The sequence below is a fragment of the Streptomyces sp. NPDC004134 genome (genome assembly GCF_042874195.1).
GTDB lineage: Bacteria > Actinomycetota > Actinomycetes > Streptomycetales > Streptomycetaceae > Streptomyces.
Window position 1 is genome coordinate 170,147 of the sequence record NZ_JBIAMS010000005.1, and the last position, 57,413, is coordinate 227,559.

The window sequence follows — 57,413 nt, forward strand, 5'->3', positions numbered from 1 at the left end:
GCGGGCGCCGCAGCCCGAGCCTGAGGGGTACGAGGAGCAGGTGCCGCCGGAGCACGCCTACGAGGCGCCGCCGGCCGTCGAGGGTGCCGCGGACAGCGGCGAAGTGGCCGGTGCGCACTTCGCCGAGGTTCCGCTGGACGCCATCACGCCGAACCCGCGGCAGCCCCGTGAGGTATTCGACGAGGACTCCCTCGCCGAACTGGTCACCTCCATCCAGGAGGTCGGGCTCCTCCAGCCGGTCGTCGTCCGCCGGCTGGGCTCGGACCGCTATGAGCTGGTCATGGGTGAGCGCCGCTGGCGTGCCTGCCGCGAGGCGGGCATGGAGCGGATTCCCGCGATCGTCCGCGCCACGGACGACGAGAAGCTCCTCCTGGACGCGCTGCTCGAGAACCTGCATCGAGCACAGCTCAACCCGCTGGAAGAGGCCGCCGCCTACGACCAGTTGCTGCGGGACTTCGAGTGCACGCACGACCAGCTCGCCGACCGGATCGGCCGCTCCCGTCCCCAGGTCTCCAACACGCTGCGGCTGCTGCGGCTCTCGCCGCCCGTCCAGCGGCGGGTGGCGGCCGGGGTGATCTCGGCGGGCCATGCGCGGGCGCTGCTGTCCGTGGAGGACGCCAGCGAGCAGGATCGGCTGGCGCATCGCATCGTGGCCGAGGGGCTGTCGGTGCGGGCCGTCGAGGAGATCGTGACCCTGATGGCGTCGGAGCCCAAGACCGGGCGCCGGCCGAAGGCGCCACGGGCGGGCAACCGGATGTCTCCGGCGCTGACCGATCTGGCGTCCCGGCTCTCCGACCGCTTCGAGACCCGGGTGAAGGTCGACCTGGGGCAGAAGAAGGGGAAGATCGTCGTCGAGTTCGCCTCGATAGAGGATCTGGAGCGCATCCTCGGGTCGATGGCGCCCGGCGAGGGCAGGGTGCTGGAGAAGAAGCTGAGCGACGAGGACGCCGACGAGGACGAGTGACCCCCTCCCGTCGATCCCCACGAGACAGGCCGCGGATGGAATCCGCGGCCTGTTTTGTCGTCTCCGGATACGATGCATACGGGTATCGAGGGGGATGCCGGTGAAGGAGAGGATCGGGCTGCATGGGGCGAAGGCTCGTACCGCTCACCCTGGACAATCTCCCGGACTTCCCCCGGCGATGCCGCTCGTGTGTCTTCTGGGAGCTGGATCCCGTCAGCGGTGAAGCGGCCGCCAAGTCCGGGCATCCGGAGCGGGAGAAGGAAGCCTGGATCTCCTCCGTTCTGCTGGAGTGGGGTTCCTGCGGCCGGGTCCTCTACGTCGACGATGTGCCGGCCGGGTTCGTGATGTACGCCCCGCCCGCCTACGTGCCCCGCTCCTTGGCCTTCCCGACGAGCCCGGTGTCGGCGGACGCCGTCCAGCTCATGACCGCGTGGCTGAACCCGGGATATCAGGGGCAGGGCCTGGGCCGGACCCTCGTCCAGACCGTCGCGAAGGATCTGCTGCGCCGGGGCGTCAAAGCCGTCGAGGCGTTCGGAGACGCGGCCTGGAAGGAGCCCGCGTGCGTGCTGCCGGCGGACCATCTGGTCGCGGTCGGCTTCAAGACCGTACGGCCCCACTACCGCCATCCCCGGATGCGGCTGGAGCTGCGCTCCGCGATCTCCTGGAAGGAGGACGTGGAGCTGGCGCTCGACAAGCTACTCGGCGGCGCACGCAAGGATCCGGTGCTGCGGCCGCTCTGACCCGCGTCCCGGCACGACGAAGGGCCCGTCCCCACGGGGACGGGCCCTTCGGCTGTCGGCGACTGCGTTTCACGCGGCACGCGCACGTTTCACGTGAAACGAGGACCGCTGCGTCAGCCGATGAACTCGCTGAGGTCGCGCTCCAGGGCGGTCTTCGGCTTGGCGCCGACGATGGTCTTCACGACCTCGCCACCCTGGTAGACGTTCATCGTCGGGATCGACATGATGCCGTATTTCGCGGCCGTCGCCGGGTTCTCGTCGATGTTGAGCTTGACGATGGTGATCTTCTCGGGGTTCTCCGCGGCGATGGCCTCGAGCGACGGAGCGATCTGGCGGCACGGGCCGCACCAGGCAGCCCAGAAGTCCACCAGTACGGGCTTGTCGCTCTTGAGGACCTTCTCCTCGAAGTCCGCATCGGTTGCGGTCACCGTGGCACCGGCCATGGCGTACTCCTTACGTCGTTGTGCGTTGATGGCTGCTCGGTCTCAGACGGCGTCTGCGACCTTCTCCGGCTCCGCCGACTTCTCCTTGTCGGCGATCGCGGCGAGGTAGCGCTCGGCGTCCAGCGCCGAAGAGCAACCCGTCCCGGCGGCGGTGATCGCCTGGCGGTAGGTGTGGTCGACAACGTCGCCCGATGCGAAGACCCCGGCGAGGTTGGTGCGCGTCGAGGGGGCGTCGACCGTGAGGTAGCCCTCCCCGTCCAGCTCCAACTGCCCCTTGAACAGCTCCGTGCGCGGGTCGTGCCCGATGGCGATGAACAGACCCGTGACCGCGATCTCGGACTCCTCGCCGGTCGTGGTGTTCCTGAGGGTCAGACCGGAGAGCTTGTCGCCGCCCTGGATGGCGGAGACCTCGCTGTCCCAGATGAACGAGATCTTCGGGTCCGCGAAGGCCCGCTCCTGCATCGCCTTGCTGGCGCGCAGGCTGTCCCGGCGGTGGACGACGGTGACGCTCTTGGCGAAGCGGGAGAGGAAGGTGGCCTCCTCCATCGCGGTGTCGCCACCGCCGACGACCACGATGTCCTGCTCGCGGAAGAAGAAGCCGTCACAGGTGGCACACCACGAGATGCCCCGGCCGGACAGCTCGTCCTCACGGGGCAGCCCCAGCTTGCGGTGCTGCGACCCGGTGGAGACGATCACGGTCCGCGCACGGTGCACCGTGCCCGCGGTGTCGGTGACGGTCTTGATGTCGCCGGTGAGGTCTACGGACACCACGTCGTCGGGGACGAGCTCGGCGCCGAAGCGCTCCGCCTGTGCCCGCATGTTGTCCATCAGATCCGGACCCATGATCCCGTCGCGGAACCCGGGGAAGTTCTCCACGTCCGTGGTGTTCATGAGCGCGCCACCCGCGGTGACGGCGCCTTCGAAGACCAGCGGCTGCAGCGCGGCGCGGGCGGTGTACAGCGCGGCGGTATAGCCCGCCGGCCCCGAGCCGATGATGATCACGTTGCGAACGTCGCTCACGGACTCTTCCTTGTCTACGACCGGCTGCCTGAAGGGGCGGGGACCGCCTTGCGTCCTGTCCCTCTCACCCACCCAACGGATCCTACGGGCCGGACATTCCCGCGGGCGGGTGGGCGCGGCTCAGGGTCGCCGGAAGGTGTCGCGGTGCAGAATCTCGCCCGACCGGTCCGGGGAGGCTGCGCAGGAAGAATCCACCACGTAGGCGTCCACTCGCTGAGCGTCGCCGGGGTGCGGCAGCACGACGACGTACACGGGCGTTCCCTCGTACGTGTCGGTCTCGGCCGCGAGGGGCGCCTCGGTGCGGTTGACGGCGGCCCGCACGCAGTCGGGCATCTGCGCGGCGTCCCCCTCGGCGACGAACGGGTCGTCGCCGCTTTCGGGCGTGCCCTGGCCGGCACCGCCGCCCTCGCGCCGCTCGGGCTGGAGCATGCCGAGGACCCGGGACTCCAGCGAGTCGGCGCTCAGCGGCCCCTGGCCGGCGTCGCTCGGCGCGACCTTCGGGGCGTTCCCCTGGGACTGCTCTTGGCTGGCCGTCATGTCTGCGGCGCTGTCGTCGCCATCGCCCGTCTCCGGGAGCTGGATGAGGACGACGGTAAGCGCGACGAGCGCGGCCGCCCCGGCGGCGCCGAGGAGGGCGCGCGGCCAGCGCCGCGCGCGTCGGCCGGGGCCGGTGGCGTCCGTGCGGTGGCCGGAGGGCCGGCGGTGCGAGCGGCTGGGTCGTGTTTCACGTGAAACGGCCTCGCGCGGTGCCGGCACCTGGGTCGCCGACGGCGCGGTTTCACGTGAAACATCGACGGCGGACACATCGGCGTCGTAGCGCGCCTCGGCCGCCAGCGCGGCGTCGATTCGCCCCGCGATATCGGCGGGCATCGGGGCAGGCTCCGGGAGGCTGCCGAGAAGGCCGCGGACGCCGTCGAGGGCCTCCTGGATCTCACGGCAGGTGGCGCACTCGTCGAGATGGCGGTGGAGCTGCTGGGTGCGGGCGGGGGAGGCCAGGCCCTCGGCGAGGTCGGCCAGTTCTTCGACCTCCGGGTGCCCGTCGTCGGCGCCGGAGGACTGCGGGGGCTGCGTCATGGCCTCTCACCTCCACCCTTCGCCGCGCGTACGTCGTTCTGCTCTGTCGTCGGTGGGACGGATGTCCCCTGCGCCGGGTTCCGTCCGCCCGTCGCGGAGTCGGCGGCGGACAGCCGCAGATGACGTACGAGAGGAAGGAGACGGGCCCTACCGCGGGCGCAGCGGCTCTTCACGGTACCCGCGGGAACGCCGAGGATGTCGGCGGCCTCCGCGACGGGATAGCCCGCCATGTCGACGAGCACCAGGGCGGCTCGCTGCTCCACGGGCAGGGTCGCCAGCGCCTCGCGTAGCTCCCGGCCGGTGTCCTCCCGCTCCGCGGGCGCCTCAGCGGACTCCTCCGGCTCCAGCAACTGCTCGAAGTGCTCGGTGTCCGCGACCGGTGCCGCGCGGCGGCTGGCTGCCTTGCGGGCCCGGTCCAGGCAGGCGTTCACGGTGATGCGGTGCAGCCAGGTGGTGACGGCGGACTGGCCGCGGAAGGTGTGCGCCGCGCGGAACGCGGAGAGCAGCGCGTCCTGCACCGCGTCCGCGGCCTCTTCGCGGTCGCCGAGGGTGCGCAGCGCCACCGCCCACAGCCGGTCCCGGTGGCGCCGGACGATCTCGGCGAAGGCGTGCGGGTCCTCACCGGAGACATGGCGGGCGAGGAGTGTGCGGTCGTCGACGTCGCCGCCGCTGGCGTTCTCCAACGCCGACCCCTCCCCCCGGTCGAGTGCTGCGCGCTCAGCTCCGAATCTGGATGTCGGAGATCTTGCCACGGAAGTTGCCCTCGTTCGACGGCGGAATCTCCGTGAGCCACAGCAGAACGTACTGGGTGACGACCGGCTTGGTGGGCTTGAGCGTCAGATTGGTGCCGTCCGCCGCGTCGAACTCCTCGAAGCCGGCGAGATCCGTCGGCATCGACGCCGTGTCCTGCGGCGTGGCCATGGCCGTCAGCTTGCTGTCGCCGATGAGGGACACCTTCACGCTGCCGACGCGCTTGGGCTCACCGAGGTCCAGGACCAGCCCGACGCCCTCCTTGAGGTTCCCGAAGACCGCGCTCGTGTACCACTTGGTCTCCCAGTAGCTCGACGGGTCGGAGTCGAAGGCCGCGGGCACGCTGCTCGGGGACTCGCTGCCGGTGCCGTACGGGTCGAAGTCCCGGGCGCTCTCGATCTCCACCGGCTTGCCGCCCTCGCGGCCGCTGCCGGAGCCACCGCCCCCGCCGGGCTGCGCCGCGGAGTTGCCGGTGTCGCCGCTGCTGCCGTCGTGGTTGATGAGGGCGTCGGCGAGCTGCCAACTGCCGAGGGCCAGCGCGACGATCAGCAGCACGGACACGCACCACTTCACGGCCTTCCCGGTCCGCCCCGGCAGCGTGGGCGGTGCGGGCGGCGGCACGGCGGCGGCGGGGCGCGTGGCGGGCCCGCCGGGGCGGCCGCCGCTCTGCGCGTAGCCCTGCTGGTACGTCGTCTGCTGGTACGGCGCGGACCGCGGGTACTGCTGCTCCGGCGGGCGGATACGCGGGAGCTCGGCGCAGGCGGCGCTCAGCTCCGCGGGCGTGGTGCACGGCCGCGGGTGCGCCGCCGCGGCGGGGGAGCCGGCCGCGAGCGCGCGCATGGCCAGCTCCGAGAGCCCGCGGTGCACCCCCGCGCGTACCTTCTCCGGCGCGATGAGACCCACGTGCTTGGGCAGCCCGGCCAGCCCGTAGGCGTCCCCCTCGTACGGCCAGCGACCCGTCAGCGCGGCGTACAGCAGCGCGCCGACGGCCTCGGTGTCGGTGCGCTGCGGGTCGTCCGCCTCGGTGCCGTGGAGCGCCGCGTGGACGGAGAGCCCGCGGATGCGCCACTGCCCGCTGCCCGTCCGCAGCACGGCCGACGGGGTGAGCCTGAGGTGCGCGAGGTCCTTGCGGTGGGCGGCGGCCAGCGCCTGGGAGACCTGCGTGACGAGTTCGTACGCCTCGTGCGGCTCCATCGGCGCGCCGCCGGCGAGCAGCGTGGACAACTCGGTGGCGTCAGGGAGCCATTCGTGGACCACGTAGACGACGTTGTCCTCCTCGACGGCGTCGAGGACCTGGACGAAGCGCGGGTCGCCGATGAGGGCCGCCGCGCGGGCGGCGTCGAGGACGGCCTCGGCGTGGTCGTGCCCGGCGGCCAGGACGTGGACGCCGACGGCGCGGCGGAGTTTCTCGTCGACCGCGCGCCAACTGCTGAAGCCGTCGAGGCGGGTGACGCACTCCTCCAGCCGGTAGCGGTCGGCGAGCTTGTGGCCGCTGTGCATGTCGGCGACGGGAACGCCGGCCCGCGGGGGCTCTGCGGGCGCGGGCGGCTCCGCGGCCGGCGCGTTCGCGGCGGGAGGCTCCGCCGCGGCCGTGTCCCCGGCGGCCGGCCGGGCATCACTGCTGTCCGTCTCGGCGGCGTCCGCGGCGCCGGAGTCGGGGGCTGCCGCGGCAGGGGCCTCGGCAGCGGGCGTCTCCGCGGCGCCCGTTGGGTCTTCCGTGTCCGCCGCCCCAGTCGTGTCGGCCGCATCGCTGCGGTCGGCCGCCGAGCCGTCGACGGCTGCCGTGCTCCGTTCCGCCACCGCCGTTCCTGCCTCCCCAACTCTCGTGTCGTACAGCCGCGCCATGACAATTGTGCCCACAGCCTCACGTCATCCACGACACACGGCGATGACGGAAGGTTGTGCCCCCGGTTACCGGCCGAGGCGGCCGCGGACCATCCCCATCATCGCGTTCAGCTCCTGGATCCGCATCCGCCGGGCGGCCACGTAGAAGATCGCGCCGAGCACGAGCGAGCCGGCGACGAGCGCCGCGAGGGACCCCGTGACGCCCTCGCCGAGCTTGTCCGTCACGGCCCATGCGGTCGCGCCGCCGGCGAGCGCCGCCGGGATGCTGGCGCCGATGAGGCGGGCGTACGTGCGCACGACGTGGGCGCCGTCCAGGTCGTTGGTCCCCATCCGCTGCTTCAGCCGCCGCCAGGCGACGCCGACGCCGACCATGTAGGCGACGCCGTAGCAGGCGGCCATGCCGATGACCGCGTGCCGGTCGGGCAGCAGGACGAAGGAGATCGCCGAGCCGGTCGCGAAGACCGCGGCGACGATCAGGGTGTTGTAGAAGGGCGTGCGGGTGTCCTCGTAGGCGTAGAAGCCGCGCAGGACGACGTACTGCACGGAGAAGGGGATCAGCCCGAGGCCGAAGGCCATCAGGACGTACCCGATCGAGGTGGCGGCGTCGCTGCCGACCGCGGCGAAGAGCAGGGTGCACATCGGGATGCCGAGCGCGACGAGCGCGAAGGCGATCGGCACGATGGCGACGGCCGAGGTGCGCAGGCCGTGCGAGATGTCGTCGCGCACCGCGTTGGGGTCGCCGTCGGAGGCGGCCCGGGAGATGCGCGGCAGCATCGCGGCCATCACCGACACGGTGATGATCGCCTGCGGCATCTGCCAGATCAGCAGCGCGTTCTGGAAGGCCATGATGCCGGTGCCCTTGTGGCCCACCTCGGCGGCGGACTCGCCGGCCCAGGTGGCGAGCTGCGTGACGACGAGCATCCCGGCCTGGTTGGCGAGGACGAAGAGGAACGTCCACTTGGCGAGCTTGGCCGCCTTGCCGAGGCCGTGGCCCTTCCAGTCGAAGCGCGGCCGGATCTTGAAGCCCGTCTGCCGCAGGTACGGGATCATCGCCAGCGACTGCACCACGAGGCCCAGGAGGGTGCCGACGCCGAGGAGCCGCACGCCCTCCCCCGGGATGGTGGTCTCGTCCATCGCCGAGGAGTCGGAGGTGCCGTAGACCCAGAGGAAGAGGCCGAAGGTGGCGATGATGACGATGTTGTTGAGGACCGGCGTCCACATCATCGGGCCGAAGCTGCCGCGCGCGTTGAGGATCTGCCCCATCACCACGTGGATGCCCATGAAGAAGATGGTGGGCAGGCAGTACTGCGCGAAGGTGATCGCGACCTCGTTGGAGTGCGGGTTGTCGGCGATCTTCACCGACATCGCGCGGATGAGCAGCGGGGCGGCGAACACGGCGACGAGGACCATCCCGCCGAGGATCACCGAGACGAGGGTCAGCAGCCGGTTCGCGTAGGCGATGCCGCCGTCGGGGTCGTTCTTCATCGCGCGCACGAGCTGCGGGACGAAAACGGAGTTGAGGCCGCCGCCGATGGTGAGGATGTAGATCATCGTCGGCAGCGTGTACGCGACGGTGTAGGTGTCGCCGAGGACCGCGACGCCCAGGGCCGCGGAGATCACCAGCGTGCGCAGGAACCCCGTGATGCGCGAGACGAGGGTGCCGGCGGCCATGACGGCGCTGGAGCGCGCCAGGCTCGCGACGCGGCCGCCGCGGCGCTGCGGCGGTACGGGCGCGGGCGCCGCGGGCTGCGGCTGCAGGCCCAGCGGCGGCGGCTGCGGGGCGCGCTGGTCGCGGAAGAGGTGGGCGAAGGCGTCCGGCTCCGGCTGCCCCGGCCCGCCGGCCCCGGTGAACCCGCCGGCCCCGGTGACGAGGTCGTCGACGCCGACGAACTGCGTGGTCTCGTCGCCGTAGCGCAGGTGCCGGGTGGGTCCGTCGGGCTCGGGCGCGGGCGGGTCGGCCCACTGGCGGGGGTCCGTGCGGTAGTGCGGCGAGGGCGGCTGCTGGTACGGCGGCTGGGCGGCGGGCTGACTGCCCGCGGGCGGCGGAGGGTGGGCGGCGTGGTCGTAGAGCGCGTCGCCGAGGGGGTCGGCGCGCTGCTGGTACGGGTCGGGCGCGTAGGCGTCCTGGAGGTACGGGTCGTGGGCGTAGGGCGCTGACGGGCCGGCCGCGGCCTGGGAGGCGGCGGCCTGGCCGTACGGGTCCCGGGGGTCGGCGTGCGGGTGCTGCGGCTGCCCGCCCTGGGGGTGGTGCGGCTGCTGCGGGTAGTGCGGGGCCCGCGGGTCGCTCTGCTGGTACGGGGAGCGGGGGTCGTGCGGCGCCTGCGGGGCGGGGGCCTGGGGGCCGGCGGCGTACGGGTCGGCGGGGCGGCCGTACGGGTCCGCGGGCCGCCCGTAGGGGTCCTGGCCCTGCCTGCCGTACGGGTCGGGCGGGTGCTGGCCGCCGGGCTGCTGCCCCTGGTGCGCCGGGGGCGCGGGCCGGCCGTACTGATCGGGGTGGCCCTGCTGCGGGGGCCCACCGTGCTGCGGCGGCTGCGGCTGCCCGTAGTGGGGCTGCTGGCCGTGCTGGCCGTGCTGGCCGTGCTGGCCGTGCTGGCCGTGCTGAGCGGGCTGTGCGTACTGGCCGGGCTGACCGTGCTGACCGGGCTGCGCGTACGGGTCCTGCGGCCCCTGCTGGGCCTGGGGCGGGTGCTGGGCGTAGGGGTCGGGAGCGGCGGGCTGTCCAAAGTGGCCCGGGGCGCCCTGGCCGTACGGGTCCCGGGGGTCGGCGGGCGGGGCGTAGTGCTCCTGCTGGTACTGCGCGTACGGGTCCTGGACGGGCTGCGCGTAGGGGTCGGGCGCGTACGGATCGGCGTTCTGCTGGTCGGCCGGGGACTGCTGGTGGGCAGGCGGAGGCGACCCGGCGGGCGGAAGGTTCGCGGGATCGCCGGTGCCCTGACTGCGGTCACCGTCGTACGGCGCGTTCATCGACACCCCACAAGGGTCATGGCCGGCCTGGAAACGGCCTGGTCGCTCTCACCGCTCCACTCTCTCACTGGCACCCGACCGGGCACCGCTTTCGGTGTCGGTGTCGTCGGCGCGGTCGCCCCCGGTGAGGTGCGTTCCGTGTGCCTCCTTGTCGGCTTCCCCGGTATCGCCGTCGCTACCGGGATCCGCCGAGTCCTCCGGGCTCCCGGCGCCGCCGGTGCCGCCGTCCCCGTCGCCGTCTCCGTCCTCTTCCCCGTTCCCGTCCGCCTCTTCGCCCGCCTCCGCCGTCCTGGCGGCGCGCTTGCGCTGCGAGTACATGCGTACCCCGGCGAGGACGAGCAGCAGGATCCCGGCGCCGATGACGAGCAGCACCGTGGAGGTGATGGACGTCACCTCCACCTTGAAGGTCTTCTCCGCGCCGAAGGGCCTGCCGTCCGCGGTGTAGAGCTGGGCGGTGATGGTCACCGGGCCGCTGGCCCGCGCGGACGCCTCGAACTTCACCGAGGTGCTGTGGCCGCCCGCCACCTCGATGGACTGCCGCTCCTCCTCGATCCGCAGCCGGCTGGGCACGTTCGACGTCAGCCGCAGCTCCAGCCCGCGGACGTTCTGCACCAGGTTGTTCTGCACCGTCACCGGGATCGTGCCGCTGTTGCCGGACAGCGTGAGGTCCGACTTGTCGATGAGCTGCACCTGCGAGGTGATGTCCTCCAGGTAGCCCTGCACCTCCCGCCGGAACGCCTCCGCCTCCGTCTTGCGCCCGCGCCACTGCGTGGACATCTCGCGCAGCAGCGCGTTGCCGAAGGGGACGGTCACGCGGCGGCTGTCGTTCAGGATCTCGGAGAAGTTGTCGAGGTGCAGCCGGGTGTCGAGGATCCGCTCGAACGCCTCGCGCGGGATCTCCTGCTTCCGCAGCTTCTTTGGGTACGCCCCGGTGCTCGGCACCGTCCGGGTGGCGCCCGGGTCCGCCGGCTCCACCGCGGCGCTGCTGAGGTTCAGCGGCGTCATCCACGTACTGGTGTCGAGGTCGCCGAGCGCCTCCGCCATCGCCTGCGCCTGGCCGAGCGTGGGGGTGCGCTGCGGGGCGACGACGATGCTGCGCTGCAGGTTCGGCTGCTGCAGCGTCGTCACGAGGGTCTGGGCCAGGAACTCCTGGATGGCCAGGGAGAACGTCTCCGCCCGGCTCATGTCCCCCTCGAAGGCCCGGGAGAGCTGTGCGTCGGCCACCAGCGCCGTCCGGCCGCCCCCGATGGGGCGGGCCGCGGTCGGCGTATACGACAGGCCGCTCTCGGTCATGCTGTCGCTGCGGGCGAGGATCCACTTCGCCCCGGCCGCGCCCGCGACGCCGACGATGCGCTTGTCGATCGCCCCGTCCGCCGGCCACGCGAGGTCCGTCTCCGGCTCCAGATTGAGCTCCGACTTCACGGTCAAACGGCCCAGGGTGGTGGCGTCGCCGAGCTGGTCGAGGGTGCCGGAGACCTTGCGGCCGCGGTGAGCGATGGAGGCGAGGTCGGGGTCGCCGAAGGGCAGCGCGACGACCTCGCGGCCCTTCACGGCGTTCTGCAGGTCATGCAGCCACTGCTGGGCGGTGGCCTGGCCCTTGCCGGGGACGGTCTCGCCGTCCTCGCCCACCACGTTGTACGCCTCCGTCATCGCGGACGCCGTGGCCAGCAGATCCGGGTCGATGACCCACGTCACGGGCAGTTCCTCGCCGAGCGCGACCATCTGCTGCAGCCGGCCGCCGGGCTCCATCTGCTCCAGCAGCCGGTCGCTGGCGAGCACCGGCGTCTGCTGCTCGTCCGCCTCGGTGCGCGCCGTGAGCTGGGGGGCGGCCATGACGGGCCAGACGAAGGTGAGCCGGGTCTTGGTCGACAGGTCGTCGGGCTGCCAGGGGAGGAAGGTGTGCTCGATGCCGAGCACCTGCTCGTAGCCGATGTCCGCGGAGGTGCCGCTGAGGGAGACCGCGAGCTGGTAGACGCCGGGCGCGTCCAGCGGCAGCCGGTTCACGGGGATCGTGATGCTGAAGTCACGGCTCATCCCGGGAGCCAGGGTCTTCAGCTCCTCGGTGCCGGGGCCGTCGATCTCCGTCCCGTCGTAGTCCGAGATCCAGCCCGTGCGCTCGGTGGCCTGGGTGACCTCGCTGCGGCTCGTCAGCGGGCCGCTGAGGCGCAGGGAGACATGCGGGTCGGTGATCTTGGCGTCGGTCTTGTTGGTGACCTTGCCGGAGACCGTCAGGTCGTCGCCCCCGGAGGGGACGGAGGGGTTCATGTAGTCCACGGACACGTTCACCGAGCGGGAGCCGGACGGCTGCGCGTGCGCCTCGCCCGCCGTCGGCACCTGTACGAGTGCGGCCGGCAGCAGCAGCGCCACGAGCAGCAGGGCGGTCAGCAGCCGCCGGTGGGCCGGGGGACGGGCGGGAGAGCCGCCCGGGAACCCGGTCAAATGTGCCAGCTCGGCCACGCGCTCGCCCGTCCTCATTGTCCTCGTGCCCGGCCCGCGGCCTTGTGCCGCCTGCCTTGGACCCCGATGGTAACGAGGTACGGGACGCCGGGTGGCGGGGACCGCGTCAACCCCCGGGCCGTCGGCCACCTGATCGACACCGGGGGCGTACGGAGAGGCCGCCGAGGGTGGCCAGTTGCGGTCCCGCGGCGCACGGGCCGTACCCTGTTCTGTTGTGCCGAATGCCCGCGAAGACCACCGAACCCAGCAGGCCACGCTCAGCCGTGCCCAGCGCAGCGCCGTCAGCGAACTGCTGCGCGTCTCCCCCGTCGCCGACGACCTGGCGCACCGCTTCCAGGACGCCGGCGCCCGGCTGGCGCTGGTGGGCGGCTCCGTACGGGACGCGCTGCTCGGCCGGCTCGGCAACGACCTCGACTTCACCACCGACGCCCGCCCGGAGCGGGTGCTCGACATCGTCCGGCCGTGGGCGGACGCGGTGTGGGAGGTCGGCATCGCGTTCGGCACCGTCGGCTGCCGCAAGGGCGATCTGCAGATCGAGATCACCACGTACCGCTCCGAGGCGTACGACCGGACCTCCCGCAAGCCCGAGGTGTCCTACGGCGACTCCATCGAGGAGGACCTCGTCCGCCGCGACTTCACGGTCAACGCGATGGCCGTGGCGCTGCCGGAGAAGGAGTTCGTCGACCCGCACGGCGGTCTCGACGACCTGGCGGCCCGGGTGCTGCGCACCCCCGGCACCCCGCAGGAGTCCTTCGGCGACGACCCGCTGCGGATGATGCGGGCCGCGCGGTTCGCGGCCCAGTTGGGCTTCGAGGTGGCGCCGGAGGTCGTCGCGGCGATGACGGACATGGCCGCGCGCATCGAGATCGTGTCCGCCGAGCGGGTGAGGGACGAGCTGAACAAGCTGGTCCTGGCCTCCCGCCCGCGCCTGGGTCTGCACCTCCTCGTCGACACCGGGCTGGCCGGGCACGTGCTGCCGGAGCTGCCCGCGCTGCGGCTGGAGCGCGACGAGCACCACCGGCACAAGGACGTCTACGAGCACTCCCTGATCGTGCTGGAGCAGGCCATCGCGCTGGAGGAGAACGGGCCCGACCTGGTGCTGCGGCTCGCGGCGCTGTTCCACGACATCGGCAAGCCGCGCACGCGCCGCTTCGAGACGGACGGCCGGGTCTCCTTCCACCACCACGAGGTGGTGGGCGCCAAGATGACCAAGGCCCGGATGACGAAGCTGAAGTACGCCAACGACCAGATCAAGGACGTCTCCCGGCTGGTCGAGCTGCACCTGCGCTTCCACGGCTACGGCACCGGTGAGTGGACCGACTCCGCGGTGCGCCGCTACGTACGCGACGCCGGGCCGCTGCTGGAGCGGCTGCACAAGCTGACCCGCTCCGACTGCACCACGCGCAATAAGCGCAAGGCGCTGGCCCTGCAGCGCGCGTACGACGGGCTGGAGGAGCGCATCGCCCGGCTGCAGGCGCAGGAGGAGCTGGACGCGATCCGCCCGGACCTCGACGGCAACGAGATCATGAAGATTCTCGGCATCGGCCCCGGGCCCGCGGTCGGCGGCGCGTACCGGCACATGCTGGAGCTGCGGCTGGAGCACGGGCCGATGGGGCACGAGGCGGCGGTCGAGGCGCTGCGCGCGTGGTGGGCGGAGCAGAACCCGCCCGCGTAGGGGCTACGGCCCCGTAGACCGGCGGCGTACGGGGACGGTGGCACGGCTCCCGGCGCGGGCGTCATGTTTCACGTGAAACATGCGGCTCGGCGCCGCCCTCCAGGACCGGCGGGTGCCCCTGTTCCACGGGCGCGTGTTTCACGTGAAACATCGACAAGGCGACGGCCGCGAAGATCACCGAGACTCCCACCACCAGCACCGCCGAGCGCCCGTCCGCGGGCAGCAGCGCCGCCGCGGCCGCCGCGGCGCCCACGAAGGCGACGTTGAAGAGCATGTCGTAGAGGGAGAAGACCCGGCCGCGATAGGCGTCGTCCACCGACGACTGCACCACCGTGTCCGTCGTGATCTTGACCCCCTGCGTCGTCACTCCGAGGACGAACGCGGCGACCAGCATCGGCCCCGGCGCGAAGGACAGCGCCAGCACCGGCGTCAGCACCGCCGCCAGCGCCGCGCACAGCGTCATCCAGCCGGTCCGGCTCAGCCGCGTTACCAGCGACGGCGTCACCACCGCCGCGACGAAGAACCCCAGCCCCGACAGCCCGACGGCCACACCGAGCAGCGCCATGCCGTCGTCCTCGCCGTCGGACCAGGTATAGCGGCACAGCATCAGCAGCATCACGGTCAGTGCGCCGAAGCAGAAGCGCATCAGGGCCATGGCGGACAGCGCCTGTGCCGCCTCGCGCCGCTCACGCAGATGCCGGACCCCCGCGACGAGCCCCCGCGCGGTGCTGGCGACCGCCGCCCTTATCCGCGGCAGCACCAGCTCCGGGTCCGGCCCCAGCGCCTCAGGCGCCATCCGCAGCGACGCCAGCGCCGCACAGAGATACAGCCCCGAGCCGACCAGCACCGTCAGCGCGTCCGCCGTGCCCCCCTTGGGCCCGGCCAGCCCGACGAGGAAGGCGACGCCGCCGCCTGCCGTGGCGGCCAGCGTGCCCGCGGTCGGCGACAGGGAGTTCCCGACCACGAGCTGCTCCTCGGTGTCCACCACGCGCGGCAGCGCCGCGGAGAGCCCGGACAGCACGAAGCGGTTGACGGCGGTGACGGAGAGCGCGGACAGATAGAACAGCCAGTCCGGCACCCCGGCCAGGAGCAGCGCCGCCGTGCCCGCGGCGAAGACGGCGCGCAGCAGGTTCCCGTACAGCAGCACCTGCCGGCGCCGCCAGCGGTCCAGCAGTACGCCCGCGAAGGGGCCGACGAGCGAGTACGGCAGCAGCAGCACCGCCATCGCGGAGGCGATGGCGGCCGGCGAGGTCTGCCGTTCGGGGGAGAAGACCACGTATGCGGCGAGCGCCACCTGGTAGACGCCGTCGGCGCCCTGGGAGAGCAGCCGTACGGCCAGCAGCCGGCGGAAGCCGTGCAGCTTCAGCAGGCTGCGGAGGTCGCGGACAACGGGCATGGCGTTCAGCATCACATGCCCAGGGGCCCCGGGCTGCAGCCCGGGGCCCCTGAAGACGGCGAGTCGTCGGCGGTGGAGTGGCGCTCAGCGCTCGACTTCACCGCGGATGAACTTCTCCACGCTCTCCCGCGCCTCGTCGTCGAAGTACTGCACGGGCGGGGACTTCATGAAGTACGAGGACGCGGAGAGCACCGGGCCGCCGATGCCGCGGTCCTTGGCGATCTTCGCGGCGCGCAGCGCGTCGATGATGATGCCCGCGGAGTTCGGGGAGTCCCAGACCTCCAGCTTGTACTCCAGGTTGAGCGGCACCTCACCGAAGGCGCGGCCCTCCAGGCGCACGTACGCCCACTTGCGGTCGTCCAGCCAGGCGACGTAGTCCGACGGGCCGATGTGCACGTTGTGCTCGCCCAGGTCGCGGTCGGGGATCTGGGACGTGACGGCCTGGGTCTTGGAGATCTTCTTGGACTCCAGCCGGTCCCGCTCCAGCATGTTCTTGAAGTCCATGTTGCCGCCGACGTTGAGCTGCATCGTACGGTCCAGGATGACGCCCCGGTCCTCGAACAGCTTCGCCATGACGCGGTGCGTGATGGTGGCGCCGACCTGCGACTTGATGTCGTCGCCGACGATCGGCACGCCCGCCGCGGTGAACTTGTCCGCCCACTCCTTGGTGCCCGCGATGAACACCGGCAGCGCGTTGACGAAGCCCACGCCGGCGTCGATGGCGCACTGCGCGTAGAACTTCGCGGCGTCCTCGGAGCCCACCGGCAGGTAGCAGACCAGCACGTCGACCTGCCGGTCCCGCAGCACCTGCGCGACGTCGACGGGCTCCTCGGCGGACTCCTCGATCGTCTCGCGGTAGTAGCGCCCGAGGCCGTCGAGCGTGTGGCCGCGCTGCACGGTCACGCCGCTGTTGGGCACGTCGCAGATCTTGATGGTGTTGTTCTCGCTCGCCCCGATGGCGTCGGCCAGGTCGAGGCCCACCTTCTTGGCGTCGACGTCGAACGCCGCGACGAACTCGACGTCACGAACGTGGTAGTCGCCGAACTGGACGTGCATCAGCCCGGGCACCCGGCTGCCCGGGGCGGCGTCCTTGTAGAACTCGACGCCCTGCACGAGGGACGCGGCGCAGTTGCCCACGCCGACGATGGCTACACGTACCGAACCCATTGACGGTTGCTCCCTGTTTTCGTTGAGGCCGTGCCAGGGCAGGCAGGACCTCAGATGGCGGTGTCGTCGGACGGATCCGGCCGGGTGCTGTCCCGGTCACGGGGCAGGCCGCCCGTCTCTGCAGAACCGGCGTTCCCCGAAGGGCGCTCGTCGCGCCCCGCCCGTTCGCTCTCGATCAGCTCGGTCAGCCAGCGCACCTCGCGCTCGACGGACTCCATCCCGTGTCGCTGTAGCTCCAGGGTGTAGTCGTCGAGTCGCTCGCGCGTGCGCGCCAGCGACGTCCGCATCTTGTCCAGGCGCTCCTCCAGCCGGCTGCGCCGGCCTTCCAGCACCCGGACGCGTACGTCACGCGACGTCTGGCCGAAGAAGGCGAAGCGGACGCCGAAGTGCTCGTCCTCCCACGCCTCGGGCCCGGTTTGGGCGAGCAGCTCCTCGAAGTGCTCCTTGCCCTCGGCCGTCAGCCGGTAGACGATCTTGGCGCGCCGGCCCGCCAGCGGTACGGCGGGACCGTCCTGTGGTGCAGGGGCGGTCTCCTCCGTCAGCCATCCCTGTGCGACGAGAGTCTTCAGGCAGGGATAGAGGCTGCCGTAGCTGAACGCGCGGAACACCCCCAGCGAGCTGTTGAGCCGCTTGCGCAGCTCGTAGCCGTGCATGGGGGACTCGCGGAGCAGGCCGAGGATGGCGAATTCCAGGATGCCTGAGCGCCTGCTCATCGCCGTCTCCTTCCGTGCCGCGGATGTCCCGCTCTGGTTATACCGGGCCGATGTGTCGCACTGATGTGTCGCGCGGATGTATCGACTCGATACATCCAAACGATAGGACGGGGCACGGGCAGCAGCAAGTGAGGGTTCTGTGAACGGCGTCACATCGGCTTGGCCGGGCGCGCCGAAGTGTCCGGTAAAGCGCGTAATACCCGGCGCAAAGCGGGCAACGCCGGTGCGTACTCTGTTCCGCATGCTGTCCGAAGGGAACCGAGAGCCGCATGCGGACGTCTTCGTCCTCGGTACAGTGCGGCTGGTTGCCAGAGGGCAGAGAACCGGTCGTGCATCGGGGGGACCGGCTGACAGAAAACGCCGACAGGCGATGCCACCTGTTCGAGGAGTAGTCCCTTCATGAGCGAGCACCGTCGCAAGCCGCCGAACAGCGGCCGCGGAGGAGGCCGTCACGGCGCGCACTCCGGTCGCCGCGGGACGCCCGGCGCGGACGGAGGCGCCACAGCCGGCCGCCGGGCCGCCGGAGGCGGCGGTGGCGGCAGAAGGAGAGCCCCCGACGGGAACACCGCCTACGGTGCGGGCACCGCGGCCGGTGCGGGCGCCGCCGCGGGCGCGGCGGCAGGAGCGGCCGGACACGGCCGCAGCCACTCCGCCGCCGGCGGCTACGACGGCCCGCGCCGCAGGCGCCGCCCCGAGCCGCCGCCGCGGAAGCGGTTCATCGACTACCCCCGCTCCAACCACACCGGCCTGCGCCGCTGGCTCCCCTCCTGGAAACAGGTCACGGGGATGTGCGTGCTCGGCGTCGGGCTGCTCGTCGGCCTGTTCTTCCTCGGCTACATGCTGGTGGAGGTCCCCAGCGTCGCCGCCGCCGCCAAGGCGCAGAACAACGTCTACTACTGGTCCGACGGCACCCAGATGGCCACGTACGGCGGTGAGAAGAACCGCCAGATCGTGGATCTGGAGGACATCCCGAAGGAGATGCAGAACGCGGTCATCGCCGCGGAGAACGCCACCTTCTACTCCGACCCCGGCATCGACCCCAAGGGCATCGTCCGCGCCATGTTCAACATGGCCGCCGGCGGTTCCACCCAGAGCGGTTCGACCATCACCCAGCAGTACGTGAAGAACGCCCGGCTCGACGACCAGTCGCAGACCATCTCCCGCAAGGTGCAGGAGCTGTTCATCTCCATCAAGGTGGGCGCGAAGGTCGACAAGAACGAGATCCTCGCCGGGTACCTCAACACCGCGTACTACGGCCGCGGCGCCTACGGCATCCAGGCCGCCGCCCAGGCGTACTTCCGCGTCGACGCCGAGAACCTCAAGCCCGACCAGTCCGCCTTCCTCGCCGCCGTCCTCAAGGGGCCCGACCTCTACGACCCCCAGGGCGGCTCCGTCCCCGGCGCCTCGCCGGAGGACAACCGCAAGCGCGCCGAGGAGCGCTGGGAGTGGATCCTCGACCGGCAGACCGAGGTCGAGCTGGACGGCCAGAAGATGATGTCGCCGGCCGAGCGGGCCAAGTTCGACACGTTCCCCAAGATCGAGAAGTACAACCCCAGCGCCGGTCTGACGGGCCAGAAGGGCTATCTCATCGAGACGGCCAACCGGTACGTCCTGAAGAACTCCGACATCGGCAAGGAAGAGCTGGAGCGCGGCGGCTACCGCATCTACACGACCTTCGACAAGGAGAAGGTCGCGCAGATGGAGACGGCGGTCAACGACGCCCGCGAGGAGTACCTCGACCCGAAGAACCGGGACAAGGACAAGTACGTCCAGTTCGGCGGGGCCTCGGTCGATCCGGAGACGGGGAGGATCGTCGCCCTCTACGGCGGCGAGGGCTTCGACAAGGACCACTTCACCAACAACGCCGACACCCTCGGCGTACCCGTGGGCTCCACCTGGAAGCCGTTCGTCCTCGCGTCCGCCTTCGAGAACGGCACGTACCGCAGCGAGGGCCAGCCGATCTCGCCGGAGAGCAAGTACAACGGCAACAACGCCATCGTCATCCGGAACCAGGAAGGCGATCCGATGCCCGGTCCGGGAGGCGATGACTTCCGGCAGGTCAACGAGGCCGACAAGAGCTACGGCTACGTCGACCTCAACATGGCCACCGGGCTGTCCATCAACACCCCGTACGTCCAGCTCGGCATCGACGTGGGGCTGAACAACGTCCGCAAGACGGCCGAGAACCTCGGCATCCTCGAGGACTCGATGGACCCGAACAACAACGCCTCGTTCTCCATCGGCACCTCGACCCCCAGCGCCATCCGCATGGCCAGCGCGTACGGCACGTTCGCCGCCTCCGGCGAGCACATCGAGCCGTACTCCGTGACGAAGGTGGTCAAGGACGGCAAGGAGCTGGGCGGGTACGACGAGCACCCCACGAAGCGCGGCATCGACGCGGAAGTCGCCGACACCGTCACGAAGGTGATGAAGGAGAACGTCATCGAGGGGGAGTACGGCGAGTTCGGCAGCGGCACCGGCGTCGCCGCGCGCGACCTGGAGCGGCCCGCGGCCGGCAAGACCGGTACCACGGACAAGAACAAGTCCGCTTGGTGGGTCGGCTACACCCCGCAGTTGTCCACGGCCGTCACCCTCTTCCGCACCGATCCGCGCAGCGACAAGCAGGAACTGCTGTCGATGAACGGAACCGGCGGCTTCGACTCCATCCACGGTGGTCAGATCCCGACCGAGATCTGGACCAACTACATGAAGGCCGCCCTGAAGGGCGAGGAGGTCAGGGACTTCCCGGAGCCCGGCCCGCTCGGCGACATCGTCGACGGCGGGGGCGTTCCCACCCCCACCGAGTCGGAGATCGAGCCCGAGCCGTCCGAGACCCAGCCCAGCGAGGAGCCGGACGACCCCACCAGCAGCCCGCCGCCCTCGACCTCGCCCCCGCCCAGCCAGACGTGCGAGCCGTGGGACCTGGAGTGCCAGTCCGGCGGCGCCACCAACGGGGGTGATCCCGGCGGTGAGACCGACGGGGACCCCACCACAGGCGGCGAGACGAACGGAGAGACGACCACCGGTGAGACGAACGGAGAGACCACCACCGGCGGCCAGCCCAACGGCGGCAACGGCAACGCCGGGTCGAACGGCGGCGACGACGGCGGAGGACTGATCCCATGACCGCGGTCCCCGGATCCCGGGGACCGACGGCCTAGCCGGGGGCAGTCCCGTGTCCCGAGACGGCGGCGGATGGATTCCATCCGCCGCCGTTGGCGTGCGGGCGAGGAGCCGTACCGGACAGACGTGTCCGCCCCCGTACGGCAGGATGGCTCCATGACGAGCGTGCACCACGACCCGGCCCGGCGGCCGGCCGCCGCCCCGGCGCCGGACGAGCCGCCCGTCGCCCCCACCCGGCACGACGAGATCGCCGCCCGCGGCAGCGAGGTCCTCGGCGGCCCGCTCGGGCGCCGGGCGCTGCCCGGCGGCTCCTGGTGGACTCCGGTGCGGGTGATCGCGCTCGTGGCGATCGGGATGTTCGCGCTCGGCATGGTGCAGAAGTACCCGTGCTACGACGGCGCCTGGTTCTCCGGCGCGAACGCCCAGTACACCCGCGCCTGCTACTCCGACATCCCGCACCTCTACCAGGGCCGCGGCTTCGCCGACGACCTCACGCCGTACTTCGACCGCATCCCGCCGGAGTCGTCCGGCGGCATGGAGTTCCTTGAGTACCCGGTCCTGACCGGACTCTTCATGGAGGTCGCCTCCTGGCTCACGCCCGGCGGCGACGACCTCGTGCACCGCGAGCAGGTCTACTGGCTCGTCAACGCCGGCATGCTGATGATCTGCGTCGCGATCGTCGCCGTCTGCGTCGCCCGTACGCACCGCCGCCGGCCCTGGGACGCGCTCCTCGTCGCCCTCGCCCCCGCGCTCGCGCTCACCGCGACGATCAACTGGGACCTGCTCGCCGTCGCCCTCACCGCCGCCGCGATGCTCGCCTGGTCCCGCAGCCGCCCCGTCGCCGCCGGCGTGCTCCTCGGCCTGGCCACCGCCGCCAAGCTCTATCCCGTGCTGCTGCTGTGGCCGCTGCTGCTGCTCTGTCTGCGCGCCGGGCGGCTACGGCAGTTCGCCACCGCGACCGCCGCCGCGGCCGGCGCCTGGCTCGTGGTCAACCTGCCCGTGATGATCAAGGCGCCGGACGGCTGGGCGAAGTTCTACACCTTCAGCCAGGAGCGGGGCGTCGACTTCGGCTCGTTTTGGCTGATCATCTCCCAGCGGTCCGGCGAGCCCCTGGACGACGCCAACATCTACGCCGCCGCCCTGATGGTCCTCGGCTGCCTCGGCATCGGCGCCCTCGCGCTCACCGCGCCGCGCCGCCCGCGCTTCGCGCAGCTCGCGTTCCTGATCGTGGCGCTGTTCATCGTCACCAACAAGGTCTACTCGCCGCAGTACGTGCTGTGGCTCATCCCGCTCGCCGCCCTGGCCCGGCCCCGCTGGCGCGACTTCCTCATCTGGCAGGGCTGCGAGGTCGCGTACTACATGGGCATCTGGCTCTACCTCGCGTACACCAACGGCGGCGAGGACGCCAAGGGCCTGCCCCCGGACGGCTACCACGTGGCCATCGCCGCCCATCTGCTGGGCACGCTGTACCTGTGCGCGGTGGTCGTACGGGACATCGTGATGCCGGACCGTGATCCGGTACGCCGCCTCGGCGACGACGACCCCGGCGGCGGCGTCCTGGACCGGGCGCGGGACGTGCGGGTGCTGGCCGAGGCCGGCCACGGGCGGCACGCGGCGGGCTTCGCGGGTGCCCCGGGCGCTCCGGGCGGGCCGGGTGCGCCGCCGGGCGCTGGCGGAGCGCCGGGGGCGATGCGCGTGCGGTGGGGAGCGGAAGGGAGCGCGAAGGCGGGCCGGGTGTCCCCCATCGAGTGACGTCGTACGGCGTCCGACCGGGCATTCTGAGCGGTTGGTCAGGCCGGACCGGCCTCCTCCGGACACGAGCGAGGGCCCGAAGCCGCGGCTTCGGGCCCTCCGTGCGTCCTACGCCGTACGCGGCACGCTCCGCGCCGTATGCGGCGAGCGAACCGCTAGCGCTCCACCACCCGGTCCGGCTGCGTCGTCGTGTGCCGCAGATGCGCGACCATCTCGTCCCCCTGCACCGGCGCCGACGATTCCGCCGGCAGGTACAGGATCGACACCTGCATGTGCGGCGGCTCCGCGAACCACCGCTGCTTGCCCTCCCACACGAACGGCGACAGGTTCCGGTTCACCGTCGCCAGCCCCGCCCGCGCCACGCCCTTCGCCCGCGGCGCCAGCCCGTGCATCGCCTTCGGCGCCTCCAGGCCGACGCCCTGCGACGTACCGCCGGCGACCACCACCAGGTGGCCGTCGCCCGACACCTTCTGCTGCCGGTAGCCGAACCGGTCGCCCTTCGCCACGCGCGTGACATCCAGCACCGTGCCCCGGTAGTGCGTCGCGTCGTGGTCGCCCAGCCACAGCCGGGTGCCGATCCGCGCCCGGAAGCGCGTCTGCGGGAACTGCCGCTGCAACTGCTCGAACTCGTCCGCCCGCAGATGGCTCACGTACATCGTGTGCAGCGGCAGCCGCGCCGCGCGCAGCCGGTCCATCCACGTGATGACCTCGTCCACCGCGCTGGAGCCGTCCGTGCGGTCCAGCGGCAGGTGGATCGCGAAGCCCTCCAGCGTCACGTCCGACAGCAGCGACGCCAGCTTCGGCAGCTCCTCCTCCGTCACGCCGTGCCGCCGCATCGAGCTCATCACCTCGATGACGACCCGGGCACCGACCAGCCGCCCCACCGCGTCCACCGACGCGACGGTGCGGATCACCCGCGTCGGCAGCGGGACGGGCTCCTCGGTGAGCTGGTACGGGGTGAGGACGAGCAGGTCGCCGCTGACGAAGTCGCGCGCCCGCGCCGCCTCGTACACCGTGCCGACCGCCAGCGGGCTCGCCCCCAGCCGGGCGGCCTCGGCGGCCAGGCGCTCGTGGCCGAAGCCGTAGCCGTTGCCCTTGCAGACGGGGACGAGTCCGGGGAACTGCTCCAGGATGTGCTGCTGGTGTGCGCGCCACCGCGCGGAATCGACGTAGAGCGTGAGCGGCATGGCGGTCGGTGTACCTTCCTTCGCGGTGTCGGGGGCTCTTCGGTTCGCGTGAAGTCCGCTGCTTCGCGTGAAGTCCGCCGTGGTCAGCGGCGGGACATGTAGATGTCGAGAGCCTTGTGGAGCAGCTTATTCAGTGGGTAGTCCCACTCGCCCAGGTATTCGGCCGCCTGCCCGCCCGTGCCCACCTTGAACTGGATCAGCCCGAAGAGGTGGTCGGTGTCCACGAGCGCATCGCCGATGCCGCGCAGGTCGTACACGTGTGCGCCGGCGGCGTGCGCGTCCTTCATCATCTGCCACTGGATGGCGTTCGACGGGCGCACCTCGCGCCCGTGGTTGGCGGAGGCCCCGTATGAGTACCACACGTGCCCGCCCACCGTCAGCATCGTCGTCGCCGCCAGGCATTCGCCCTGGTGGAGCGCGAAGTACAGCCGCATGCGGCCCGGCTCCTCGGCGTTGAGCACCTTCCACATGCGCTCGAAGTAGCCCTGCGGCCGGGGCCGGAACTTGTCGCGCTCGGCCGTGATCTCGTACAGCCGCTGCCACTCGCCGAAGTGCTCCAGGCCGCCCTGCACCACCTCGACGCCGGCCTTCTCGGCCTTCTTCACGTTGCGCCGCCAGAGCTGGTTGAAGCCCTTGAAGATCTCGTCCACGGAGCGCCCCGCCAGCGGCACCTGGAAGACGTACCGCGGCTGTACGTCGCCGAAGCCCGCACCGCCGTCCTCGCCCTGCTGCCAGCCCATCCGCCGCAGCCGCTCGGCGACCTCGAACGCCTGCGGCTCGACGACGTCCGCGTTGACGTCGCGCAGCCGCTTCACGTCCGGGTCGGCGATGCCGGCCTTGATCGTCGGCGCCTCCCAGCGGCGGATGATCACCGGCGGGCCCATCTTCACGGAGAACGCGCCCTGGCTCTTCAGATGCGCCAGCATCGGGTTGAGCCACGCGTCGAGGTTCGGCGCGTACCAGTCGATGACCGGCCCCTCCGGCAGATACGCCAGATACCGCTTCACCTTCGGCAACTGCCGGTACAGCACCAGAGCCGCGCCCACCTGCCGGCCGTCGGCGTCGAACCAGCCCAGGTTCTCCGCGCGCCACTCGGACTTCACGTCCGCCCACGCCGGGATCTGGCAGTGGCTCGCGGCGGGCAGACTGCGGATGTACGCCAGATGCTGCTCGCGGCTGATGGGCTGCAGGGTCAGGCTCATGGCGGCGCTCCTCGTGCTGCGGCGGGTTGCCGACTGCGGCAGGCTTCTCGCGGGTGAAGCCTACTGCGGGCGCACCTCACCCCAGGAGGGAAGGCCCCAAGCGGCGGGGCTACGCAGACACGGGGAGCGCCGGTGGTGTAGGGCCGCGGCGCCGTACGAATCGGCCGCCGTGCCGTATGGAATCAGCGGCGTGCCGTACGGATCTGCCGCACGGATCAGAGGGTGAAGCCTCCGCGCGCCATCGCCAGGAAGAAGCCGAGGCCGGCCGCGCCCAGCCCCAGGAGCATCAGGAACCGCTCCCTGGTGGTCACGGAGATCATCTGTCCCCACGCCCCGGTGACGATCCCGATCAGTCCCGCCCAGGTCGCGGGCACGTGCAGGCCGCGCCACTGGGCCAGGACGAGCGCGATCGCCCCGACGGCGAGGGTGATGGCCAGGAGTGTGTCCTGGGCGACGTGGTGTTCGCCGTCGCTGGCGAAAAGGCCGATGTTGCGCTGCGGGGGCTGTACTGCCTGAGGCATAGGGCACCTCCATGCCCGTATGGCGGCGCGGGCTCCAGTGTCGTACGTGACGCCGCTCACACCCGATGTGTACAGATTGCCGGGAATCGTGGCCGGATTTCAACCGGAAGGGCCGCTGCGGGTACTGTGTACGGTCTGTAGCGGAGTCTGCCCAGGCCATCCACCGCACCGGCGCCCCATCCGGCGCCGCCCCCGCGGTTGTCAGTGCCGGGCGCTACCGTTGCGACGCAATGAAGAACCTCCTGCCACGGAGAGACCGTGGCCGCCGAGTCCAGAGGAGGTGGGTTCCACAATGCGTCACTACGAGGTGATGGTCATCCTCGACCCCGATCTCGAGGAGCGTGCAGTCTCCCCGTTGATCGAGTCCTTCCTGTCCGTGATCCGTGAGGCCAAGGGCAAGGTGGAGAAGGTCGACACCTGGGGCCGTCGTCGTCTCGCTTACGAGATCAAGAAGAAGCCCGAGGGCATCTACTCGGTCATCGACATCCAGGCCGAGGCCGATGTCGTCAAGGAGCTCGACCGGCAGATGAACCTCAACGAGTCGGTGCTGCGGACCAAGGTCCTGCGCCCCGCAATCCACTGACCGCAACCGACGAGCAGACCGCGTACGGCCCGTCCGGCGACGGACGGACCGCGTACGAGTAACCGAACCGACTGAACCGACAGCGCCGGCCGTACTGGCACAACCGACAGCACGGACGGCACTGACAAGCCAGACCGCACCACCCGGCAGCAACCGCGAGAGGTCAAGACATGGCAGGCGAGACCGTCATCACCGTCGTCGGAAACCTGACCGATGACCCCGAGCTGCGCTTCACGCCGTCCGGCGCGGCCGTCGCGAACTTCACGATCGCGTCGACCCCCCGGACGTTCGACCGGCAGACCAACGAGTGGAAGGACGGCGACCCGCTGTTCCTCCGCGCGTCGATCTGGCGCCAGGCGGCGGAGAACGTCGCCGAGTCGCTGACGCGCGGCACGCGCGTGGTTGCCCAGGGCCGGCTCCGCCAGCGTTCGTACGAGACCCAGCAGGGCGAGAAGCGGACCGTGGTGGAGCTGGAGGTCGACGAGATCGGCCCCGCGCTCCGGTATGCCACCGCCAAGGTCACCAAGACCACCGGCAGGGGCGGCCAGGGCGGCGGCTTCGGCGGTGGCGGCGGCCAGCAGGGCGGCCAGGGCGGCGGCTGGGGCGGAAACCCCGGCGGCGGCCAGGGCGGCCAGGGCGGCGGCGGCTCGCAGGGCGACCCGTGGGCGACGTCCGGCGGCGGCGGCGGTCAGCAGGGCGGTCAGGGCGGCGGCTGGGGTGGGAACTCCGGCGGCGGCCAGGGCGGCCAGGGCGGCGGTTACTCGGACGAGCCCCCGTTCTGATCCCGGGCTTCCCGGGGCGTGACGAGCGTGCTCGTACACCACACTTCTTGATCACACTGGAGTAAGAGACATCATGGCGAAGCCGCCTCCGCGCAAGCCGAAGAAGAAGGTTTGCGTCTTCTGCAAGGAGAAGATCTCCTACGTCGACTACAAGGACACGAACCTGCTGCGGAAGTTCATTTCCGACCGCGGCAAGATCCGTGCCCGCCGGGTCACCGGCAACTGCACCCAGCACCAGCGTGACGTCGCTACGGCCGTGAAGAACAGCCGGGAGATGGCGCTGCTGCCCTACACCTCGACCGCGCGCTGACTGGGAGGGTGAGCCAAGCATGAAGATCATCCTCAAGGGCGAGGTCTCCGGCCTCGGTGCCGCCGGCGACGTCGTCGAGGTCAAGGACGGGTACGCCCGCAACTACCTGATCCCCAACGGTCTGGCGATCCGCTGGACCCGCGGCGGGGAGAAGGACGTGGCGCAGATCCGCCGCGGCCGCAAGCTGCGCGAGATCGCGTCTGTCGAGCAGGCCAACGCCGTCAAGTCGGAGCTGGAGGGCGTGCAGGTGCGCCTGTCCACGCGCGCCGGCGCCAGCGGCCGGCTCTTCGGCGCCGTCACCCCGGCCGACATCGCCACGGCGATCAAGCAGGCCGGCGGCCCGGACGTCGACAAGCGGCGCATCGAGCTGTCCGCGCCGATCAAGAGCCTCGGCGCCCACCAGGTGTCCGTACGGCTGCACCCCGAGGTCGACGCGAAGGTCGGCGTCGAGGTCGTGGCCGGCTGAGGCCGAACGGCGACGGGTAGGACGAAGGACGGGCCGCGCCCTTGCGGGGGCGCGGCCCGTTCGCGTGCGTGGAGCGGAGGCGTTCGGCGGGCGGTGGGCCCCCGTGGGCGGGGGTTTCGGCCGGCCCGTACGACGGCTGCCGCCGCTGTGCCCGGGCCGTACTCGTGCCGCGGCTGCCGCGGCTACGCGCGGACGGCGCCCGTGACCAGCCACCGCCCGGACCGGGCACGCAGCCACAGCGTCACCAGCCGCGTCAGCATCATCAGCCCCATCGACCACCACACCGCCGTCAGCCCGCCGCCCAGCGCCGGCACCGCCAGCGCCACCGGCGCGAAGACGGCCAGCGTCAGCAGCATCGCCCAGGCCAGGTACGGCCCGTCGCCCGCGCCCATGAGCACGCCGTCGAGCACGAACACCACCCCCGCCAGCGGCTGCGTCACCGCGACGACCAGCAGCGCCGGCAGCAGCACGTCGTGCACCCCCGCGTCGTCCGTGAAGAGCGGCAGGATCAGCGGCCGGGCCGCCACCACCAGCGCGCCCAGCACCGCGCCGGTCGCCACCCCCCACTGCACCATCCGCCGGCACGCCTCCCGCGCCCCGTCCACGTCCCCCGCGCCCAGGAATCTGCCGATGATCGCCTGCCCGGCGATCGCTATCGCGTCCAGCGCGAACGCCAGCAGCGACCAGATGCTCAGCACCACCTGGTGCGCGGCGACCGACTCGTCCCCGAGCCCCGCCGCCACCGCGGTCGCGATGAGCCCGATGGCCCGCAGCGAGAGGGTACGGATCAGCAGCGGCACCCCGGCCCGGGCGGAGGACCGGATGCCGGCCGGCTGCGGGCGCAGCGCGGCGCCGTGCTTGCGGGCGCCCCGTACGACGACGACCAGGTAGACCGCGGCCATCCCCCACTGCGCGAGTACGGTGCCCCAGGCGGAGCCGGCGATGCCGAAGCCGGCGCCGTAGACGAGGGCGACGTTGAGCACGCCGTTGGCGGTGAAGCCGCCGATGGCGACGTACAACGGGGTGCGGGTGTCCTGCAGGCCGCGCAGCACGCCGGTGGCGGCGAAGACGATGAGCATGGCGGGGATGCCGAAGGCGCTGATGCGCAGATACGTCACCGCGTACGGCGCGGCGGTGTCGGAGGCGCCGAAGAGGCCGACGAGGCCGGGCGCGGTGGGGACGGTGACCGCGACGAGCACGGCGCCGAGCAGCGTGGCGAGCCAGATGCCGTCGACGCCCTGCTGGATCGCCGAGCGCAGATCGCCGGCGCCGACGCGGCGGGCGACGGCGGCGGTCGTGGCGTAGGCGAGGAAGACGAAGACGCTCACGGCGGTGGTGAGGAGCGCGGCGGCGACGCCGAGCCCGGCGAGGTGCGGGGTGCCGAGGTGGCCGACGATGGCGCTGTCGGCGAGCACGAAGAGCGGTTCGGCGACGAGGGCGCCGAAGGCGGGGACGGCGAGGGCGACGATCTCGCGGTCGTGCCGCCGCCGGGTACGGCGTCGCTGCTCGCCGGGCGTGCCCTGGTCGGCGGTGGTGGGCGCGGGGACGTCGTGCATGCAGCAAATCTAATAGTCCACAGGTAACAGACGCAACAGGCTGCGGGCACTTACATGATGCCGTGTATGGGGTGAGCGCGCGCGGTGCGCGCCGTGACCTCGGCCCGGCGGGGAAAGTTTTTCTCCTCCACCGGGGGTGGACGAAGAATCAGCAGGTCAAACGGGTGATCGCGGAGCGATAGTGTGCTTGTCCACAGCACTGTCCCCCGGCTCGTACACAGCTTTCCCCAAGTAATCCACAGGTTGGGCGAGTCTTTCCACACCCCCTGTGGATAGCGCAATTGGCGACAGCCCGCCGCGGACCTACCGTTGAGCCTCCCCCCGCCGGCAACGGCGCCGCCGCCCCGCGGTCCGGGGGGCCGGCCGACGCGCCGGAAGCGGAACGCCGCGGGCGATTTGTCAGCGGCGTGCCGTAAGAAAGAGGGGCGCCCTGAGAGGTCCGCCGTAAGGCGGGTGGGAGGAGGTGGGGCAGCCGTGTCAGAGCACAGGGACTACGTGGACACCATGCCCGGGGACGTCCGTCCACTGCGCCGCGAGGCCGACCAGCACAGCCGGCCGGACCAGCCCGCGCCCGAGGACCCCTGGGGCCCCGGCGCCCCCGCCGCCTTCGAGCGCGTACCCCCGCAGGATCTGGACGCGGAGCAGTCCGTCCTCGGCGGCATGCTGCTGTCCAAGGACGCCATCGCCGACGTCGTCGAGGTCCTCAAGGGCCACGACTTCTACCGCCCGGCGCACGAGACGGTCTTCACCGCGATCCTCGACCTCTACGCCCGCGGCGAGCCCGCCGACCCCATCACCGTCTCCGCCGAGCTCACCAAGCGCGGCGAACTCGCCCGCGTGGGCGGCGCCTCCTACCTCCACACCCTGGTCCAGTCCGTCCCCACCGCCGCCAACGCGGAGTACTACGCCGAGATCGTCCACCAGCGCGCCATCCTGCGCCGTCTGGTCGAGGCCGGCACGCGGATCACGCAGATGGGATACGCGGCCGACGGCGAGGTCGACGACATCGTCAACTCCGCACAGGCCGAGATCTACGCCGTCACCGAACAGCGCACCGCGGAGGACTACCTCCCCCTCGGCGAGATCATGGAGGGCGCCCTCGACGAGATCGAGGCCATCGGCTCCCGCAGCGGCCAGATGTCCGGCGTCCCCACGGGCTTCACCGACCTCGACTCCCTCACCAACGGCCTCCACCCCGGCCAGATGATCGTCGTGGCCGCCCGCCCCGCCATGGGCAAGTCCACGCTGGCGCTCGACTTCGCCCGCGCCTGTTCGATCAAGAGCAATCTGCCCAGCGTCATCTTCTCGCTGGAGATGGGCCGCAACGAGATCGCGATGCGGCTGCTCTCCGCGGAGGCCCGCGTGGCGCTGCACCACATGCGCTCCGGCAGCATGACCGACGACGACTGGACCCGCCTGGCCCGGCGGATGCCGGAGGTGACGGGCGCCCCGCTCTACATCGACGACTCACCGAACCTGTCGATGATGGAGATCCGCGCCAAGTGCCGGCGGCTGAAGCAGCGCAACGACCTCCGGATGATCGTCATCGACTACCTCCAACTGATGCAGACGGGCGGCTCCCGCCGTCCGGAGAGCCGCCAGCAGGAGGTCTCGGAGATGTCCCGGAACCTGAAGCTCCTGGCCAAGGAGCTGGAGGTCCCGGTGATCGCCCTGTCCCAGCTCAACCGTGGCCCCGAACAGCGCACCGACAAGAAGCCGATGGTCTCCGACCTCCGCGAGTCGGGATCGATCGAACAAGACGCGGACATGGTCATCTTGCTGCACCGCGAGGACGCGTACGAGAAGGAGTCGCCGCGCGCGGGCGAGGCGGACCTGATCGTCGCGAAGCACCGCAACGGCCCGACGGCAACGATCACGGTGGCCTTCCAGGGCCACTACTCCCGCTTCGTGGACATGGCCCAGACCTGACCCGCGGGAGTGTAGGTTCCGCGTTCCGCTGTCAAAATCCACGTCCAAGTGTCAAGCCGGTGTCGAATTTGACATGACCCGAGGACGTGCAGGTCAGAAGCGTCACTCGTTGGAGTGGCATTGGAGTGGTGCTGCAGACGCGGCCGGGCCCTCACGCCAATGTGGACATGAAGGTTGCGGAGCCTCCAGGGGGCTGCATCGGCATGTCAGACCAAGGCGTCATATCCACGGCTGAGTTACAGGTCCGGAAGCCCGGTAAGGACAAGCCTGAACTGCACGGGTTCGGCGAGGTGCGACCAGAGGAATTGTTCGCTGCGGCACCGTGGCGGACGTTTCGCTAGCATCTGGGCCAGGCTCACTACTCGGGAACCTACTGGTCAGCCACGGAAGCGTCGCATGTGATCTACGAGTCTCGGCTTGAGCTCAGCCGAGTCCTGTACGCCGACTTCGATCCGCGGTGCGCGCGGATCATCGCGCAGCCGTTCCACATGACAGCACATGTCGACGGGGCGAAACGCCGGCACATCCCCGACTACCTGCTGCTCACCGAGTCTGGGCCGGTGGTCGTCGACGTCAAGCCCGCGCACAAGCTGTCAGATGACAAGGTCGCCTTCAGCTTTGCCTGGTCCCGCACCGTGATCGAGTCGCGCGGCTGGCGCTACGAGGTGTGGAGCGAGCCTCCGGTCGCACAGTTGGAGAACATCCGCTTCCTGGCTGGCTATCGCCGTGGATGGTTGTTCGACCCCGAGATCTTGGCGACGCTGGACCGTGCTGATCTGCACGGCGTCACGCTGGCCGAGGCGTTCGCGACCGTGCCACAGTTCGACGCCCGCCTGGTGCGGGCCTCGGTGTTCCACCAGTTGTGGACCGGTCGCCTGGCGACGGACCTGGACCGTCCGCTCGCATCGGAGCATGTCCTACGGAGGGTGCCGTGACCGCCGGGACAGTTCGGCTTCAGGTCGGCACCCGGATGCTCTACGACGGCGAAGCGGTCGAAGTCATCGAAACCGTCGCGACGATGGCCGGCAACGAAGTCGTGCTGAAGGACCGGCTCGGACGACTCCTCCGCGTTGCCGTCAAAGAGCTGCTGTTCTCCGACCGGGCCCAGGTCGTACCTGACGGTCCAGGGGCCTCGTCGAGTGACGATAAGGAACTCAACAGCGCCGTGCTGGCCCTGTTCGCGTCATTCGCCGAGGCTCCGGACCCAGCGCGTCCACAGGACCTGACCATGGCCGAGCTCAAGCTGTTGGACGAGCAAGCGGTCGAGCGCCACAATCGCGCCCGCCGGGACTACCTTGCCAACCTGCGCCCGATCAAGACCACGCAGGCCGAGGCATTGTTCGCAGATCTGACGGAGATCTTGGAGGCCGGGCTGGAGCAGCCCAACTGGCAGGCCAAGAGCATGGCGGCCATTGATGCCTTCCCTGGCCTGGGCAAGACCACGATCGGCCTGGCGTTCGCCAAGCACGTGCACAACACGTTGATCCGGCAGTACGGGCGGTTCACCGCCACCGGCCACGAGCGGTGGCCGGTGATCCGGGTGGGCATGATGGGCGATACGGGTGTCAAGGACTTCAACTGGGCGATGCTGGAGTTCTTCGCGCACTCCGGCCGCAAGACAGGCACCGCGAGCACCTTTTTGTCCCGGGCATTGGACTGCGCGCTGTCGTGCGAATCCCGGCTGCTTCTCGTCGATGACCTGCAGTTCTTGCAGTTCCGCAGCGCGCAAGGCGCTAAGTTGAGCAACCAGTTCAAGTCCATCGCCAACGAGTTCCCGGTGATGATCCTTTTCATCGGTCACGAACTGCAGACCAAGGGACTCTACGACGACCCGCAGCTCGCATACCGGATCACGCCGCTGGAGCTGAAGGCCTTCACGATCGAGGACGAAGCCGGGCGGGAGCAATGGCGCAACTTCCTGCTCGCACTGGAGCAGCGGCTCATCCTGGCCCGCAAGCACCCCGGCATGCTTGCCAACGACCTCTCCGATCACCTCTATGCCCGCTGCCACGGGCACATCGGCTCCCTCATGACGCTCGTCCGACGCGGCTGCCAGCGAGCGTTCCACACCGGTGAGGAACGCCTGACCGTCGAGCTGATGTCGCAAGTCAAACTCGACCGGGCCGCTGAGCAGCGACGGGCCGAGTGGGAGGCCCGGCTCGCATCCGGTGCCAATTCCAGCAGGCCCGCCCGTCGCCGGAAGCGGGGATGAGGGTGGACACGAGACGGAAGCGCTGGGAGGTGCTGTGATCGCAGATCTTCCCCGCACCTTCCCGATCCGCGTCGCACCACTGCCCGGCGAGGCGCTGGACTCATGGCTGGAAGCGCTCGCACACCGCATGGACACCCGATATGGCGACGTTCTGAGTGACCTGGGTCTGACCGCTACCAGGACCGGCAGGCGCAATCTCGACCTGCCCACCGACTGGACCATCGCGCTGCTCGACCAGGAGGCGGCCAGGGTCACGCACGCTACCGGAGTCGATCGCGACCTGCTGCAGTCCATGACGTTGATGCACTTCCACGGTCGGGCGCTGCTGATCGACCCAGATACGCGGCAGGTGAATCGAAAGCGCCTGTGGGGAAGGGGCAATGGGTCACGCTACTGCCCGGACTGCCTCGCCGACAGCGGCGGCCGGTGGCAACTGGTCTGGCGCCTGGGATGGTCGTTCGCCTGCCTGCAGCACTGCCGTCTGCTGGCCGACCTGTGTCCGAACTGTCAGAGGACGCCACGTCAGCGGCTGTTTTCCCTTGAGGGCCAACCCACACCAGGACGATGTGGAACCCGGCCGTCAAGGCGCGTCGAACCCACCCCAGGGTCCGGATGCGGCCACGACCTGAGCACGGCCCACACGCTCCGCCTCCCCCGTGATCATCCAGTGCTGGCAGCGCAACACCACCTGCTCCGCACTATCGAGACCGACAGCGCCGACTTCGGCCTCTACGCGCAACTACCCCAACCAGCGAGCGTGGCGCTGTCCGAAATCCGGGCAGTCGCCGGGCGGGTACTCACCAACGTGACGGCCTCAGAAATGTCGGCGTGGGTTCCAGAAGACATTCTCAACGCCGACCGTGCTTCACAGCATCCTGACGGCGCAACCCAGCACAAGACGCTGATCCGGCCCGGGTTCATGGCGCCGCCGACCGCCATACGCACCGCAACCGCGGTCGTCGCATCGCTGAGGATCCTCGGCCAGCCCTCCCCGCCGCCAGCCATCTCCGCGATGCGCCAATTGATTGATTCATGCCGCGACAGCGCCGAGAAGACCACTGCCACCACCATCATCACCTGGGGCCGCGGCACCGGCCCCATCTTGCGATCGGTGCAGTTGGCCGCGCTCGGACCGACGATGCGCCCCAGCGACCAGCTTCGGAGGAGAACCGCATCCTTCCCCGCAAGGTCAAGAATCGACGAGCAGCAGCTCAACCGCCGCGCCCGTACACTCCCCAGCATCTTCTGGCCCTCATGGCTGGTGCGGTTGAGCCCGCCGGGTGTCTATCCACGTCTGCTGGCACCCGCATTGGCCACGGCGACTCTGCTGGTCGGCAGCAGACTCCACCTGCATGCCGCGGCGACGATGCTCGGCTCGGCAACCGACGGCCGCGTCGTGTCGCGCATGCTGCAGTTACTACAGGATCAGCAGTGCTGGGAAGCGGCGTCGGCCGCCATGGTCCGCCTCGCGGAATTCCTCGACGCCTGCGACGTCCCCATCGACTACGAGCGGCGCCGCCGACTGGACTACTCGAACCTGCTTCCGAACAGTCTGTGGGCCGAGCTCTGCCGAGATGTTGAATACCGTCCAGGAGGCGAGTTGCGGGCCCGCGTCGCGAGGTGCGTGCTCTTCCACCGCATCAGCGGGTTGCCCGTCGAGTCAGCGCCAGGGTTCGCCGACACAGAGCAAGCATCATTTCGCTCCGAGTGCGAACGCTTCGGAGAAGCCAGGCCGCCAGAGGTCGCCCATGCGCTGGACGACGTTGCGAGCGACTTTCTCGCTGCCCACGGCGCAGGACGCGAACCCGTTGCCTGGCAACCTCCGATCGCCCTGCTCGACGGCATCGACCTCCCCGGCCCCGACCCTGCCGGCATCGACATTGATCGCCTGCACGCACTCGTTCAAGGACATCGTTACTCGGCGCGATCGGCCGCCGACGCACTGGACACCAGCACCGAGGCGGTCCGCATCGTCCTCAACGAGCATCCGGCCCCCGCAGCGCCGCTGACCAAGGCACAAGAACGTGCCGCCGGACAACCGCTCCGAATCGCCCGCCAACTGCTCCCAGATCACGAATTCCGGCTCCGCTACCTCGACAACTGCCAGTCAACCAGGGCAATCGCACGAGATGTCGGCATCTCGCCAGACAATGTCCTGAGACTGGCCCACGAGTACGGCATCCCCATGCGCAAGAGCGGCCGGAGGCGGCAACATGACGAAATCGACCGGGACTGGCTCTTCGAGCAGTACGTCAACCGCCGCCGCACTCTGCCGGACCTCGCCCGGGAGAAGGGTGTGAGCAGTACCACCATGGCCAAGTGGGCTCATGAGCTCGGCATTCCAGTGCGACCGTCCGGCGGGGGGAGTCACGGAGCATATCTACAGAAAGGGAGCACGAGTGGCCGGCGCGGGCCAGGGCCATCTGACGGGATTCGACTCTGAAGGCGCCGGGTCCCCACTGCGACCGCCACGACTACCCTGTCGCAGTGACGATCTTCGAGGGTGACCATCAACCGCCGAACCTCCCAGACGCGCTCACGACATGGTTTGCCGAGAACGATGAGGTTCTCCGCACACGCGGGATCACCGCTGACCTACGGCACTCCCCAGAAGACGGCCGACTCAAAAACAGCGCATGGCTGACGGTTGAGGCCGGAAACCGGGTCGCGCAGATCACCGTTTGGAACAGTGGTGAAGCTGAACTCGACTTCGTAGACCTCGGCAGCGGTGACAACCGCCCCGAGCACCGAGACCTCCAAACCGAGCAAGAACTCCATGCCCTCGTCGGATCCATACTCGACTGGATCGTCCTCGGCACGAACGGCTGACCACGAGGATTGGACACGATTCCGCGGACAGACGTCGACGACTACTGACGCGGACTCGAAGGAAACCCCCAGCTCAACGCTCCGCCATTCGACACTCAATCGCGGAACCTACAGGGAGCGATGTCCGCTTCACACCCGCTGCGCGGGTGCGGTCGATGAGTTTGGGCGGCGACAGCAGTCTGATAGAGGACACCCGATCCCTGGAGGCTGCTCCATGGCCGAACCACACGCTCTGGAAACCCGGAAAGCTCTGGAAAGGGCGATCCACGTCGAGCGGCTGGCGCTCGCTGAAGACCTCGCCGAGCTCAGCGAGGCCCAGTGGGCGAAGGCGTCACCGTGTGAACGGTGGACCGTTGAGGAGGTCGTAGCCCATCTGACGGCAGGTGCCAGCACGAGGATGTGGCGCTGGCTGCTGAGCATGCTGGCCGCGCGGTTCGATCCCGATGTGCACAACGACCGAAGACTCGCGAACCACCGTGGTGCCACACCCGAAGAGACCCTGCGACGATTTCGCGACGTCGTCGCCGGGCCTTCCGGGCCGACAGGACATGCCGCGGCCTGGCTGGGTGAAATCGTCGTCCACGGCGAGGACATCCGCCGGCCGCTGGGCCTGGTGCGGGTACCCCCGGTGGCCGCGACGACCGCCGTGGCCCGGTTCTTCGCCAGCCGCGATTTCACCGTCGCGAGCAAGACCGCAATCGCCGGCTTGCGGGTCCAGGCCACAGACGGACCGTTCACCACCGGCTCGGGGGATCTGGTCCGGGGTCCGACCCTCTCACTGGTGATGGTGATGGCAGGCCGCGCAGCGGCCTGCGAGGACCTTGAGGGGGACGGTGTGGCGGTCCTGCGCGCCCGGCTGCGCTCGGGTTGACGAACGAGCTCAGGTTCGCTGGCACATCGGTGGCACTCATGCCGTCTTCCTGTCCGCTCTGGCGACCCGGATCAACCGGCTCGCAGCGGACCTCGGACAGCCCCTCTCCGAGTGGGCAGGCCCTGATTGCAGGATCTCGCGGCTGATGCCGTCACCGAGTGGGGTGCTGCTCAGCGCCTCGTCTCGTACCTGGTCAGGATCACGCCGCCGGGGAACGTCCGCGTCTCCACCAGGTTGAGGTTGACCCAGTTGTCGACCGCGGTGAAGAACGGCGTGCCGCCGCCCACCAGGACCGGCGCGGTGACCAGCACGTACTCGTCGATCAGCCCGGCCCGCATGGCGGCCCCGGCGAGCGTCGCGCCGCCGATGTCCATCGGGCCGCCGTCCTCGGCCTTGAGCCGGGTTATCTCGGTGACCGCGTCGCCGGTGACCAGGCGGGTGTTCCAGTCGACCTTGTCGATCGTGGAGGAGAACACCACCTTCGACATGTCCCGCCAGCGGCGCGCGAACTCGATGTGCGCCGGGGTGGCGTCGGGCTGCTGGTCGCCGGTCGGCCAGTGGGAGCTCATCCCCTGCCAGAGCTTGCGCCCGTACAGCGTCAGGTCGGTCGCCAGCAACTGGTCGGACCAGAACTGGAACCACTCGTCGCTCGGCACGCCCCAGCCGATGTCGTCGCCGGGCGCGGCGATGTAGCCGTCCAGACTCAGGTTCATGCCGTAGATCAGTTTCCGCATGGCGCCAGCCTTCCGTGGGTCGGTCTCCCGCGTACAGACCGGCGCGGCGCGGGAAACTCATCGGTGCGCGTTCTCCCGGCACCTTCGATCCCGGAGACCCTGGGACCGCCGACGCTGTCAGTGGCACCTCCTACTATCCGGACCATGGGCATGTTGGGGGAGTACGCGCGGGTCACGCCGGCCGCGTTGGGCTAGGAGCGGGGAGCATGGTCCGGCTCAGCGCTGGCGCATGATGTGGCGCACCGGACGCCTGGGGGAGACGTACGCGGAGGTCCGTGGGGACAGGAGGAGCCGGTGGCAGAGGGCGGACGGCAGCTCTTCCAGTGGATGCGCTGCCACTGGGAGGAAGAGGACATCCGGTTCTACTTCGAGATCGACGCCGACGGCATCGTGACGCGCCAGGTCGAGCTTCAGGGCCCGATGCTCACCCCGATCGCGGCAGCGTCCCTCGGCGAGTGGCAGCATGCGCGGGACGCCGGCCGCCTTGCCGACTACGAGAAGACGTACGGCCTCACCGCCGAACCACCCGTTTCGGAGTGGGAAGGCCACCATCCCGAGCCGCTGACCGCCGAAGAGTTCGAGGCGGTCTGGGACACCGCCCGCCGCCGGCGCCGGGCCTGTGGCGACGCCTGGGGCCGCTGATGGAATGAGCGTTGCCCGCGGCCTGCCGTGCGAGCACCCGCGGCCAGCCTCAGGGCTGCGTTCGAGGGCACGCGCCCGAGGTGCGGGCGGAGGTGCTCACTTGCCCAGGGCGGCGGCTCTGGTGGCGCGTTGGGCGAAGACCTCCTCGCGGTTCGCCTCCATCTGGCGCAGCGCGTTCTTGCGGTCCCGTCTGGAGAGGCGGTCGAGGTACGTGTGACCGGCGAGGTGGTCGGTCTCGTGCTGGAGGCAGCGGGCGAAGAACCCGGTTGCCTCGATGACGAGGGGGTTGCCGTCCTTGTCGAGTCCGCGGGCGGTGGCGCGGTCGGTGCGGGGGACCGGCAGGCCGGCGCCGGGCACGGAGAGGCAGCCCTCGTAGTCGTCGAGGAGGCGGCGGTCGGCGGGGCCGGGCAGGTCCACGACCGGGTTGAGGAGATGGCCGATATGCCGGACGCCCTCGTCGTCCGGGCAGTCGTACACGAAGAGCCGCAGGTCTACGCCGACTTGGTTGGCGGCGAGGCCGGCGCCTTCGGCCACGTACATGGTCAGGAACATGTCGTCGATCAGCGCCGAGAGCTCCGGGGTCCCGAACTCCGTCACGTCCCGGCACGGGCGGCTCAGCACCTCCTCGCCCACGACCGTCACCCGGCGCACCGATCCCCGGGCCGCCTCCGGTGGCAGGGCCGGGTGGCTGTCCACCGGGCGGCCCTGTACGCGGACGCGCGGGCCGGCGGGGCGGGACCGTTCGTCGCGAACAGACATGACTTCTCCCTCTTCCGTGCACGCCGCGGCGATGCCGGTGCCGCCGGCGCACGCCTGGCCAAGGGCTACCCCTTGCCAACTCCTTTGCAAACTAGCAGACTTTGCAAAGTGACTGAAGACGACGCCGCCACCCACGCACAACTGCGCGTACACCCGGTCCGTACCGCCCTGTTGGACCTCCTCGCCGAAGTCGGCACCGTCACCGCGACCGAGGCCGCCGACCGGCTCGGCTACAGCTCCGGCCTCTGCTCCTTCCACCTGCGGCAGCTCGCCCGCCACGGATACGTCGAGGAGGTCCCCACCCGCGGCGGCCGCGCGCGCCCCTGGCGCCTGGCGCGGCCCGCCGCCGCTGCCGCGAGCCCCGCCGACGAGCAGTTCGGCGATCTGGCCCGCGGGTTGGAGGACGAGAGCTGGCAGCGCTGGCTGGCCCGGCGGGACGAGGCGCCGACCGCGTGGCGGCGGGACGAAGCCTTTAGCGCCGTCGCCTATCTGACGCCCGGGGAGATGAGCCGGGTCGCGGACGCGATCCGCCGGGCGCTCCTTCCGTACCAGGACCGCGAGCAACGCCCCCTGGCGCGGCCCGCCGACGCCCGGCCCGTGGCCCTCGTCACCCGGCTCTTCCCCCTGCTGCCCGACCCCCGCGACGGCCAGGACCAGGATTGAGCCGCCGCGAGCCGCCGTTAAGCAGTCAGTCCAGACCGGCGCGGCGGAGTACGAGCCCGTAGTGCTCTGGGTCGGCCAGGATGAGGCTCCTGGCCCGTTCGTGGTCCGCCCGGAGGTGATCCGGCCAGGCGTCGGGATCCAGCGGGATCCACAGCGCGAGGTCCAGCCGCGCCGCGGGGTCTTCGCAGGTCAGGAAGGCGGTCAGGACCGCCTCCCGGTAGGCGGCGCGCACGTCGGCGAGCGCGTCGAAGACGGCCTGGCTCTCCGGGCTCGGCGTTCCGCTTCGTACGCCCTCCGCGGACGCGAAGCGCAGCGGAGGTCCGGAGAAGTACCAGGCCATGGTGGCCCCGGTCTTCTCCGCGGGCGTGCCGGTGCGGACGTAGGAGACGATCCGCTCCTGCGTCCAGCGGTGCCCGAGGGCTGTGACCAGGGGGCGTACGAGTTGGTTGACGCCGCTGCGGCAGTGGTCGAGAACCGCGGCCTGGAGGAGCGGTTCCGCGTGCCGGCGCGTGCGGTCGGGGTCGGCCCCGGCGGCCCGGCCGATCTCCCAGCGCTTGACCTCGCACCGGCGGTACGCGCTCTCCCCCGCCCCGTCCGGAACGGCCCAGGCGGGGCTGAAGAGTTCCAGCAGCCCGTCAAGTCGCGGTTCGAACGCGGCTGTACGGGCCGGAGGATCCGGAATCATCTCGAACGTCTCAGGCATCACCCGCCCCCCGCCCTGGAATCTACTCCTCGCCCGCCAGTGTCAGCGACCGCAGCCGCTGGGCGGCGAACCACGTCGCGCCCGCCGTGACCACGACCAGCAGGACCGTCGCCACCGGCAGCGCCACGTCGGAGACCACGTGGCCGCCCTGGCCGATCCTCTCGCCCACCGCCAGCGCCCACTGCTGGATGCTGAGCGTCTTCACGCCGTCGACGAGACTGCCGAGCAGGGCCTCCCACACCAGCGCGTAGACGAGTCCGAAGACCACCGCGTGCCGCGAGATGGTGCCGAGCATCAGGAAGAAGGCGGCGTACGCGACGGAGGCGACCGCCGCGGCCAGGGCGTACGCGACCGCCAGGCGGCTGCCGTTGCCGCCGAGGATGAACCCGGCGACCAGCGTGGGGAGCGCGGAGAACGCCACGGTCACGCTGACCGCGACGATCAGCTTGGTGAGGATGATCGTCGGGCGCGGCACGGGCTTCGCGAGCAGATAGACGATCGAACTGTCGTCGATCTCCGGGCCGATGGCGCCCGTGCCGGCGATGACGCCGATGAGCGGCACCATGGTCGCCAGCGCGAAACCGCCCAGGAGGTCGGCGGTGACCTCGTCGTCGGCGCCGACGAGGGCGCGTACGACGATGGCGATGACGATGAGCAGCACCGGCAGCAGGAGCAGGATGAGCGCCCGGCGGCGGCCGAGGATGGCCCGCTGGGTGAGCCGGGCGACGGTGGGGTGGTACAGCATCGCGTTCTTCGCTCCTTCTCAGGCCGCGACCAGGTACGAGAAGACGGATTCGAGGGACTCGTCGGAGGGCGAGACCTCGTAGAGGCGGATGCCGTGGTCCCTGGCGACGCGCGGCAGCAGCTCGGTGAAGCGGGCGAAGTCGACGGCCTGGACGTGCAGGACGCCGTCGCGCCGGTCGAGTTCGAGCCCGGCGGTGGACGGGTCGGCGATCAGCGCGGAGGCGAGCGCGCGGTCGTCGCTGGAGCGTACGGCGTAGTGGTGCGGGCGGTCGGTCATCAGCCTGCGGATCTTGCGGAAGTCGCCGGAGGCGGCGTGCCGGCCGGCGACGATCACCTCGATGTGCGCGGCGAGTTGCTCGACCTCCTCCAGGATGTGCGAGGAGAACAGCACGGTGCGGCCGGCGGCGCCCATCTGCCGTAGCAGGTCCATGAGGTGCATGCGCTGGCGCGGGTCCATACCGTTGAACGGCTCGTCGAGGAGCAGCACGTCGGGCTCGTGGACGAGCGCGGACGCCATCTTCACGCGCTGGCGCATGCCTTTGCTGTACGTGCTGATGCGGCGGTTCTGCGCGTACTCCATCTCGACCGTGGCCAGCGCCTTGCGCGCGGCTTCGGCGCCGAGGCCGTGCAGCTCGGCGTTGGCGAGGACGAACTCGCGGCCGGTGAGGAAGTCGTACATCGCCTCGCGCTCGGGGACAAGCCCGATCTGCTTGTAGACCCGCTCGTTGCGCCAGATGCGCACACCGTCGAGGGTGACCGCCCCCGTGGAGGGGGAGAGGAAGCCGGCCATCATGTTGATGAGGGTCGACTTTCCGGCGCCGTTGGGGCCGAGGAGGCCCGTGACGCCGGGGCCGATGGCCATGGTCACGTCGTTGACGGCGACGACGTTGCCGAACCAGCGGGAGACGCTGTCGATCCGGATGGTGGTCACAGCCCGGCCTTTCGGTAGCGGCGCAGCAGGAAGAGGAAGCAGCCCGCGGCGAGTGCGAACGTGACCAGCAGCGCGGCGGCGCCGGCCGCGGTGGACGGGTCGACGGGCTCGGGGGAGGCGGTGGCGGGGGTCGCGCCGAGGAACGTCGACTGGACGTTGTCGATCAGCCCGATCGGCGAGAAGAGCGCGAACCAGCCGATGGCGCCGAGGTTGTCCTGCTCCCACGCGATGCCCTGCAGCGCGCTGACCGCGCCGAACGGCACGGTGAACGCGGCGATGACGGCGGCGACGCCGAAGCCGCGGCGCGGGGTGAGGGCGGCGATGGCCAGGCCGATGCCGGCGAAGAGGACCGACAGCAGGGCGGCCGAGAGGAGCGCCTGTGCGAAGCCCTTGGTCTGGTCGGTGAAGTCGAGCTTCGCCAGCAGCGCGCCGACGTAGAGGATCAGCAGCGGGGTGGCGGTGAGGATGAAGAGCGCGGAGGCCATCGCCGCGTACTTCGCGGAGACGTAGTCGAGGCGCTCGACGGGGCGGGAGAAGTAGAGCGGGACCGTACGGAACCGCAGGTCGCGGGAGACGGACACGGGGGCCTGGGCGGCGATGAAGAGGAAGATGACGGGCTGGAGGTAGATCGCGTAGTCGGTGTACTCCAGCGGCAGTTCGTCCATGCTCGTGCCGATGGCGACGGCGACGAGGATGAGCGCGACCAGGCACATGATGCCGAAGAGGAGCGCGGGCGGGACCTTGGACTTGGCGGAGCGGCCGAGGCCGTACGCGGCGCGCAGGGACTGGGTGAACAGGGAGCGGCGGGCGTAGCCGCGGCCGAGGCGGGGGCCGTCGTAGTGGCGGTAGCCGATGTCGTGGATGACGTCGGTGGCGGCCGGGGTGCTCGGGCTCGTGCCGGGGGCCTCGGCGGTGGCGCCGGGTTTGCCGGTGGCGCCGGGGTTTCCGGTGGCGGGCGCGTCAGTGGGCATGAGGGCTTCCTGCGGGGTCGGTCGCGGACGTGCTCGCGGGGGGGCTGGGGTTCGGGCTCGGGTTCTCGCTCCGGTTCCCGGCCGCGTTCGGGCTCACCGTCGTGCTCGCCGGGAGGGTGTCGTCGTCGCGGAAGATCTCCGCGATCCGGTGCCGGCGCTGCTCCATGCGCACCAGCCCGAGGCCGAGCCCGGCCACCGCGTCCCGTACGACGTCGTACGTGCCGTCGTCCTCGGCCTCGACGTACAGCAGCCGGCCGTCCGCGTTGATCCCCAGGCCCGCGCCCGCGAGCGCCTTGCGCAGGGTGGCGGTGCCGTCGGGGTGGGCGTCGGTGTCGGTCACCTCGACCGCGAGGATGGCGGTGCTCTGCGTGAAGTCGCTGGTGGAGCTGGAGCGCAGCAGCCGCCCGCCGTCGATGACGACGACGTGGTCGCAGGTGCGCTCCAGCTCGCCGAGGAGGTGCGAGGTGACGAGGACGGAGATGCCGAAGTCGGCGTGTACGCGGCGGATGAGGCCGAGCATGTCGTCGCGGCCGACGGGGTCGAGGCCGTTGGTCGGCTCGTCGAGGAAGACGAGCTGCGGGTCGTGCACGAGGGCCTGGGCGAGCTTGACGCGCTGCTTCATGCCGGTCGAGTAGCCGCCGATGGGGCGGTAGCGCTCCTCGTACAGGCCGACGTGGCGCAGGGTGTCGGCGGTGCGCTCGCGGGCCGCGGTGGCGGGCAGGCCGGACATGCGCGCCATGTGCACGACGAACTCCGTGGCGGAGACGTCGGGCGGCAGGCAGTCGTGTTCCGGCATGTAGCCGACGCGCTCGCGGATGGTGGCGGCGGTGTCGCTGCCGGCGGCCACGTCGAGGCCGAGCACGGTGGCGGAGCCCTCGGAGGCGGGCGAGAGCCCGAGCAGGATCTTGATCAGCGTGGACTTGCCGGCGCCGTTGGCGCCGACCAGGCCCGTGACCCCGGGGCCGATGTCGAGGGTGAGCCCGTCGAGTGCGGTGACCCGGGGAAACCGTTTGCTCAGATTCTCGGTGGCGATGACTGTCACGCTGCACGACGGTAGTGGCGCCGGGGCGCGGGGTCGTCAGACCTGGCGATGGTTGCCGGATACGACCGGGGAGGGACGGACCCGTAGGGGGAAGGGGCCGGGAACCCTGAGGTTACCGACGGTATCCACAGGGCGACTGCGGGCATTGACGGAGCCATGGAGCGATGTCACAGTCGTCGGTGTCAGCTTTCGGGACGGGTCGGGCTTCGGGTGAAGTCGGGCCGGGCAGGGTGGATTTGGGGCGGCCCGGGCGAGGGGCGCTGACTGCGGCGGTGCGGGTCGGCTGCGGTTTCAGGCGCTGTTCCGGGTGCGGCTTCGGGTGCGGAATCCGGTTGGCGGAAGGGAGGGGCGGACTGATGACACTCACCGGGTCCTCGGCGGCTCTGCGGGGGTTCAAAAGCGTGCAGCGGCTGGCGTACGAGTGCGCGGAGGCGGTGGCGGCGCAGCTCCGGCCGGGCGTCACGGAGCGGGAGGCGGCGCGGATGCAGCGGGAGTGGCTGCGCGAGCGCGGCGTGCGGGACTGGTTCCACCTGCCGTTCGCGTGGTTCGGCGACCGGACGGCGTTCGCGGGCTTCCGGGTGCCGCTGCAGTTCTTCCCGACCAACCGGGAGCTGGCGCCGGGTATGCCGTTCATCCTCGACCTCGCGCCGGTGCACGGCGGGCACACGGCCGACGTGGGGTATTCCGGCTCCCTCGGGCCGAACCCCGTGCACGACCGGCTGATGCGCGACCTTCGGGTGCACAGGGAGCTGATCCTGCGCGAGGTCCGCGAGCGCCGCCCGCTGCGGGAGATATACGAGGACGTGGAGCGCCTCATGGTCCGCCAGGGCTATCACAACCGGCACCGGGCCTATCCGTTCGGCGTCATCGCGCACAAGGTCGACCGCGTCCGGGAGCGGCGCTTTTCGCCGCACGTGTTCGGCTTCGGCGCGCAGAGCCTGAAGGGCCTGGCGAAGGACGCGCTGCGCGGGCACCGCGAGGGCTGGTCGCCGCTGTGGAGTCCGTACCGGTTCTCGCAGCATCCGCCGCGGCCGGGGCTGTGGGCGGTGGAGCCGCACCTGGGCTTCCGGGGCACGGGGGCGAAGTTCGAGGAGCTGCTGGTGGTGACGGACTCGCGGGACGCGGAGGAGAGCGCCTTCTGGCTCGACGACGACCTGCCGCATGTGCGGCGGTGGCAGGAGGCGGAGGCGGACCGGGAGCTGGCGGAGGACCGGGCGGGCGACGAGACGCCGGACCCCGGGGCAGGCGAGGCGGCGGCCCCGGCGCGGGACCGGGCGCCGGACCCGGCGCCGGGCGGCCGGCAGGGCGAAGTGCAGGGGCGGGCGCAGGAGAAGGGGTGGGTGGCATGAGCGAGTGGGGCGGCGTGCCCGTACGGGAGCGGTGGGTCAGGACCGCCGGGGTCGAGCTGTGCCTGGCGGAGCTGGGGGACGCCGGGCAGCCGACGGTCGTGCTGCTGCACGGCTACCCGGACAGCAAGGAGGTGTGGTCGCAGGTCGCGTCCCGGCTGGCCGAGCGCTTCCACGTCGTGCTGTACGACGTCCGCGGCCACGGCCGCTCCACCGCGCCGAAGCCGCTGAAGGGCGGCTTCACGCTGGAGAAGCTCACGGACGACTTCCTCGCCGTGCTCGACGCCGTCAGCCCGGACCGCCCGGTGCACCTCGTGGGGCACGACTGGGGCTCGGTGCAGGGCTGGGAGTTCACCACGGTGGAGCGGACGGAAGGCCGTATCGCGTCGTTCACCTCCCTCTCCGGCCCGTCCCTCGACCACTTCGGGCACTGGATCAACGGCCGGCTGCGCCGCCCCACCCCGCGGCGGGCGGGCCAACTGCTCGGCCAGACCGCCAAGTCCTGGTACGTGTATCTGCTGCACACCCCCGTCCTGCCCGAGCTTGCCTGGCGCGGTCCGCTCGGCGCGCGCTGGCCTGAGGTCCTGCGCCGGCTGGAGAAGGTCCCGGGCGACGGCTATCCCACGGCCTCCCTGGGGGACGACGCGGCGCACGGCGCCTGGCTCTACCGGGACAACGTCCGCGCCCGGCTGCGCCGCCCGCGGGCCGACGCCTACGCCCACGCGCCGGTGCAGCTCATCACCCCCCTCGGCGACGCCTTCCTCTCGCCGAGCCTCTACGACGACCTGGACCGCTGGGTGCCGCAGTTGCTGCGGCGCACGATCGACGCCCGGCACTGGGTCCCGCGCACCCGGCCCGACCAGCTCGCCGCGTGGATCGGCGAGTTCGTCCTCGCCCACGAGGACGGCACGCCGGCGGCGGAGATCGTCCCCGATGGGCCGTACGCGGACCGGTTCGGCGGCCGGCTGGTGCTGATCACCGGCGCGGGCAGCGGCATCGGGCGGGCCACCGCGTTCGCCTTCGCGGAGGCCGGCGCGCGGATCGTGGCGGCGGACGTCGACGCCGAGGGGGCGGCCACGACGGCCGAGTTGTGCCGGATGATCGGCGCGGCGGAGGCGTGGCCCGAGGCCGTGGACGTCGCGGACGAGGAGGCGATGGAGAAGTTCGCCGAGCGGGTCGCCTCTTCGTACGGGGTGGTGGACGTGCTGGTGAACAACGCGGGGGTCGGCCTGTCCGGCCCGTTCCTCGACACCTCGACGGCGGACTGGCGCCGGGTGCTGGACGTCAACCTGTGGGGTGTCATCCACGGCTGCCGGCTCTTCGGCAGGCAGATGGCCGAGCGCGGCCAGGGCGGGCACATCGTCAACACCGCCTCGGCCGCCGCCTACGCCCCGTCGCGGACCCTGCCCGCGTACGCCACGTCGAAGGCCGCGGTGCTGATGCTCTCGGAGTGCCTGCGCGCGGAGCTGTCGGGGCAGGGGATCGGGGTCTCGGCCGTCTGCCCCGGCTTCGTGCACACCAACATCACGGCCACCACGCGGTTCGCCGGCGTCTCCGAGGAGGAGGAGCGGCGGCGGCGGAAGAGCGCGCACCGCTGGTACGGGAAGCGGAACTACCCCGCGGAGAAGGTCGCCGACGCCGTGCTGCGCGCGGTCGCGCGCAACCAGGCGGTGGTGCCGGTCACGCCGGAGGCACGGGGCTCGCGGCTGCTGGCGCGGGTCGCGCCGCGGGCGCTGCGGGCGATAGCCCGGGTGGAGCCGAAGATCTAGCGCGGATCCACGGGGCGCGCCGGCTTCCGGCTTCCGGATCCCGGCCTCCCGGATCCCGGCTTTCGGCACCCGGATCCTGACTCCCGTCCGCCTCCTGCCCGTTCCCGTACGCCGGGCCGACGTCTCCGTCTGCCGTCCACCACCCGACCGGATCCATCTGCCTTTCAGGAGCCGCATCATGAGCACCGAAGCACGTCCCCCGCCCGCCGGGCGCGGCGCGAGCAGGCCGCCCCAGGTGTCGTTCGGCCGGCTGGAGCCTGCGGTGTACGCGCCGGCCGTACCATCCCTCCCAAGAGGGCTCGCCGCGGCGGCGAGCGGGCCGGGGGACGGGCCGAGGGGCAGGCGAGCGGTGCTGGAGCAGCAGACGGCCGGCGAGTACCGGATCGAGGGTCTGGCGCAGGCCAGCGGCACGACCGTACGCACCATCCGCGCGTACGCCGACCGCGGGCTGCTGCCCCGGCCGGAGCGGCGGGGGCGTACCAACGTCTACGGCGAGGAACACCTCGCCCGGCTGCGGCAGATAGCCGGCCTCCTCGACCGCGGCTACACCCTGGCGTCCATCAAGGAACTGCTGGAGGCGTGGGACGAGGGCCGGGGGCTCGGCGGTGTGCTGGGCCTGGTCGCCGAGGTGCAGGGGCCGTGGACCGACGAGGAGTCCGGGCAGTTGAGCCGGGCGGAGCTGGCGGAGCTGTTCGGCGGGGCGGCGGACGAGTCCGCGGTCGAGGAGGCCGTCGAGCTGGGCGTGCTGGAGCGGGTGCCGGGCGAGCCGGAGATGTTCCTCGTGCCCAGCCCGCAGCAGCTCACGGTCGCCGCGGAACTGCACGCGGCGGGCGTCCCGTTCCCCGCCATCACCGGCCACCTGCGCGAACTGCGGCTGCGGGTGGAGGAGATAGCGGCGGGCCTGCTCGACTTCACCGCCGAGCATGTCTTCCAGCGCTATCTCGACCATCCGCCGTCGGACGCGGAGGCGGCCGAGGCCGCCGGGCTCGTCCGCCGGCTGCGGCCGCTGGCGCAGCAGACGATGGACGCGGAGCTGGCCCGCGCGATGCGCACCCTGGCCACGCGCCAGCTCCACGAACACCTCGCGGGACCGCCCCAGCCCCAGGCGGCCGCCCCTGCGACGGTTCCGGTGAGCCTGCCGGCGGCCACGGTGGCGGCGGTCCGCGATCTGGTCGGGCCGGCGGCGACGGCGGAGTTCGTCACGTCGGCGACGGAACGGGAGGTCCACAAGCGCCGCATGGACACCCTGGCGGGCGGCGCGGGCCGGGAGGACGGCGCGGGCTGAGCGGCGCGGCCAAGTGCCGGAGGGCGAGCGCCGGGCGAGGGTCCGCCCCTTGCCTCTCGCTCACCCGAGGGACGCCCGCGCGTAGCGCCACGGCACGGTCTTCGCCGCCCGGACCGTTCCCGAACCCGGCTCCGGCGCCCGGCTCCGGCGCGGCGGGGCGCGGGGGTTGACCCCTGGTTACTCGCGGGTCACTCTGGGTCAGCCGTACAACGGGAGGAGAACACCCATGCGCAGACGCAGCTTTGTCAGAGGGTTAACCGCCACGACCGCCGCCACCGGGCTCGGCCTCACCGCCGCCGGACACGGCCACGCCGCCGCCACCGCCGCCGCCACCGCCACCGACGGCCGGTCCGGCGCCGGGGTCCGGCCGCGGGCCGCCTGGGCGGAGGTTGCCGTACCGGCCGGGGCGCCCGCCGTCCTGCTCAGCGCCGTCGCCGCCGCGGGGCCCGATCTCGCGTGGGCCGTCGGTGAGGAGGCCCGTAGCGGCTCGACGTCCGGCCGGCCCGTGGCCCGTACCTGGGACGGCTCCGCCTGGCGGGCCACCGATGTCTCGCACCTCGCCTTCGCCGGCAGTATCCGCAACGTCGCCGCCGCCCCCGCGGGCGCCGCGGGAGCGGTCGCGGCCTGGGCCGTGGCGTACGACCGGGCCGGTGCCGACCACCTCCTCGCCTGGGACGGCGCGACCTGGCGCGAGCACGACTTCCCCGGACGAGGCGAGTCCGGTACGGAGTTGTGGGCCGTCGCCGTCGCGCAGGACGGCACCGTCCGGATCTCCGGTACCCGGGACGGCGCCTCCCGCGTGCTGCGTTCCGGCGACGCGGCAGGCACCCGCTGGAGCTGGTCGCCGCCGCTGCCCACCGACGACGGCTCCGTCCCCAGCCTGTGGAACGTCCACGTCGACCGCGCCGGTGCCACCTGGGTCTCCGGTGACGTCGTCGTCGCCCGGTACGACGACCGCTCCTGGCTCGTCCTGCCCCGGCTCGCCGGACTGCGCCTGTCCGTCACCGACCTGTTCCCCGTCGCCCCCGACGACATCTGGCTCACCGGCCACGACTTCGGCGTCGGCGGCCCGCCCGGCAAGCCGCCGAGCGTCGTCCTGCGCCACTACGACGGCACGGCGTGGAGCGACGTCGCCGCCCCCTTCACCGTCGGCTCCCTCGGGGCCATCGCCCCCGACGCCGCCGGCCGCCCCGCCGTCATCGCCGGCTGGGACTTCTGGGACGGCACCAGCGCCCACTACCTCCGCTGGGACGGCACCGCTTGGACCAGCGAGCGCGGCCCCGCGGCCGCCCAGGGCATCACCCCCGTGATGTCCGCCCTCGCGCCCATACCCGGCACGGCCGGCTTCTGGTCGGCCGGCACCACGGCGCAGTCGCCGTTCCCGCCCGCCCAGGCGCGGATCGAGCGCTACGGCTGACGGTCCCGCCCTCTACGCTGGACGCCGGCAGAGAGCGGACGGCGCCGGGAGGGTGGCTGGTGGGCAGCGGACGGATCCCCGTGGTCGTCCTCGCGGGTTTTCTCGGCTCCGGCAAGACCACCCTCCTCAACGGGCTGTTGCGCAACGGCAGCGGCACCCGGATCGGCGCCGTCGTCAACGACTTCGGCAGCATCGAGATCGACGCCATGGCCGTCGCCGGCCAGGTCGACTCGATGGTCTCCCTCGGCAACGGCTGCCTGTGCTGCGCCGTCGACACCGCAGAGCTGGACGCCTACCTCGACCGGCTCGCCGGCACCGGCAGGATCGACGTCATCGTGGTCGAGGCCAGCGGCCTCGCCGAGCCGCAGGAACTCGTCCGCATGGTGCTGGCCAGCGAGAACGACCGCATCGTGTACGGGGGGCTGGTCGAGGTCGTGGACGGCGCCGAGTTCGCCGCGACCCGCGGGCGGCACCCCGAGATCGACCGCCACCTCGCCGTCGCCGACCTCGTCGTGCTCAACAAGACCGACCGGATCGACGACGCGGAACGCCGCCGCGTCCACGAGGCGATCGGGGAACTGGCCCCCGGCACGCCCGTGGTGGCGACGGCGTACGGGCGGGTGGACCCCGAGCTGTTCTTCGATCCCGGGGGCGACGGCGCCCCCGCGGCCGCGGCGCCCCGCCACCGCCAGCTCTCCTTCGCCGACCTGGCGGCCGAGGAGTGCACCGGCGACGACCACGGCGCGCATCTCCACGCGGCGTACGAGAGCGTCGAGTTCGCCACCGACCGGCCCGTCAGCCCGCGCCGCCTGCTGGACTTCCTCGACACCCGCCCCGCCGGCCTCTACCGCGTGAAGGGCTTCGTCCACTTCGGCGTCCCCGGCCACCCGCAGAAGTACGGGCTGCACGCCGTCGGCCGCTTCCTGCGCTTCCGCCCCGCCCCCTGGGGCCGCGGCGAGGAACGGGGCACGCGGCTGGTGCTGATCGGCGCGGGGATCGACGCCGGCGCCGTACGCGAGGAACTCGACGCCTGCCGCGGCCACGTGCCGCAGGACGGCGGCGAGGACGCGATGTGGGGCGTGCTGCGGTACGTGGACGGAGACGAGGACCCCGCGGCGTAGCGACCGGTCGGCGGAGCTGTCTGGCCCCCGAGCGATCGGTGGTGTAGCGACCCGCCGGTGCAGCGGTCAAGCCGCGTAGCCAATCGCCCGGGTTCAACTGCCCGTTGCGGGACAGAAAGTCTGCGGGCCCCGAGACCCTGCAAGCTGGCCCGCGTCGCGCATCCGACCGAGAGGGATCCCGCATGAGCACGTTGAGCCGTCGCGCCCTGGTCGCCGGGGCCTCCGCCTCCGGCCTCGCCCTGGCGCTGCCCCACTCCGCCGCAGCAGCCGAACCCGCCGCCGAGACCGCCGCCGGATCGGCACCCGCGGCCGCCGGTGCCGCCGTCGCGTACGCCGCCTTCCGCCTCGTCCGCCTCCGCCCCGGCGACCCCGCCGTGCCCGAGGTGACGCTCCCCGACGGCTACGAGTTCGTGCCCGGCGACCGCTACCACGTCGCCAGCCGCGCCGAGTACTACTCCTTCGTCCGCGGCCCCGCCACCCCCGACGGCATCGAGGTCTCCGTCCGCTGGCCCGGCGTCACCGTCGCCGCCGTCGTCCACATGGACACCCGGCTGCGTATCAGACGCGACCGCGCCGACCGCCACCGCTTCGCCTTCACCCTCCCCGTCACCCAGCCCTCCGCCGACGCCAACCAGCCCACCCTGCAGATCTGGAGCCACCCCGACATATCCCCCGGCATGTACTACAAGCTCGACCACAACGACCCCGACCGCGTCGCGGGCCCCTGGACCACCGTCGCGTGGCCCGCCAACCAGGCCCGCTCCCAGCTCCACCAACTCGTCGCCGCCCACCGCATCCTCGTCGACTCCGGCCTGAAGGCCACCGCGGCGGCGAAGGGTCACCGCTGGTTCGTCGCCGGCTTCGAGACGAACAACACCCTGCACGCCGACAACCCGCCCCACTGGCACATCTCGTACAACTCCGGCCGCGACTTCAACTCCCCCACCCACAACACCCACTTCTGGCTCGACGCCGACGCGAAGAACTTCTACAACGGCATGGACGTCACCGGCCTCGGCCGGCTGCGCCACTACGTCGGCGACCCGGCCCGCCTCTACGACTTCGCCGGCGACGCCAACGGCGGCCGCGGCGAACTCGTCGCGGCCATGACCATCCGCGAGGACGGCGGCATCGACATCGCCCCGCCCTCCGGCCCCGTGTACGCCCTCGCCGCGGGCCGCGACGGCTCGCTGATCGAAGAGGTCACGGTCGTACGCGACGGCCGCCCCTGGCTGCGCGTCACGACCGAGGACCGCTACCGCGTCGGCATCATGACCATCCGCACTCAGGGTCTGAGCCACCCCGCGGACAACGACTTCACGCTCCTGCGCTACGACCCCCTCACCGGCGTCCTCGTCTGAGCGGCCGGCCCCCGCGCCGGCGCCCCGCAGCCGGCACCCCGACCCCCCACCCCCGGGTACGCGACGTCAGATCCCCGGCCCGTACCCGGGGTCGGGCGGCCGCCGCGGCGACCACCACTCCGTGAGCCCCCACACCCCGAGGCCCAGCGCCACCACGGCCGCCACCGCCGCCACCCACGGCCGCCCTGCCCACCGGAGCCCCAGCGCCCAGACCCCCAGCGGCAGCAGCGCACCGCCGAGCACGACGAGCGGCAGGTCGACGTAGAGCACGCTCAGGTCGCGCGCGTGGTCCTCGAACCCGCCGTGCACGTTGACCGCCGCCCGCGGCGCCCACGCGAGCGGCGCGACGGCCGCACCGAACAGCGCGAGCGCGCACCCGCCGAGACCGGCCCCCGTACCGCCGCGCACCTCTGCCCCCACGCCGTCACCGCCCACGCCGTCAGCGTCTCTCTTAACTCCCACGTCACCACCCGTCTCCTCACCCTTCACCCCGCCCACGCCCCACACCACCCCCGCCCGGAACAGACGCGTCCGCCCCGCGCGAAGTTCCCCCGGCTTCCGCCCCGCACCCCCTGGCGACGCGCGTAGACATCGGGCATCATCCTGCGGTGTACCACCTGCTCAGCAAGACCCCCACAACTCCCCCGCACCAGCAGGAGGTTCCACATGCGCGTACGTTCCGCACTCACCGCCCTCGCCCTCGTCGCCGGCGCCTCGGTGGGCCTGGCGGCCGCCCCCGCCCAGGCCGCGGCGGCGCCGGCCGCCCCCGCGGCGCCCACCAAGGCCGCCGCGCCCGCCGCACCCCTGGTCACGAAGATCACCCACGCCCAGGCCACGTCGCGATTCCGCTCCTCCGGCATCACCTGGTCGTCCTCCGGCGGCTGTTCCGACCGCAACAACCCCACCTGCACCTCCTTCGACCAGCTCAACCTCGCCTCCGCCCAGGGCGCCCAGACGCTCAAGTCCGCGAGCGGCTGCGCCCTGAACATCACCGGCGGCACCGAGACCGGCCACGCCGGCGGCACCTACAGCCACTGGAACGGCTACAAGCTCGACTACTCCCTCGGCACTTGCGTCAACAACTACGTCACCGGCAACTTCGCCTACATCGGCGTACGCGGCGACGGCGCCCCCATGTACCAGTCCGGCTCCGGCAACATCTACGCCCGCGAGGGCAACCACTGGGACGTCACGTACTACAACTGCGGCGGCTGCTGACCCGCCACAGCGCGCGACAGCCCGCCACACCCCCCCGCCGCGACCCTGCGGCCGCGCAACGCAGGCCGTAGGGTCGCGGTATGCGACTGAGCACCCTGATCCTGCCCGTCCGGCGGTGGCACTCCGGCGGTCGGGCGCAATGGCAGCGGGCGGAGGAGCTGGGCTTTTCCGCCGCGTACACCTACGACCACCTGTCGTGGCGGACGTTTCGCGACGGGCCCTGGTTCGGTGCCCTGCCGACCCTGACCGCCGCCGCCTGCGCGACCTCCCGGCTGCGCCTCGGCACGCTCGTCACCTCGCCGAACTTCCGGCATCCGGTCACGCTCGCCAAGGAGTTGATCTCGCTCGACGACGTGTCGGGCGGGCGGATGGTCCTGGGGATCGGCGCGGGCGGCTCCGGGTTCGACGCGACCGCGCTGGGGCAGCAGCCGTGGGCGGGGCGGGAGCGGACGGAGCGGTTCGGGGAGTTCGTACCGCTGCTGGACACCCTGCTGACGCAGGACACCACGTCGTACGCGGGCACGTACTACTCGGCGCACGAGGTGCGGATGATCCCCGGGTGCGTACAGCGGCCGCGGCTGCCGTTCGCCGTGGCGGCGACCGGGCCGCGCGGGATGCGGCTGGCCGCGCGCTACGGGCAGTCGTGGGTGACGACCGGCGACCCGCAGACCTCCGCGACCGGCACCGCCGCCGACTCCCTGGCCGCCATCCGCACCCAGATCGCCCGGCTCGCCGAGGCGGGGGCGGCGGTCGGGCGGAACACCGCGACGATGGAGAAGGTGCTGCTCGCCGGCTTCACCCCGGACCGGCCGCTGGACTCCCTGGACGCCTTCGTCGACTTCGCCGGCAGGCACGCGGCCCTCGGCTTCACCGAGATCGTGCTCCACTGGCCCATCCCGGATTCGGTCTTCGCCGCCGACGAGAGCGTCTTCGAGCGCATCGCCACGGAGGCGCCCGGGCAACTGGGCGCCTGATGGCCTGGGCGCCTGATCGTCTGGCCGCCTGATCGTCCGATCGCCTACGGGGCCCGCAGCGCGTCCACCGCGAGGCGGGCCGCGGTGCCGATCACCGCGTCGGCCGCCGGGAGCGTCACCGCGGTCGCCGCCGCGCGGGTGCAGACGGCGACCGCGTAGCGGCCGCCGTCCGGGTACTCCACGACGCCGATCTCGTGCCGCAGCGTCGGCAGCGTGCCCGTCTTCCCGCTGATGCGTACGTCGTCGAAGGGGAACCCGGACGCCAGCCGGTGCCCCCACGCCTGGGTGCCCAGCGTGCGGCGCAGATCGGCGGCGTACGCGCCGGTGCACACCTCGTCGCGCCAGACGGCGGTGAGGAGGGCGGTGAGTTCGCGCGGGGTGGAGCGGTTCGTACGGGCCGGGTCGAGGGCGCGGAGGCGGGCGACGCGGGCGGGGTCGAGGAGCGCGGGGGCGCCGGCGGGTCCTGCGTCCTCGGCGAGTGCGGCGTAGAGGTCGCGTACCTTCTGCACGGCGGTGGTACGGGTCAGGCCCAGGGTGGCCATGGTGCGGTTGACGGCCTCGATGCCGACGGTGTCCCACAGCACGTCGGCGGCGGTGTTGTCGCTGACGGAGACCGCGAGGACGGCCAGGTCGCGCAGCGAGAGGCGGGCGAGGTCGCGCATGGCGCCCAGCCCGGTCGGGCCGGGGGTGCGGCCTTCGGCGGGAACGTCGACGGCGGCGGTGAGGTCGACGCGGCCGTACTCGGCCTCGCGGTAGAGGGTGGCCAGGAGGCACACCTTGTGCACGCTGGCGGTGCTGACCGGGGTGTCGGCGGCCACGGCGAGGCCGGCGCCGGTGTCGATGTCGCGCGCGTGGAGCTGGCCGGTGACGCCGGCCTCCGTGAACGCCCGGCGGATACGGGACCTGGCGGTGCGGTGGGCGGCCGGCACACGGGAGGCGGGGGGCCCGGGGCGCGCCGGGGGCGGCGGCGGTTGCGCGGGCGGCGGCTCGGGCGGGGTCACAGCGGGAACTCCGATGCGGGGCGGGGGTGGACGGCCGCGGCGCGGGCGGGGCGCATGCCGGCGTGGTCGCGCATCGCCTCGTGGGCGGCCTCCGCGAAGCGGGCCACGGCCGGGTTGTGGCCGTCCGCCGGCCACGCCGTGGACGTACGCCAGCCGATCGGCTCGCCGGCCAGCGGGCGCCACACCGTACCGGGGCCCGCGGTGGTACGGGGCAGCAGTGCGACGGCGCCGCCGGGGGTGGCGGGGGCTTCGGGTGCGTCGGGTGCCGGGGGTGCGTCAGGTGCCGCCCGTGCCGCCCGTGCCGCCGGTGCTTCGGCGTCGGCCGGGGCGAGCGGGGCGGCCGCGGCGGTGGAGAGGACGAGGGCGCGGGTGAAGTCGCCGCCGGACGCCTCGTGGACGGCGGCCGGCGTGCAGCCGTGCCGGGCGCAGGCGGTGAGCACCTCGTCGTACAGCGCGGGATCGTCGGCCCGCGGCGTGAGGACGAGCGCGCGCCCGCTGAGGTCGGCGGCGGTCAGCCGCTCGACCGCGGCGAGCGGGTCGGCGGCGGCGAGGAGCACGCCGAGCGGCTGGTGGAGCACGGGCCCGAAGGCGAGCCCGGGCGCGGGGCACGGATGCCGTACGACGCCCGCGTCCAGCGTGCCGGCGGCCAGTTCGCGGGCCTGCGCGGTGGTGGTCAGCTCGCGCAGCTCCAGCTCGCCGCCCGGGGAGCGCTCGCGGTAGCCGGTGATGAGCGCGGCGACGGCCGCGGGGCCCAGGTGCGGCGGTACGGCCGCGCGCAGCGTACCGGCCGCACCGCTCCCGATCCGCGCCACCGCCGCCGCCAGCCGGTCCGCCGCGGCCAGCACCTGGTCGGCCTCCGCCAGCACCAGCCGGCCGGCGGGCGTCAGCGCCGTGCCCTGGCTGCCGCGGTCGAAGAGCCGCACGCCCAGCTCGCGTTCGAGCCGGCGGATGCGCTGGGACAGCGACGGCTGCGCGATGCGCAGCCGCTCGGCGGCGCGGCCGAAGTGGCGCTCCTCGGCGACCGCCCTGAAGTAGCGCAGATGCCGGAGGGGTGACGGGTGTTGCGCGGGGTCTGGCGCCGGCGAGACGGGTGGGCGTGGTGCGAGATCCGCGGCGGGGGTGGTTGCTGTCCGTACGCCTGTACGGACCTCGTGGGCCGTACGCGATGATGGCCGGGTGACCGACGCCGCTGCCTCGACCTCCCCCGCCTCGTCCGCCTCCCCTGCCTCGTCCGCCTCCCCCGCTTTCCGTCCGCCGTCACGTCCCCGGCTCATCGCCACGGACCTCGACGGGACCCTGCTGCGGAACGACCAGACCGTCTCCGACCGTACGGTCGCCGCGCTGGCCGCGGCGGAGGAGGCGGGGCTGGCGGTGGTGTTCGTCACGGGACGGCCGGCGCGGTGGATGGGCGTGGTCGCGGAGCACGTGCACGGGCACGGGATGGCGATCTGCGCCAACGGCGCGGCGGTGGTCGACCTGCACCGCGGCGCCGAACTGGCGGAGGTCTGCCCGCTGCCGCTGGCCGACGCGGTGGCGGTCGTCGGGGTGCTGCGGACGATCGCGCCGGGTACGGCGTTCGCGGTGGAGTACACGGGCGGCTTCGGCCGCGAACCGGGATATCCGCTGCACCGGGGGCCGGGGCCGATAGCGCCGGTGGAGCGGCTGCTGGCGGAGGACGGGGAGCGGGCGGGAGATCCGCTGCTGAAGCTGCTGGCGTACCACCCGAGCCTCGGCGCGGACGAGTTCCTGCACGCGGCGCGGGCGGGGGCGGCGGGGCACGGGGAGTTCACCCGGTCGACGTCGAGCGCGCTGCTGGAGGTGAGCGGGCTGGGCGTGAGCAAGGCGAGCACGCTGGAGCGCTACTGCGAGGCGCGGGGGATCGGGGCGGCGGAGGTCGTGGCCTTCGGCGACATGCCGAACGACATCGAGATGCTGACGTGGGCGGGCAGGTCGTACGCGATGGCCAACGCCCACCCGGCGGTCCTGGCGGCGACGACGGACCGCACGGCGGCGAACGAGGACGACGGGGTGGCGCTCGTCATCGAGCAGTTGCTGCACGGGCTGTGAGGGAGAGCACTGCTCCGGACCGAGAGCGGTGCTCCGCTACGAGAGCGGGCGCGGGGGCGGTGCTCCGTTCCGAGAGCACTGCTCTCTCGAGAGGGCACTGCTCTCTCGAGAGGGCACTGCTCCATCGGGAGAGC

49 protein-coding genes and 1 pseudogene (1 of these 50 cut by a window edge) are annotated in these 57,413 nt (G+C 71.8%); 26 read left to right on the top strand and 24 right to left on the bottom strand.

All coding sequences use genetic code 11. The features are described 5' to 3' along the window. Together ACFYVJ_RS09520 and ACFYVJ_RS09525 are read left to right on the top strand one after the other, a co-directional pair. Positions 1-964, top strand: the 3' portion of a protein-coding gene (locus ACFYVJ_RS09520) for a ParB/RepB/Spo0J family partition protein (protein ID WP_388888194.1). It extends 137 nt beyond the left edge of the window; 964 of the gene's 1,101 nt are visible here — the last part of the coding sequence; its start codon lies off the left edge, out of view; it ends in the stop codon at positions 962-964. Between the two features lie 122 nt (positions 965-1,086). After that, complete coding sequence (locus ACFYVJ_RS09525) at positions 1,087-1,704, top strand: GNAT family N-acetyltransferase (RefSeq protein WP_101423432.1); 618 nt, start codon at positions 1,087-1,089, stop codon at positions 1,702-1,704. Positions 1,705-1,817: 113 nt separating this feature from the next. Here ACFYVJ_RS09525 and trxA read toward each other — a convergent pair whose 3' ends face one another. From trxA to ACFYVJ_RS09560, 7 genes are all read right to left on the bottom strand, one after another. Next, positions 1,818-2,177, bottom strand: coding sequence for a thioredoxin (gene trxA, locus ACFYVJ_RS09530; RefSeq protein WP_346429540.1), 360 nt, complete (start codon positions 2,175-2,177; stop codon positions 1,818-1,820). A gap of 12 nt (positions 2,178-2,189) precedes the next feature. Further along, a complete protein-coding gene (gene trxB, locus ACFYVJ_RS09535; protein ID WP_388888197.1) occupies positions 2,190-3,167 on the bottom strand; it encodes a thioredoxin-disulfide reductase in 978 nt (325 codons plus the stop codon). 120 nt (positions 3,168-3,287) lie between these two features. Next, entirely contained in the window at positions 3,288-4,241 is a 954-nt protein-coding gene (locus ACFYVJ_RS09540; protein WP_388888200.1) for an anti-sigma factor family protein, read from the bottom strand. Further along, complete coding sequence (sigM, locus tag ACFYVJ_RS09545; protein ID WP_388888203.1) at positions 4,238-4,924, bottom strand: RNA polymerase sigma factor SigM; 687 nt, start codon at positions 4,922-4,924, stop codon at positions 4,238-4,240. Before sigM ends, ACFYVJ_RS09540 begins: the two co-directional genes overlap by 4 nt. 34 nt (positions 4,925-4,958) lie before the next feature. Continuing rightward, complete coding sequence (locus ACFYVJ_RS09550) at positions 4,959-6,791, bottom strand: protein kinase family protein (protein WP_388888205.1); 1,833 nt, start codon at positions 6,789-6,791, stop codon at positions 4,959-4,961. Between the two features lie 111 nt (positions 6,792-6,902). Further along, positions 6,903-9,800, bottom strand: a complete 2,898-nt coding sequence (gene murJ, locus ACFYVJ_RS09555) for a murein biosynthesis integral membrane protein MurJ (protein WP_388888579.1) — start codon at positions 9,798-9,800, stop codon at positions 6,903-6,905. Positions 9,801-9,848: 48 nt separating this feature from the next. Continuing rightward, positions 9,849-12,239: a DUF6049 family protein gene (locus ACFYVJ_RS09560; protein ID WP_388888582.1), complete on the bottom strand. Its 2,391-nt coding sequence runs from the start codon at positions 12,237-12,239 to the stop codon at positions 9,849-9,851. Between the two features lie 232 nt (positions 12,240-12,471). On the opposite strand from ACFYVJ_RS09560, the gene ACFYVJ_RS09565 reads away from it, so the two are divergent. Next, complete coding sequence (locus ACFYVJ_RS09565) at positions 12,472-13,932, top strand: CCA tRNA nucleotidyltransferase (RefSeq protein WP_388888208.1); 1,461 nt, start codon at positions 12,472-12,474, stop codon at positions 13,930-13,932. Positions 13,933-13,993: 61 nt separating this feature from the next. Here ACFYVJ_RS09565 and ACFYVJ_RS09570 read toward each other — a convergent pair whose 3' ends face one another. From ACFYVJ_RS09570 to ACFYVJ_RS09580, 3 genes are all read right to left on the bottom strand, one after another. Next, complete coding sequence (locus ACFYVJ_RS09570; protein WP_388888210.1) at positions 13,994-15,328, bottom strand: MFS transporter; 1,335 nt, start codon at positions 15,326-15,328, stop codon at positions 13,994-13,996. Between the two features lie 84 nt (positions 15,329-15,412). Continuing rightward, on the bottom strand, positions 15,413-16,495 hold the full coding sequence (locus ACFYVJ_RS09575; RefSeq protein WP_326797046.1) for an inositol-3-phosphate synthase: 1,083 nt from the start codon (positions 16,493-16,495) through the stop codon (positions 15,413-15,415). Between the two features lie 50 nt (positions 16,496-16,545). Beyond that, positions 16,546-17,208 carry a PadR family transcriptional regulator gene (locus ACFYVJ_RS09580; protein ID WP_047016789.1) on the bottom strand — a complete coding sequence of 221 codons (663 nt, stop codon included), beginning with the start codon at positions 17,206-17,208 and terminating at the stop codon, positions 16,546-16,548. 399 nt (positions 17,209-17,607) lie between these two features. Between ACFYVJ_RS09580 and ACFYVJ_RS09585 the strand changes: the two genes are divergently transcribed. Both ACFYVJ_RS09585 and ACFYVJ_RS09590 read left to right on the top strand, forming a co-directional pair. Continuing rightward, positions 17,608-20,334 (top strand): transglycosylase domain-containing protein, encoded by a 2,727-nt coding sequence (locus ACFYVJ_RS09585; RefSeq protein WP_388888214.1) that lies wholly within the window; start codon positions 17,608-17,610, stop codon positions 20,332-20,334. 153 nt (positions 20,335-20,487) lie between these two features. Next, positions 20,488-22,083 (top strand): glycosyltransferase family 87 protein, encoded by a 1,596-nt coding sequence (locus ACFYVJ_RS09590; protein WP_388888216.1) that lies wholly within the window; start codon positions 20,488-20,490, stop codon positions 22,081-22,083. 155 nt (positions 22,084-22,238) lie between these two features. Here ACFYVJ_RS09590 and ACFYVJ_RS09595 read toward each other — a convergent pair whose 3' ends face one another. The 3 genes from ACFYVJ_RS09595 to ACFYVJ_RS09605 form a co-directional block, all read right to left on the bottom strand. Next, complete coding sequence (locus ACFYVJ_RS09595) at positions 22,239-23,270, bottom strand: alanine racemase (RefSeq protein WP_388888218.1); 1,032 nt, start codon at positions 23,268-23,270, stop codon at positions 22,239-22,241. Positions 23,271-23,353: 83 nt separating this feature from the next. Beyond that, positions 23,354-24,472, bottom strand: coding sequence for a lipid II:glycine glycyltransferase FemX (locus ACFYVJ_RS09600; protein WP_388888221.1), 1,119 nt, complete (start codon positions 24,470-24,472; stop codon positions 23,354-23,356). Between the two features lie 215 nt (positions 24,473-24,687). Next, positions 24,688-24,993 carry a hypothetical protein gene (locus ACFYVJ_RS09605; RefSeq protein WP_388888223.1) on the bottom strand — a complete coding sequence of 102 codons (306 nt, stop codon included), beginning with the start codon at positions 24,991-24,993 and terminating at the stop codon, positions 24,688-24,690. A 292-nt stretch (positions 24,994-25,285) separates the two neighbouring features. Between ACFYVJ_RS09605 and rpsF the strand changes: the two genes are divergently transcribed. The 4 genes from rpsF (at position 25,286) to rplI (ending at position 27,134) form a co-directional block, all read left to right on the top strand. Then, on the top strand, positions 25,286-25,576 hold the full coding sequence (rpsF, locus tag ACFYVJ_RS09610; RefSeq protein WP_018838796.1) for a 30S ribosomal protein S6: 291 nt from the start codon (positions 25,286-25,288) through the stop codon (positions 25,574-25,576). 170 nt (positions 25,577-25,746) lie between these two features. Further along, positions 25,747-26,358: a single-stranded DNA-binding protein gene (locus ACFYVJ_RS09615; protein ID WP_388888226.1), complete on the top strand. Its 612-nt coding sequence runs from the start codon at positions 25,747-25,749 to the stop codon at positions 26,356-26,358. 73 nt (positions 26,359-26,431) lie between these two features. After that, positions 26,432-26,668 carry a 30S ribosomal protein S18 gene (gene rpsR / locus ACFYVJ_RS09620; protein WP_018838794.1) on the top strand — a complete coding sequence of 79 codons (237 nt, stop codon included), beginning with the start codon at positions 26,432-26,434 and terminating at the stop codon, positions 26,666-26,668. 19 nt (positions 26,669-26,687) lie between these two features. Then, complete coding sequence (gene rplI / locus ACFYVJ_RS09625) at positions 26,688-27,134, top strand: 50S ribosomal protein L9 (RefSeq protein WP_027741613.1); 447 nt, start codon at positions 26,688-26,690, stop codon at positions 27,132-27,134. A gap of 182 nt (positions 27,135-27,316) precedes the next feature. Here the strand turns inward: rplI and ACFYVJ_RS09630 are convergent, their stop codons facing one another. Further along, positions 27,317-28,690 (bottom strand): MATE family efflux transporter, encoded by a 1,374-nt coding sequence (locus ACFYVJ_RS09630; RefSeq protein WP_388888228.1) that lies wholly within the window; start codon positions 28,688-28,690, stop codon positions 27,317-27,319. A 504-nt stretch (positions 28,691-29,194) separates the two neighbouring features. Between ACFYVJ_RS09630 and dnaB the strand changes: the two genes are divergently transcribed. From dnaB to ACFYVJ_RS09660, 6 genes are all read left to right on the top strand, one after another. Next, entirely contained in the window at positions 29,195-30,619 is a 1,425-nt protein-coding gene (gene dnaB, locus ACFYVJ_RS09635; protein ID WP_388888584.1) for a replicative DNA helicase, read from the top strand. A gap of 344 nt (positions 30,620-30,963) precedes the next feature. Continuing rightward, positions 30,964-31,554: a TnsA-like heteromeric transposase endonuclease subunit gene (locus tag ACFYVJ_RS09640; RefSeq protein ID WP_388888586.1), complete on the top strand. Its 591-nt coding sequence runs from the start codon at positions 30,964-30,966 to the stop codon at positions 31,552-31,554. After that, positions 31,551-32,831 carry a TniB family NTP-binding protein gene (locus tag ACFYVJ_RS09645; RefSeq protein ID WP_388888231.1) on the top strand — a complete coding sequence of 427 codons (1,281 nt, stop codon included), beginning with the start codon at positions 31,551-31,553 and terminating at the stop codon, positions 32,829-32,831. The genes ACFYVJ_RS09640 and ACFYVJ_RS09645 overlap by 4 nt, the downstream gene beginning before the upstream one ends. A 34-nt stretch (positions 32,832-32,865) precedes the next feature. Further along, entirely contained in the window at positions 32,866-35,274 is a 2,409-nt protein-coding gene (locus ACFYVJ_RS09650; RefSeq protein ID WP_388888234.1) for a TniQ family protein, read from the top strand. A gap of 44 nt (positions 35,275-35,318) precedes the next feature. After that, positions 35,319-35,660, top strand: coding sequence for a hypothetical protein (locus tag ACFYVJ_RS09655; protein WP_388888237.1), 342 nt, complete (start codon positions 35,319-35,321; stop codon positions 35,658-35,660). A 214-nt stretch (positions 35,661-35,874) separates the two neighbouring features. Then, the gene (locus ACFYVJ_RS09660) at positions 35,875-36,531 is read left to right on the top strand and encodes a maleylpyruvate isomerase family mycothiol-dependent enzyme (RefSeq protein WP_388888239.1); all 657 of its coding nucleotides are present in this window, start codon (positions 35,875-35,877) and stop codon (positions 36,529-36,531) included. Positions 36,532-36,701: 170 nt separating this feature from the next. On the opposite strand, the gene ACFYVJ_RS09665 is transcribed toward ACFYVJ_RS09660, so the two are convergent. Beyond that, on the bottom strand, positions 36,702-37,265 hold the full coding sequence (locus ACFYVJ_RS09665; protein ID WP_388888242.1) for a dihydrofolate reductase family protein: 564 nt from the start codon (positions 37,263-37,265) through the stop codon (positions 36,702-36,704). Positions 37,266-37,592: 327 nt separating this feature from the next. Between ACFYVJ_RS09665 and ACFYVJ_RS09670 the strand changes: the two genes are divergently transcribed. Further along, complete coding sequence (locus ACFYVJ_RS09670; RefSeq protein ID WP_388888589.1) at positions 37,593-37,907, top strand: hypothetical protein; 315 nt, start codon at positions 37,593-37,595, stop codon at positions 37,905-37,907. Positions 37,908-38,003: 96 nt separating this feature from the next. On the opposite strand, the gene def is transcribed toward ACFYVJ_RS09670, so the two are convergent. Next, on the bottom strand, positions 38,004-38,666 hold the full coding sequence (gene def, locus ACFYVJ_RS09675) for a peptide deformylase (RefSeq protein WP_388888244.1): 663 nt from the start codon (positions 38,664-38,666) through the stop codon (positions 38,004-38,006). A 108-nt stretch (positions 38,667-38,774) separates the two neighbouring features. On the opposite strand from def, the gene ACFYVJ_RS09680 reads away from it, so the two are divergent. Continuing rightward, the gene (locus ACFYVJ_RS09680; protein WP_388888245.1) at positions 38,775-39,329 is read left to right on the top strand and encodes a winged helix-turn-helix domain-containing protein; all 555 of its coding nucleotides are present in this window, start codon (positions 38,775-38,777) and stop codon (positions 39,327-39,329) included. A gap of 25 nt (positions 39,330-39,354) precedes the next feature. Here ACFYVJ_RS09680 and ACFYVJ_RS09685 read toward each other — a convergent pair whose 3' ends face one another. The 5 genes from ACFYVJ_RS09685 to ACFYVJ_RS09705 are packed head-to-tail and all read right to left on the bottom strand — an operon-like array spanning position 39,355 to position 43,720. Continuing rightward, the gene (locus ACFYVJ_RS09685; protein WP_388888247.1) at positions 39,355-40,032 is read right to left on the bottom strand and encodes a hypothetical protein; all 678 of its coding nucleotides are present in this window, start codon (positions 40,030-40,032) and stop codon (positions 39,355-39,357) included. Between the two features lie 22 nt (positions 40,033-40,054). Beyond that, the gene (locus ACFYVJ_RS09690) at positions 40,055-40,774 is read right to left on the bottom strand and encodes an ABC transporter permease subunit (RefSeq protein ID WP_388888592.1); all 720 of its coding nucleotides are present in this window, start codon (positions 40,772-40,774) and stop codon (positions 40,055-40,057) included. Between the two features lie 21 nt (positions 40,775-40,795). Then, positions 40,796-41,707, bottom strand: a complete 912-nt coding sequence (locus ACFYVJ_RS09695) for an ABC transporter ATP-binding protein (RefSeq protein WP_388888249.1) — start codon at positions 41,705-41,707, stop codon at positions 40,796-40,798. After that, positions 41,704-42,678: an ABC transporter permease gene (locus ACFYVJ_RS09700; protein WP_388888251.1), complete on the bottom strand. Its 975-nt coding sequence runs from the start codon at positions 42,676-42,678 to the stop codon at positions 41,704-41,706. The genes ACFYVJ_RS09695 and ACFYVJ_RS09700 overlap by 4 nt, the downstream gene beginning before the upstream one ends. Next, the gene (locus ACFYVJ_RS09705; protein ID WP_388888255.1) at positions 42,668-43,720 is read right to left on the bottom strand and encodes an ABC transporter ATP-binding protein; all 1,053 of its coding nucleotides are present in this window, start codon (positions 43,718-43,720) and stop codon (positions 42,668-42,670) included. The genes ACFYVJ_RS09700 and ACFYVJ_RS09705 overlap by 11 nt, the downstream gene beginning before the upstream one ends. 356 nt (positions 43,721-44,076) lie before the next feature. Here ACFYVJ_RS09705 and ACFYVJ_RS09710 point away from each other — a divergent pair. The 6 genes and pseudogenes from ACFYVJ_RS09710 to ACFYVJ_RS09735 form a co-directional block, all read left to right on the top strand. Continuing rightward, positions 44,077-44,901: pseudogene (locus tag ACFYVJ_RS09710) on the top strand (M24 family metallopeptidase); the annotation flags it as partial. 164 nt (positions 44,902-45,065) lie between these two features. After that, a complete protein-coding gene (locus ACFYVJ_RS09715; RefSeq protein ID WP_388888257.1) occupies positions 45,066-46,835 on the top strand; it encodes an SDR family oxidoreductase in 1,770 nt (589 codons plus the stop codon). A 349-nt stretch (positions 46,836-47,184) separates the two neighbouring features. After that, positions 47,185-48,120, top strand: coding sequence for a MerR family transcriptional regulator (locus ACFYVJ_RS09720; protein ID WP_388888260.1), 936 nt, complete (start codon positions 47,185-47,187; stop codon positions 48,118-48,120). A gap of 226 nt (positions 48,121-48,346) precedes the next feature. Further along, on the top strand, positions 48,347-49,537 hold the full coding sequence (locus ACFYVJ_RS09725; protein ID WP_388888263.1) for a hypothetical protein: 1,191 nt from the start codon (positions 48,347-48,349) through the stop codon (positions 49,535-49,537). Between the two features lie 59 nt (positions 49,538-49,596). Further along, positions 49,597-50,658, top strand: coding sequence for a CobW family GTP-binding protein (locus ACFYVJ_RS09730; RefSeq protein WP_388888266.1), 1,062 nt, complete (start codon positions 49,597-49,599; stop codon positions 50,656-50,658). 182 nt (positions 50,659-50,840) lie between these two features. Continuing rightward, positions 50,841-52,019, top strand: a complete 1,179-nt coding sequence (locus ACFYVJ_RS09735) for a hypothetical protein (RefSeq protein ID WP_388888270.1) — start codon at positions 50,841-50,843, stop codon at positions 52,017-52,019. 66 nt (positions 52,020-52,085) lie between these two features. Here ACFYVJ_RS09735 and ACFYVJ_RS09740 read toward each other — a convergent pair whose 3' ends face one another. After that, positions 52,086-52,454, bottom strand: coding sequence for a hypothetical protein (locus ACFYVJ_RS09740; RefSeq protein WP_388888273.1), 369 nt, complete (start codon positions 52,452-52,454; stop codon positions 52,086-52,088). A gap of 231 nt (positions 52,455-52,685) precedes the next feature. On the opposite strand from ACFYVJ_RS09740, the gene ACFYVJ_RS09745 reads away from it, so the two are divergent. Then, a complete protein-coding gene (locus tag ACFYVJ_RS09745) occupies positions 52,686-53,237 on the top strand; it encodes a hypothetical protein (protein WP_388888275.1) in 552 nt (183 codons plus the stop codon). Between the two features lie 80 nt (positions 53,238-53,317). Next, entirely contained in the window at positions 53,318-54,211 is an 894-nt protein-coding gene (locus tag ACFYVJ_RS09750) for an LLM class flavin-dependent oxidoreductase (protein WP_388888279.1), read from the top strand. Positions 54,212-54,255: 44 nt separating this feature from the next. Here ACFYVJ_RS09750 and ACFYVJ_RS09755 read toward each other — a convergent pair whose 3' ends face one another. Together ACFYVJ_RS09755 and ACFYVJ_RS09760 are read right to left on the bottom strand one after the other, a co-directional pair. Beyond that, on the bottom strand, positions 54,256-55,212 hold the full coding sequence (locus ACFYVJ_RS09755; RefSeq protein ID WP_388888282.1) for a serine hydrolase: 957 nt from the start codon (positions 55,210-55,212) through the stop codon (positions 54,256-54,258). Further along, positions 55,209-56,486 (bottom strand): LysR substrate-binding domain-containing protein, encoded by a 1,278-nt coding sequence (locus tag ACFYVJ_RS09760; protein ID WP_388888285.1) that lies wholly within the window; start codon positions 56,484-56,486, stop codon positions 55,209-55,211. Before ACFYVJ_RS09760 ends, ACFYVJ_RS09755 begins: the two co-directional genes overlap by 4 nt. On the opposite strand from ACFYVJ_RS09760, the gene ACFYVJ_RS09765 reads away from it, so the two are divergent. Next, on the top strand, positions 56,389-57,279 hold the full coding sequence (locus ACFYVJ_RS09765) for an HAD family hydrolase (RefSeq protein WP_388888288.1): 891 nt from the start codon (positions 56,389-56,391) through the stop codon (positions 57,277-57,279). The genes ACFYVJ_RS09760 and ACFYVJ_RS09765 overlap by 98 nt on opposite strands. Positions 57,280-57,413 lie beyond the last annotated feature (134 nt).

Excerpts from the sequence above, each read along its gene's own strand:
- ACFYVJ_RS09715 (WP_388888257.1), top strand. The coding sequence starts at position 45,066 with ATGAGCGAGTGGGGCGGCGTGCCCGTACGGGAGCGGTGGGTCAGGACC.
- ACFYVJ_RS09605 (WP_388888223.1), bottom strand. The coding sequence starts at position 24,993 with ATGCCTCAGGCAGTACAGCCCCCGCAGCGCAACATCGGCCTTTTCGCC.
- ACFYVJ_RS09685 (WP_388888247.1), bottom strand. The coding sequence starts at position 40,032 with ATGCCTGAGACGTTCGAGATGATTCCGGATCCTCCGGCCCGTACAGCC.
- ACFYVJ_RS09590 (WP_388888216.1), top strand. The coding sequence starts at position 20,488 with ATGACGAGCGTGCACCACGACCCGGCCCGGCGGCCGGCCGCCGCCCCG.
- rplI (WP_027741613.1), top strand. The coding sequence starts at position 26,688 with ATGAAGATCATCCTCAAGGGCGAGGTCTCCGGCCTCGGTGCCGCCGGC.
- ACFYVJ_RS09585 (WP_388888214.1), top strand. The coding sequence starts at position 17,608 with ATGAGCGAGCACCGTCGCAAGCCGCCGAACAGCGGCCGCGGAGGAGGC.
- ACFYVJ_RS09595 (WP_388888218.1), bottom strand. The coding sequence starts at position 23,270 with ATGCCGCTCACGCTCTACGTCGATTCCGCGCGGTGGCGCGCACACCAG.
- rpsR (WP_018838794.1), top strand. The coding sequence starts at position 26,432 with ATGGCGAAGCCGCCTCCGCGCAAGCCGAAGAAGAAGGTTTGCGTCTTC.
- ACFYVJ_RS09580 (WP_047016789.1), bottom strand. The coding sequence starts at position 17,208 with ATGAGCAGGCGCTCAGGCATCCTGGAATTCGCCATCCTCGGCCTGCTC.
- ACFYVJ_RS09630 (WP_388888228.1), bottom strand. The coding sequence starts at position 28,690 with ATGCACGACGTCCCCGCGCCCACCACCGCCGACCAGGGCACGCCCGGC.
- ACFYVJ_RS09665 (WP_388888242.1), bottom strand. The coding sequence starts at position 37,265 with ATGCGGAAACTGATCTACGGCATGAACCTGAGTCTGGACGGCTACATC.
- ACFYVJ_RS09600 (WP_388888221.1), bottom strand. The coding sequence starts at position 24,472 with ATGAGCCTGACCCTGCAGCCCATCAGCCGCGAGCAGCATCTGGCGTAC.
- ACFYVJ_RS09700 (WP_388888251.1), bottom strand. The coding sequence starts at position 42,678 with ATGCCCACTGACGCGCCCGCCACCGGAAACCCCGGCGCCACCGGCAAA.
- ACFYVJ_RS09750 (WP_388888279.1), top strand. The coding sequence starts at position 53,318 with ATGCGACTGAGCACCCTGATCCTGCCCGTCCGGCGGTGGCACTCCGGC.
- ACFYVJ_RS09525 (WP_101423432.1), top strand. The coding sequence starts at position 1,087 with ATGGGGCGAAGGCTCGTACCGCTCACCCTGGACAATCTCCCGGACTTC.
- ACFYVJ_RS09760 (WP_388888285.1), bottom strand. The coding sequence starts at position 56,486 with ATGAGCCGGGGACGTGACGGCGGACGGAAAGCGGGGGAGGCGGACGAG.
- dnaB (WP_388888584.1), top strand. The coding sequence starts at position 29,195 with ATGCCCGGGGACGTCCGTCCACTGCGCCGCGAGGCCGACCAGCACAGC.
- ACFYVJ_RS09735 (WP_388888270.1), top strand. The coding sequence starts at position 50,841 with ATGAGCACGTTGAGCCGTCGCGCCCTGGTCGCCGGGGCCTCCGCCTCC.
- ACFYVJ_RS09670 (WP_388888589.1), top strand. The coding sequence starts at position 37,593 with ATGCGCTGCCACTGGGAGGAAGAGGACATCCGGTTCTACTTCGAGATC.
- ACFYVJ_RS09575 (WP_326797046.1), bottom strand. The coding sequence starts at position 16,495 with ATGGGTTCGGTACGTGTAGCCATCGTCGGCGTGGGCAACTGCGCCGCG.
- def (WP_388888244.1), bottom strand. The coding sequence starts at position 38,666 with ATGTCTGTTCGCGACGAACGGTCCCGCCCCGCCGGCCCGCGCGTCCGC.
- ACFYVJ_RS09570 (WP_388888210.1), bottom strand. The coding sequence starts at position 15,328 with ATGCCCGTTGTCCGCGACCTCCGCAGCCTGCTGAAGCTGCACGGCTTC.
- ACFYVJ_RS09660 (WP_388888239.1), top strand. The coding sequence starts at position 35,875 with ATGGCCGAACCACACGCTCTGGAAACCCGGAAAGCTCTGGAAAGGGCG.
- rpsF (WP_018838796.1), top strand. The coding sequence starts at position 25,286 with ATGCGTCACTACGAGGTGATGGTCATCCTCGACCCCGATCTCGAGGAG.
- ACFYVJ_RS09745 (WP_388888275.1), top strand. The coding sequence starts at position 52,686 with ATGCGCGTACGTTCCGCACTCACCGCCCTCGCCCTCGTCGCCGGCGCC.
- ACFYVJ_RS09725 (WP_388888263.1), top strand. The coding sequence starts at position 48,347 with ATGCGCAGACGCAGCTTTGTCAGAGGGTTAACCGCCACGACCGCCGCC.
- murJ (WP_388888579.1), bottom strand. The coding sequence starts at position 9,800 with ATGAACGCGCCGTACGACGGTGACCGCAGTCAGGGCACCGGCGATCCC.
- ACFYVJ_RS09540 (WP_388888200.1), bottom strand. The coding sequence starts at position 4,241 with ATGACGCAGCCCCCGCAGTCCTCCGGCGCCGACGACGGGCACCCGGAG.
- ACFYVJ_RS09615 (WP_388888226.1), top strand. The coding sequence starts at position 25,747 with ATGGCAGGCGAGACCGTCATCACCGTCGTCGGAAACCTGACCGATGAC.